This window comes from Halomonas daqiaonensis (assembly GCF_900109725.1).
Classification (GTDB): domain Bacteria; phylum Pseudomonadota; class Gammaproteobacteria; order Pseudomonadales; family Halomonadaceae; genus Halomonas; species Halomonas daqiaonensis.
The window spans coordinates 55,585-97,396 of sequence record NZ_FOBC01000005.1 but is presented as its reverse complement, the minus strand read 5'-3'; the positions used below and the strand labels follow the sequence as shown (position 1 = coordinate 97,396).

Genomic DNA, 41,812 nt, shown 5'->3' with positions numbered 1-41,812 from the left:
GGCGGTGATTCCGGCGGTGGCACTGGCGGCGGTGATTCCGGTGGTGGCACTGGTGGCGGTGATTCCGGTGGAACAGGCGGCGGTGATTCCGGTGGCGACAGTGGCAGTGGAGGTACTGGCAGTGCTGGTGGTGATGGTGGCACCGGTAGTGATTCAGGCACTGCAGGCGGCACTGGAAATGGTGCTGGAGGTGGGACCGACGGCGGGGCTGGTGGTGGAACTTGAGACTACTGCCAATACGTCTTGGAAAAGTGGACGCAAGCGCCCCGGCATTTGCCGGGGCGCTTGCGTTGGAACGCCTTTCTCTCTGGGATCTATCCTTCCCGTTCTGCCAATTTAAGCGCCCAGAGGATGAAGGCATCCTGGCGGGCATTGTCATGCCAGGCCTTGAAACGCCCCGAGGCCCCGCCATGGCCGGCGGCCATGTCGGTACGTAGGAGGATGGGGCGGCTCTCCGTCGGGCGGCGATCCGCGGGGCGGCCTTCTTCGGCCTGCTCGCTGCCCAGTTCCTTGAGGCGGGCATAGAGCTTGGCGGGTTCCCAGTAGGGCACCCGAGTGTCGTGCCAGCTGCCCTGCAGGAATACCGCCGGCCAGGGCTGAGCCGAGAGGTTGTCCAGCGGTGAATAGTTGCCGATGCGCCGGCGTGCCTCCGGTTCACTGGGGTCGCCCCATTCGGTGTACTCCGCGGTGGTGAGAGGCAGATCGGGGTTCTCCATGGTGCGCAGCACGTCGACGAAGGGTACGTCGAGGACGGCGGCACAGAAGGCATCCGGTGCCAGGTTCAAGCTGGCACTGACCAGCAGCCCTCCGGCACTGGCGCCATAGGCCGCAATGCGCTCGCCGTCGCTGAAGCCCTTGTCGACCAGGGCATCACGGGCGGCGAGGAAGTCGTGGAAGCTGTTCGCCTTGTGCTCAAGCTTGCCGGCCAGGTACCAGGGCTCGCCGCGATCGCCGCCGCCACGCACATGCGCCACGGCAAAGGCCGCGCCGCGTGCCAGCAGTTCCAATCGGGCGACCGAGAACCAGGGATCGAGCACCTCGCCGTAGGCGCCGTAGCCGTAGAGCAGGGTGGGTAGCGGGTGGCCGGCCAGGTCGGCGCGCATCACCACCGAGACGGGCACCCGCTCGCCATCATGCGAGGTTGCCCAGAGTCGCTCGCAGACCAGCTGATCCGGCCTCAGGTCGCCATGGATGGGCTGCTGCTTGAGCAGACGCCGCTGGCCGCTGTCGAGGTCATGCTCGAGCCAGGTCACCGGCAGGATGAAGGACTCCTCGCGCAGGCGCAGGCGGCGGGTGTCGAAGTGGGGCGCGTCGCCCAGTGCCAGGCTGCAGGGCAGTTCCGGCAACGGCAGGCGTTCGTCGCGAGTGATCGCGTGATCGGCATCCAGCTCGAGGATGCGCAGGTGCACCTGGGCTTCGTGGTGGTCGCGTTCGGTGATCACCAGCCCCCAGTTGAAGGCATCGATGCCCTCCAGGGTGTCGTCGTCGCGATGGGCGATCAGCGGTTGCCAGTTGGCCGCCGGGTCGGCTTCGCCCAACCGTGCTTCCGCCACTACGTCCAGCCGAAAGTGGGTGGCCTCACGATTGTGCAGTACGTAGAAGTGGCCCGGACGGTGGTCGAGGGCGTACTCCACGCCGTTTTGCCGAGGGCGGAAGCAACGCGGCGCGGTCGCGGGTGCCCGAGCCGGAATCAGGTAGCTCTCGCTGGTGTCCTTGGAAGCGCTCTCCAGGATCAGCCACTCACGGGAGCGGGTCTTGCCGAGTCCCAGCCAGAACTCCGGATCCTCCTCGCGCAGCACCAGCGCCGGCTCACCGGCGCTGCCGTCGTTAATGATCAAGCGCCAGATGCTCTCGGGTCGCTGGGTGGCGTCATAGCGTGTGAAGAGCAGTGTGGCGTTGTCCTCGGCCCAGCCGATCTCGGGGCCGATTTCCTCGAGCAGCACCCTGGGTTTGCCGCCGGGCAGCTGCTTGAGGTAGAGCTTATAGGTCTCGTCACCGCGGGTGTCCTCGGTCCAGGCCAGCCAGGCCTCGTCGGGGGAAAGGGCCATGTCACCTACCTCGAGGAAGTCGTGCTCGCGGGCCCTGGTCTGAAGGTCGAGGAAGCACTCCGTGGCATCGGGGTACCCATTGGGATGACGCCACCAGACCGGATAGTCGGCGTCCACCGCCGTTTCGCTCCACACCGTGTAATGATCCAGCGGCGTCCTCAATCCATGGACGGCCAGTTCGCGGCGGGCCAGATGGCCGTGGTAGAGGCGCTCGACCAGATCATCGAGGGGGGCGAACCACTGGCGCGACGCCTGGTTGGCAGCCTCCAGGAAGTGGCTGACTTCCGGGTCGTCGCGGTTCTCCAGCCAGTGCCATGCCGGGTCGTCGGCGTGGCGGAAGCGGTTGACGGGGTCGACGGCAGTCGTCTCGGGGGCCTGGTCACGTGGCGGCTGTGCTTTCATTGCGCGAGATGTACCATACTCAGTGTATTTTCAAGAACGTGCGTCGTGGACGCACATATCGCGAGGTCGTGATGCTGATTTCGGATTCGATAACCCTACTATGGCTGGTCTATGTCGTGTTGTCGCTGGTCGTGCTGCTGACCGGCTACCTGGGGCTGGCCTTCCTGCCACGGCTGCCCCGGCTCGTGATCACCTGGCTGGTGGCCGGCGTGATGTGGACACCGGCCCATTTTCGCCTGCCACTGCTGGAGGAGGGCGAGTTCTACTCCGGCTTCGCCCCGGCGGTGGTGGTGGCAGCCGTGGCCCTCCTCGAGGACAGCGGCGCGACACTTGGGCCGGCCGCTGTGCTGGTCATGGTGGGAGCCGGACTGGGATTTCTGGTGGGGCTGCTGCTGTGGTGGCGTGGTCGTCATCGCGACACTCGTGATGATGACTACGCGGATATGGCTGAGGAGGCGCCCGTCGGTTCCCATCGCGGTGACCGCGGCGAGCGCCAGGAGCCGATCATCGGCTAAATCATCGGCAAATGAGGAGCCCCAATGCGCGGGCGTGGCATGGAAAGGCCTTGCGGCCGGCTGATCGGGACGATGGCCATCGGCTGTGCCCTGTGGCTCTGGGCAGACGCCTCGTTGGCACAGGTCGACGAGGAGGAGCATCCGGACGTCCGGGTGGTGGTCGATGTCTCCGGCAGCATGAAGGAGAACGATCCCGACCGCCTGGCGCTCAGTGCCCTGGACATGCTCGTGGCGCTGCTACCGAATGGTGCTACGGCGGGCGTCTGGACCTTCGGCGCGACGGTCGACAACCCCCTGCCGCTGGACGAGGTGGATGCGGCTTGGCGCGAACGGGCTCTGGGCCTGTCGCCTGCCCTCCAGGAGTATCAGCAGAACACCGATATCGAAATGGCCTTGCGCGAGGCGGCTAAGGCCGAGGCCAATGGCTGGCGACATCTTGTACTGCTCACCGATGGCATGGTCGACCTCCCGCCGGCGCGGGGGGCCAAGCCCGAAGTCGACGATGCCTCACGGGTGCGCCTGGTGGATGAGCTGGCCGCCGAGCTGGCCGACCAGGGCGTGGCCATTCATGCCATCGCCTTTTCCGACCAGGCCGACCTGGCCTTGGTGGAGCGGCTGGCCCAGTCCACCGGGGGACTGGCAGCGCTCGCGGAGAATCCCGAGAGCCTGCTGGGCGCCTTTCTCGACATCATCGAGCGTATCTTTCCTGCCGACCAGGTGCCGCTGGAGGAGGGGCGCTTCGTCATCGACGACGAGGTGGAGACCTTCTCGGCGCTGGTCTTTCATGAGCCCGAAGACGGCCCCCTGACCCTGATCGCCCCGGATGGCACTCGCTACCGGGCCGAAGATGCACCGGACGCCATTCGCTGGCAGATGGAGCCGCGTTTCGACCTGATCCGGGTGCCCGACCCCCAGGTCGGCGAGTGGCGTCTGGAGGGACGGGTAGGCGAGGGCAGTCGCGTCAATGTCGCCTCCCCGCTTCACCTGCGCACTGCCGATATGCCGGCCACCCTCTACCTGGGCTTCGAAGTTCCGGTGGAGGCCTGGATGGAGCGCGATGGTGATCCCCTCGGCGAGGGAGAGGAAGCGCTCACCCTTTCTGTCTCGCTGCAGGACAGCGAGGGGGCGGTACAGTCCCGGGTCACGCTGCAGGCCGAGTCGGGTCGCTTCCGTGGCCGCCTGCCAGCGCCGGCCCTGACCGGCAATGCGCATCTGGTGATCCGTGCCGAGGGAGAGTCATTCTACCGCCAGCGAGTGCAGGCGGTGAACGTGCTACCGGCTATCGGGGCGGTGTATCGGCCCAGGGACGGGCGGGTAGTGCTGGTCGCAGAGCACCCCCGGCTGAATCGCGACAACACCGAGATCCATGCTGAGCTGCAGGGAGAGCGTCTCGAGGCTCGGGCAGTCGGGTCGTCGCGCTGGCATCTCGATCTGCCCGAACATGACGAGGCACTGAGTCGGCCAATGCTGCTCAGTGCCATCATCGAGCTGGATGGCGAGACCCGCGAGCTTGCCTTGCCGCGCCTGATGCTCAATCCGGAAGGCCGCGTTGGCATCGACCTGGCGGATGTGGCCGGGCCGATTCTGGCTACCGAGCGCTTCGAGAACGGAAGTCAGAGTGACGGATCACAGCCGTCTACCGAAACCTTGGCCGACCGCTTCGTCACCTGGGTCAATCGTCTGCCCGAGAAGGCGCGTGATCTCTGGCAGGCGGGAATGCCGGGCCTGCAGCGGTTATGGGAGGCACATCGCGGTGACCCGCGCCTCTGGGGCGTCGTGGCAGCCGTGGCGATGGCAGTGTTGCTGTGGCGGGTGGTCAGCCTGAGCCGGCGTCGCCGTGCGCAACGCCCCATGCACAGGGAGGAACCCCATGTGTGAACTTCTGGGCATGAGCGCCAATGTACCCACTGATATCTGCTTCAGCTTTACCGGCTTCCTTCACCGTGGCGGCGGCACCGGGCCTCACCGCGATGGCTGGGGGATCGCCTTTTATGAAGAGGGTGGATATCGCGACTTTCGCGACCCGCATCCCTCGGTGCAATCACCCATCGCCCGGCTGATCTGCGACTACCCGATCAAGTCGAACATCGTCATCAGTCATATCAGACAAGCCAATGTCGGTCAGGTGCGCCTGGCCAACACCCACCCCTTCGTCCGCGAGATGTGGGGGCGTCCCTGGTGCTATGCCCATAATGGGCAACTCGCCGACTGGCAGGCCTTGCCGCACTCCTTCTATCGCCCGGTGGGGACGACCGACAGCGAGCATGCCTTCTGCTGGCTGCTCGGCGAGCTGCGCGGAGCCTTTCCCGAACCGCCGGACGATGACGGCCAGCGTCATGCCCTCTGGGAGACCCTCCACGGTCTCTGCGAACGACTGCGTGGTCTGGGGGTGTTCAATCTGCTGCTGGCCGATGGCGAATACCTCTATACCTACTGCTCCTCCAAGCTGGCCCACATCACCCGGCGGGCGCCCTTCGGCAGGGCAAGCCTCTCGGATGCCGAGCTGGCCGTCAACTTCGCCGAGCACACTACGCCCGACGATGTGGTCTCGGTGATTGCCACCGAGCCGCTCACCGACAACGAGGCGTGGGTACGCATGGTCCCCGGCGAGCTGCTGGTCTGGCAGGGCGGCGAGATACGGGCGCGATTTAAAACGTAAGTTTCAATCGTGTGTTTTACAGTCACGGAACCGCAGGTATAAGGTAGACGCACAGAACAACAAGTCTGCTGATGACATCAGCCGCAGCATGGAGATTGACCATGAGCGAGAACGCCAAGCCCGCCATCCTGACCGGTCAGCCCCTCGAAGGGCTCGACGACTACGCCTCGGTGATGGAGGTCTTCCACTCATCCGTGGCCCGATTTGCCGACAAGCCGGCGTTCAGCTGCATGGATAGAGTGCTGACCTATGCCGAACTCGATCGTCTCTCCGCTGACTTTGCCGCCTGGCTGCAGCAGGAGACCACGCTGGAACCGGGAGACCATATCGCCATTCAGTTGCCCAATGTGCTGCAGTTCCCGGTGGCGGTCTTCGGTGCCCTGCGGGCTGGGCTGGTAGTGGTCAATACCAACCCGCTGTATACCGAGCGAGAGATGGTCCACCAGTTCAAGGACTCTGGCGTCCGGGCTATCGTCATACTGGCCAATATGGCCGACAAGCTCGAACGGATCCTCGAGCGCACCGATATCCGGCACGTGGTGGTCACCGAGTTGGGTGACCTGCACGGCTTCCCTAAACGCCAGTTGATCAATGCGGTGGTCAAGTATGTCAAGCGGATGGTGCCTGCCTACGCCTTGCCCGGTGCCACGCCGATGCGAAAGGCCCTTCGCGCCGGCGCTGGGCTTCGCCATCTGGATGTTACCCTCGGTCCCGATGACATCGCCGCGCTGCAGTACACCGGCGGTACCACGGGGTGGGCCAAGGGGGCCATGCTGACCCACCGCAATCTGGTGGCCAACATGCTTCAGGCTCGCCAGGCCATCGGCCCGGCCCTGACCGACGGCGCCGAGACCATCATCGCCCCGCTGCCCGTCTACCATATCTACACCTTCACGGTGAACTGTCTGTTCATGATGGAGACTGGCAATCACTCGGTGCTGATAACCAACCCGCGCGACCTGGATGGCTTCGTCAAGACCCTCAAGGGGCTCTCCTTCACCGGCTTCATCGGGCTCAATACCCTCTTCAACGCCCTGTGCAACCGTGAAGACTTCCGCCGTCTCGACTTCTCCCGGCTGCATCTGACCATCTCCGGTGGCATGGCCCTGACGCGTGCCGCTGCGCAGCGCTGGGAGGAGGTCACCGGCTGTCCAGTGGCCGAGGGCTATGGCCTGACCGAGACCTCGCCGATCGTCAGCTTCAATCCGGTGGATGCCATCCAGCTTGGCACCATCGGCAAGCCGGTGGCCGGGACCGAGGTCAAGGTGCTGGATGCCGATGGCCGGGATGCGCCCCTCGACACCGCAGGGGAGCTCTGCGTCAGGGGACCCCAGGTGATGAAGGGTTACTGGAATCTAGACGAGGAAACCGCAGAGTCGATCGACGACCAGGGCTGGTTCCGTACCGGTGATATTGCCGTGCTCCAACCGGATGGCTATATCCGCATCGTCGACCGCAAGAAGGACATGATCTTGGTTTCCGGTTTCAACGTGTACCCCAACGAGATCGAGGACGTGGTAGCGGCCCATCCGGGCGTCATCGAGTCTGCGGCCGTGGGGGTGCCCGACGAGACCAGCGGCGAGGCGATCAAGCTGTTCGTCGTCGCCCGGGACGAAAGCCTCGATACCGAGACTCTGCGGGCCTGGTGCAAGAAGGATCTCTCCGGCTACAAGGTGCCCCGCTATGTTGAGTTTCGCGATGAGTTGCCCAAGACGAACGTGGGGAAGGTATTGCGACGCCAGCTTCGTGACGAAGAGCGCGAAAAAGCCGAGGAATGAGCCCGGCAGCCAGGGCTGCCGGGCTCGCTATCACGTTCAGCGGGGGCGCGCGGGAGCCGATAGCTTCCATATTGTAGCCTTATAGCCACTCTTGATGGCTCCGATTAGGCGCCATCGTGACCGCGGCGTTACAATGTACTGCCCGTTCCGGGAGTCCCGGGCGGGCCGTTTTTTATGACGACCGAGACCCGGAGACGACCCGTAGAGACCGTGACCACCGAGACCCGCCAGGCCCCCACCACCACTGCCGAGGAAGCCGCCGAGCTCGACGCCCTGAGTCGCGACCTCGGCGATGCCCTGCGACGCGATGTTCCGACTCTGGACAAGCGACTGCGCGGGCTGCGCCGTCGCCTGAAGGAGGGCAAGCCCGTCGATCATGGCCTCGCCGAGGTGCGCCGCGCGCTCGAGCGTTCGCGGCAGCAGGTCGCGCGACGTCGAGCGCGGCCGGTGGCCCTCGAGTATCCGTCATCGCTGCCGGTTGCGGAGCGTCGTGAGGACATCCTCGAGGCCTTGCGCGAGCATCAGGTGGTTGTGGTGGCCGGAGAGACCGGCTCGGGCAAGACCACCCAGCTGCCCAAGATCTGCCTGGAGCTGGGCCTGGGGCGCCGTGGGCTGATCGGCCACACCCAGCCGCGGCGCCTGGCGGCGCGTTCGGTGGCCAGCCGCCTCGCCGAGGAGCTCCAGGTGCCGCTGGGCGAGCAGGTGGGCTACCAGGTGCGTTTCACCGACCAGAGCAGCGACGACACCCTGGTCAAGCTGATGACCGACGGCATCCTGCTCGCCGAGACTCGCCACGACCCGGACCTGATGCGTTACGAGGCCATCATCATCGACGAGGCCCACGAGCGCAGCCTCAATATCGACTTCCTGCTTGGCTATCTCAAGCGCCTCACCGCGCGGCGACCCGACCTCAAGGTGATCATCACCTCGGCAACCATCGACGTGGCTCGCTTCGCGGAGCACTTCGGGCGCTCGGATGACCAGGGACGTCTCCAGCCGGCGCCGGTGGTGGAGGTTTCGGGCCGCACCTATCCGGTGGAGGTGCGTTATCGCCCGCTGGTACGCGATGATGACGACGAGGAGGATCGCACCCTGCAGGAAGGCATCCTCCATGCCGTGGAGGAGATCGAGCAGGTCGAGCGGGACAAGCGCTGGTTCCATGGCCCGCGCGACATCCTGGTGTTCCTGCCCGGGGAGCGCGAGATACGTGAGACCGCCGATACGCTGCGCCGCGCCGACCTCAAGGGCACCGAGATCCTTCCGCTCTACGCGCGGCTCTCCAATGCCGAGCAGAACCGTGTCTTCGCGCCCCATGCGGGGCGGCGCATCGTGCTCTCCACCAACGTGGCGGAGACGTCGCTCACCGTGCCTGGCATCCGCTACGTCATCGACCCGGGCCTGGTGCGTCTCAGCCGCTACAGCTACAAGGCCAAGATCCAGCGCCTGCCGGTGGAGCCGGTCAGCCAGGCCAGCGCCAACCAGCGCAAGGGGCGCTGCGGGCGCGTAGCGGAGGGGGTCTGCATCCGCCTCTATGATGAGGAGGACTTCCTCGCTCGGCCCGAGTTCACCGACCCGGAGATACGCCGCACCAACCTGGCCTCAGTGATCCTCTCGATGCTGTCACTGAAGCTGGGTGATATCGAGGCCTTTCCCTTCGTCGATCCGCCGGATTCGCGCTTCATCACCGATGGCTTCCGACTGCTCTTCGAACTCGGTGCGGTGGATGCGGACAACCGCCTGACGCCGCTTGGGCGCAAGCTGGCGCGGCTGCCCATCGACCCGCGCCTGGCACGCATGGTGCTGGCCGGCGATGAGCAGGGCGGCCTGCGCGAGGTGCTGATCGTCGTCGCCGGCCTGGCGGTTCAGGACCCCCGAGATAGACCGGCCGACAAGCGCCAGGCCGCCGACCAGGCACACCACCGTTGGCAGGACCCGGATTCCGACTTCGTGGCCTTGCTCAACCTGTGGAACGGTTTCGAGGCTGCCCGGGAGGAGCTTTCCGGCAACCGTCTACGGCGCTGGTGCAAGGATCACTACCTCAACTACCTGCGCCTGCGCGAGTGGCATGACACCTTTCGCCAGCTTCGCCAACTGCTGCGTGACATGCAGATCGAGGTACCGCCGCCGGCCCCACGGCCCCCCGCCGATGCCCCGGACGTGGACGACAAGGCCCGCCAGGAGGCCCGTCGAGAGAGCGCCGTGACCCTGCACAAGGCACTGCTCCCCGGGCTGCTCTCGCACCTGGGATTGCTTACCGAGAATCGCGAGTACCTGGGGGCACGCAACCGCAAGTTCCTGATCCACCCGGGGTCGGGGCTGGCCAAGAAATCGCCCAAATGGCTGATGGCCTTCGAGTTGGTCGAGACCAGCAAGCTCTTTGCGCGCACCGTGGCGAGGATCGAGCCCCAATGGATCGAGCCGTTGGCCGGTCATTTGGTGAAGCGCTCCTATGCCGAGCCGCATTGGGAGATGAAGCGTGCCCAGGTGGTCGCCACCGAGCAGGTCACGCTCTTCGGTCTGCCGATCGTCGCCGGACGCAAGGTCCACTATGGCCCCATCGCCCCGCAGGAGGCCCGGGAGATTTTCATCCGCCGGGCGCTGGTGGAGGGTGAATTCCGCACCAAGGGCGAGTTCTTCGCCCATAACCGGGCGCTGGTGGAAGAAGTCGAGGGCCTCGAGGATCGCGCCCGCAAGCGCGATATCCTGGTTGACGAGGAGACCCTCTTCGCCTTCTACGATGAGCGCATCCCGGCGGATATCATCAACGGCAAGGGCTTCGAGGCCTGGCGCCGCAAGGCTGAACGCGAGAACCCCGACATCCTGAAGTTCGATCGCGCGGCCCTTCTGGCGCGGGAGGCGGTGGAGATCACCCAGGCCGACTATCCCGACGAGCTGGTGCTGGGGGGGGTGCGCTATCCGCTCAGCTACCACTTCGAGCCCGGTGCCGTGGACGACGGCGTGACGCTGACCGTGCCGGCGGCTATGCTGCCTCAGTTGCCGCTGGCGCGGCTCGAATGGCTGGTCCCGGGCCTGTTGCGCGAGAAGTGCATTGCGCTGATGAAGTCGCTGCCCAAGTCGGTGCGCCGCCAGGTGGTGCCGATTCCCGACTGGGTCGACGCCGCCCTCGAGACCATGACACCGGGCGATGTGCCGCTCACCGAGGCGCTGGGCGAGTTTCTGCGTCGCCGCACCGGTGTACGCGTGCACCCCGATGATTGGCGGTTCGACCAGTTGGAACCGCATCTGGTGATGAACCTGCGGGTGGTCGACCATCAGGGCCGGACCCTGGGCCAGGGGCGCGATGCTCGCGAACTGGAGCGTCGCTTCGAGGCCGCCGCGGGAGAGGGCGCCCGGGCCCTGGCCAAGCAGGCCAGCGGCGAAGGCGAACTCGAAGCCCTGCCCGAGACGCCATTGCCGGAATCCCGTGTCACCACCCAGGCGGGTATCCGGGTGGAGGCCTATCCGGCCCTGGTGCCCGTCAAGGATACCTTCCGGGTCGAGCTGTTCGATCATCCCGACAAGGCCCGGGAAGCTCATCGCCGCGGCGTGGTACAGGCGGCCATAGAAAACTTGCCCGATCAGGTGCGGGCCATCGAGCGACTGAAGGGGCTCGAGACCTGTGCCCTGTTGTTCGCCAAGGTGGGCAGCAAACGGCAGCTCGTCGAGGATGTGGTGGCCGGGGTGTTTCGCCAGGTGGTGGCCACCGACCCGCTGCCGCGATCGCGAGGCGAACTGGAACAGCGTCTCGAGGCGCGGCGCGACGACCTGCTGCCTCAGGCTCAGACCCTGGTGGCTACCCTGGAGCAGGCCCTCAAGGGTCACCTGGCCGTGACCAAGGTGCTCAAGGGACAGCTGAACCTGGCCCTGGCCCTAGTCTACAGTGACCTCAAGGCCCAGATGCAGCGGCTGGTACATCCCGGTTTCGTCAGCGAAGCCGGGGAGTGGCTCGAAGAGTACCCACGCTACATGGAAGCGGCGCTGATCCGCCTGGAGAAGGCGCCGCGGGAACGCATGCGCGACCAGATGCACATGCAGGAGGTCCAGGACCTCGAGGCCCGCCTGGCCGCGCGCCGCGAGAGCGAGCGACGCGGTGGGGTGGAGGACCCGGCCCTGGTGGAGTTCGGCTGGTGGATAGAGGAGCTGCGGGTCTCGCTCTTCGCCCAGCAGCTGGGCACGAAATTCCCGGTCTCCATCAAGCGTCTCGAAAAGCGCTGGGCAGAACTCACAGGGAGAGCAGCATGAACCAAGTGGTGATCACCGGGACGGGCCTCTTCACCCCCGAGCACGCCATCGACAACGATGCCCTGGTGGCCTCGTTCAACGCCTGGGTGGACGCCGAGAACGCTCGCCATGCCGATGCCATCGCCGCTGGCGAGCGTGAGCCTCTCCCGCACTCCAGCACCGAGTTCATCGTCAAGGCATCGGGCATCCACAGCCGCTATGTGCTCGACGCCGAGGGCATCCTCGATCCCGCGCGCATGTGTCCCCAACTGCCGGAACGCGGCAATGACGAGCCCTCCGTCCAGTGCGAGATGGGCCTGATCGCGGCCCGTGAGGCCCTGGCTCAGGCGGGCGTCGAGGCAGGGGACATCGAACTGGTCATCGTTGCCTGCTCCAACCTGGAGCGGCCCTATCCGGCCGTTGCGGTGGAGCTCCAGGAGGCGCTCGGCGCGGGCGGCTACGCCTTCGACATGAACGTCGCCTGCAGTTCGGCAACCTTTGCCATCGAGACCGCCGCCAACGCCATCCGCGCCGGTAGCGTCAAGCGTGCCCTGGTGGTCGACCCGGAGATCTGCTCCGCGCACCTCAACTTTCGGGATCGCGACAGCCACTTCATCTTCGGTGATGCCTGCACCGCCATCGTGCTGGAAAGTGACGCCGTGGCCACCGCCGAGGCTCGCTTCGAGATCCTTGGCACGCGCCTGCTGACGCGATTCTCCAACGCCATCCGCAACAACGCCGGCTTCCTCAATCGGGTCACCGATAGCGATCCGCAGGCCATCGACAAGCTCTTCGTCCAGGAAGGTAGACGGGTCTTCAAGGAGGTCTGCCCACTGGTGGCGGCGTTGATCACCGAGCACCTGGCGAGCCTCGAACTGGCGAGTAGTGATCTGTCGCGGCTCTGGCTGCACCAAGCCAACCGCCACATGAATGACCTCATCGCCCGGCGCGTGCTGGGTCATGAGCCTAGCCCCGAACAGGCGCCGATCATTCTCGATCGTTATGCCAATACCAGCTCGGCGGGCTCGATCATCGCCTTCCACCTGCATCGGCACGACCTGTCCCCCGGCGCGCTCGGGGTGGTCTGTTCCTTCGGCGCGGGATACAGTGCCGGCAGCGTGGTGGTGCGTCGCCAATGAGCGTCATAACAGGGAATCGCTGGGAGGCGAGAATGCCGATGAAACAGGGTCTGACGAGATGGATCGGGCGTGGTGCACTGGCAGCGTCGCTGGTGGCCACGGCGGGTTGTGCCACCAGCGGTGAGGTGCAGGAGCGCAATCCCGACGATCCCTGGGAGGGCTTCAACCGCAAGGTGTTCGCCTTCAATGACGTGCTTGACCGCTATGCGCTCAAGCCAGTGGCCAGGGGCTATCGTTTTATTACGCCGGCCCCGGTGGAAACCGGCGTCGGTAACTTCTTTGCCAACCTGGGGGAACCGCGCACTGCGCTCAACAGCCTGCTGCAGGGCAAGCCAGGCAATGCAGGCATCGCTACCGGGCGCTTCCTGATCAATACTACCGTGGGTATCGGCGGGCTGTGGGACTTCGCCACCCATATGGAGATCACCGGGCGCGAGGAAGACTTCGGCCAGACGCTCGGTGTCTGGGGGGTGGGAGAGGGCGCCTACCTGGTGCTGCCGCTGCTTGGCCCCAGTACGGTGCGTGATACCGCCGGGTTGCCGGCGGACAGGTACACCTATCCCACTACCTACGTCGAGGATGATGAAGTGCGCCTGGGGCTCACCGCCTTGAGGGTGATCGATACTCGGGCCGGCCTGCTCGACCAGGAAGCGATGATTCGCGGCGATCGCTACAGTTTCATCCGCGATGCTTATTTGCAGCAGCGCCGCTTCGAGGTCAGCGATGGCGAGTTGGGCGCGGATCCCTTCGCCAGCGACAAGTTCGACTTCGATGATGCGGACTTCGATGACGCCTTCGCCGAATGAGGCCATGACAGCATGCCACCAGCCAAGCACCTGATCGGGGTGATCGATGTGCCGGGGGCTGAGCGTGATGCCTTGGCCGAGACCATCGCCCGTGACGGCCTGGCGGTGTATGCCGCCGATAGCATCGAGGCACTCCCCTTGGAAACCGCCCTCGTCGTGGCTCACTCTCGGGCGGTGCCCAGCGCCGATTGGACGCGGCTTGCTGAATACCTGCCGACGCTCGTGGTCAGCGACGAGCGGCAGGATGCCGACCTGCTGCGCGCGGTAGATGCCGGCCTGGTGGATTACATCATTGATCCGCTACGCCATGGATCTCTGCTGCGGCGCATGATCGGCAAGGCCATCGAAGTGCATCGCCTGGCCGCAGAGCGTGAGCATGACCGCGCCCGTCTGGCGAAGCTCAACGAGGACCTGGAGGAGCTCAACGAGAGCCTCGAGACCCATCTGGCGATGCTGCGCCTCGACCAGCAGGCCGGCGGGCAGATCCAGCGCAAGCTGCTGCCGCTAAGGCCACAGACCCTGAATGACGTCACCTACGACTACTGGCTGGCGCCCTCGCTCTACCTGTCCGGGGATTTCCTCGATTTCCAGGCCTACGACGAGCGCTATAGCCTGTTCTATTTTGCCGATGTCTCCGGGCACGGAGCGTCCTCGGCCTTCGTCACCGTGCTGCTGAAGTATCTCTCCAATCACTGGCAGCACGAGTGGAACGGCGAGCATCCCGAGGCCCTGGCGCCGCGTTGGCTGGCGGCGCTCAATCGCGAACTGCTGGATGCCGGCATCGGCAAGCATGCGACCCTGTTCGTCGGGGTCATTGACCATCAACGACGTTATCTCCACTATTCGCTGGGCGCTCAGCTGCCCATGCCGCTGCTGGTGACGGACGGCAAGGTGACGTCGCTGCCCGGCGAAGGCATGCCGGTCGGCCTCTTCCCGGGAGTCGACTATCCTTGGCTGGGTTGCGAACTGCCGGAGAACTTCCGGTTGTGGCTGTGTTCGGATGGGATATTGGAGTGTCTTCCGGGCGATACGCTTGATATGCGGCTCAGGGAACTCGAGCGGCGGGTCCTCGCCAGCGACACGCTGGAGGATCTACGTGGCAGTCTTGCACTGGGAGTGATGGCGGACGATGATGAAAGCGTCGCCGAAAATGCCCCAGGGCACGAAGAACTGCCAGACGACCTGACGATCATGATGTTGAGCGGATTTGGCAATGATAAACCATGAAGGCCGCCTCAAGGCGGCGTTCGATTCCGGGGTCTTCGTCCTCAAGCTGTGCGGAGATGTGCGCCTGACGCTGTGTGCCACCTTGGACCGTCAGGCCCGGCAACTGGCGGAGACGCCTGGCCTCGAGACGCTGATCATCGACCTGCGTGACACCACCAACGTGGATTCCACCGCCCTGGGCTTCCTCGCCAAGGTGGCCATCGCCGTGCAGGGCCGCGTCACCGAACGACCGACCATCATCGCCGACAACTCCGATGTCAGGCGGATGCTCGACGTCATGGGGTTCTCGCGCATCTTCACTCTGGTGGAATCGCCGATCACCGAGACCTGTGAGCTCCGCGAACTCCCCGAGGTTCCCACCGACGTCGAGGAAACTCGCCAGCGGGTCCTCGAGGCGCACCGCATCCTGATGCGCCTCAACGAGCATAATCGCGAGGAGTTCCAGCCTCTCGTCGAGATGCTCGAGGCCCAGGAGGCCGCCTCGCACAACCACTGACCGGATACCGCTGTGCCCCGGCCATAGCGGTCGATCAGCCCTTCCTCAGCTCTCCCAGCAATGCTTCCAGCTTGCGCTGGTCGGCCATGAACTTGCGGATGCCTTCTGCCAGTTTCTCGGTGGCCATGGCATCCTCGTTCATCTCCCAGCGGAACTCGGCTTCGTCCTGGGGCTCGGGGGCGTGGGTCTCGGCATCCAGCGGCACAAGCCGACGCTCCAGATTACCGGTGGTACCGGCCAGTTCTTCCAGTAGTTTGGGCGAGATGGTCAGGCGGTCACAGCCGGCCAGGGCGATGATCTCGCCGGCATTGCGGAAGCTTGCGCCCATCACGATGGTGTCGTATCCGTGCCCCTTGAAGTGCTCGTAGATGCGCTTGACGGACTGCACGCCCGGATCGCGGTCGCCGCTGAAGTCGACATCGGGCTCCTGCGCCTTGTGCCAGTCCAGTATCCGGCCGACGAAGGGCGAGACCAGGGTGACGCCGGCATCCGCGCAGGCGCGTGCCTGGGCGAAGCTGAACAGCAGGGTGAGGTTGGTGTGGATGCCTTCGCGCTCGAGGATCCGGGCGGCGCGAATGCCTTCCCAGGTAGAGGCCACCTTGATCAGGATGCGCTCGGGACCGACGCCGTGACGCCCGTAGCGCTCGATCAACGAGCGGGCCCTGGCCAGGGTGGCGTCGGTATCGAAGGAGAGGCGGGCACTGACCTCGGTGGAGACATAGCCCGGTATCAGGGCACTGACTTCGCCGCCGATTTCTACGGCTACCGCATCCAAGGCATCGTCGATGTCGGTGGCATGGCGCGCAATCTCGGCCAACCGCGCGCGGCGTGATTCATGCTGGGCCGCCTGGAGGATGAGCGAGGGGTTGGTGGTGGCATCGGTAGGCTGGAAGCGACGAATCGTCTCGAGATCACCGGTATCGGCGACCACGGTGGTCATGGACTTGAGTTGTGAAAGCAGGTCATCTGCCATGGCGGGATCCCTCCGGTTGTCGTGGGGCTCACTCTAACAAGGCGAGGTGGTTGAATATAGACAACCGTGGCCAGGGCAGGGGTTTCAGGTATCATTAGCTTTCTATCTATTTTCCCGGTTGATGCCACGGAGGCGTCTTGATCCTGAACCCCCGACGCGTGGCGCTGCTGGTGGCTGCCAATACGGCCCTGGCGCCCTTCGCCATCGATGCCTACCTTCCTGCCATGGCTGCCCTGGCGGAGGACGTGGGCGCCAGCATCCATCACACCGAGCTGTCGCTCTCCAGCTTCCTGGCCGGTTTCGCCTTGGGGCAGCTGGTATTCGGCCCGGTTTCCGATCGGGTGGGGCGCAAGCCGGTGCTGCTCGGCGGGCTGGTGGTCTTTCTGTTGGCCAGCCTGGTGATCACCACCGTTGGCTCTCTGGGCGAGCTTCTGACCTGGCGCTTCGTCCAGGCCTTGGGTGGTGGCGCTACCGTGGTCAACTCGGCGGCCATCGTGCGCGACTGTTTCCACGGCCGTGAAGCCGCCAAGGTGATGTCGACCATGGCGATCATCATGTTGATGGCGCCGCTGGTGGCGCCAGTGGTGGGCAGCGGGCTGCTGTATATCGCTGGTTGGTGGCTGATCTTCGTGTTCCTTGCTGCCTACGCCGGCTTCCTGATGTGGCTGCTGGGTACCCGGTTGCCCGAGACACGACCGCCCGGACAATCAGCCGCAACGCCGTCCAGGGTGTTGGCCAACTACGCCAGCGTGCTTCGTGATCGTCGGGCCATGGGCTTCATTGCCGCCGCCTCGATGTCTTTCGCCGGGCTGTTCGCCTTCGTCACCGCCTCGCCGTTTCTCTATCTAGAGCATTTCGATTTAACGCCGTCTCTCTACCCGCTGGTGTTCGGCGTCAATGTGCTGGCCATGGTCGCCTCCAATCGCCTCAATATCCGTCTGCTGCGGTGGCGCACGCCCCTGCAGAACCTGCGTCTGGGATTGGGGATCCAGCTGGCCGCCGGACTCGGGCTGGCGGTCATGGTGGTCAGCGGCCTGGAGTCGCTGGCCACCATGGTGCCGCTGATCATGCTGTTTGCCGGCACCATCGGCCTGATTGCCCCCAATGCCATCACCTCCTTGCTCGACCGATTTCATCACATGAGCGCCACTGCGGCTGCCCTGCAGGGAAGTCTGCAGTTCTCCTGCGGTGCCCTGGCCGGAGTGCTGGTCGGCGCCTTCGAGGTCGACAGCGCCTGGCCCATGGTGGGCACGATGCTGGGCGCCTCGCTGCTGGCCAACGTTGGCATTCGCGTGCTGGCAGAGCGTACCTGATGCACGCTCCGACGGGATATGGAATAGGGGTCTGACATTTATGGTGGGTTGTCACTAAGCTGTCATCTGACTGCGGCAAGGTGTGTCCTGCGAAGGTTGCACACTGTCCTTATCAGGAGATCGCTCCATGAATCGCATTCTCAAGAACCGTGCTTTCAAGACCACTGCCATCGCCGCCGCCGTTATCGGTGTGGCCACCGTGGCACATGCCCGTGACCAGATCCGTATCGTCGGTTCCAGCACCGTATACCCGTTTGCCAGCTACGTGACCGAGGAGTTCGGCGCTGTGACTGAGTACCCGACTCCGGTCATTGAGTCCACCGGCTCTGGCGGCGGTCTGCGTCTGTTCTGCAACGGCGTGGGCGAGGGCACTCCGGACATCACCAACTCCTCGCGCCGCATCAAGCTCTCCGAGCTCGAGCGCTGCCTCGAGAACGGCGTGACCGATGTCACCGAGGTGAAGATCGGTTCCGACGGCATCGTCTTCGCCCAGTCCAGCACCAACGAGGCCATCGAGCTGACCCTCGAGCAGCTGTTCCTGGCCGTGGCGGCCAAGGTGCCGGTCGATGGCGAACTGGTCGACAACCCCTACACCAACTGGAGCGAGATCGACGCCTCCCTGCCAGATCGCGAGATTTCCATCTACGGCCCGCCCACCACGTCCGGCACGCGCGATGCCTTCGAAGAACTCGCCATGGAAGTGCCGTCAAAGGAAATGGAGGCTTATGGTGGCGACGGCTACACTGACGTCCGTTCCGATGGCGTCTACATCGATGCCGGCGAGAACGATAACCTGATCGTCCAGCGTTTGAGCGAAGACACCGATGCCTTCGGCATCTTCGGTTATTCTTTCCTGGAAGAGAATTCCGGCGCCCTGGTCGGTACGGCCATCGGAGGGGTGGAACCGGAGCCCGAGGCGATCAGTGCCGGCGACTATCCGATCGCCCGCTCGCTGTGGTTCTACGTCAAGAACCAGCACGCCGATGCCGTGCCGCCGCTGTATGACTACGTCGACATGTTCGTTTCCGAGACCATGATCGGCGAGGGCGGCTACCTTCGTGATCTGGGCCTGATTCCGCTGCCCGAAGCCGAGCGTGAGCAGACTCGTGAGAAGGTTGCCAACCGGGCCCAGCTCGAGGTCGACGACCTCAAGTAACACCCTGTTGGGCAGGGATGCCTGATCCGGCCGGCAGCCCACGGCTGCCGGCCGTCTCACGTTCCGGCAGGAACCCTGCCGCCGTTATCCACCGAGAGAGATCTATGCAGACCAACCAACTCCTCGCCATGTTCAGCGGCGTCCTGCTGCTGATGGGTCTGATAGCCTTCTTCCTAGGCCGTGCCAAGGCCGCGCGGGTGCGCGCCAGTGGCACGGCCATGTATGCTCAACCCGACCAGTACGCCTGGTTCGCCGTGGTCGCCACCGCCGGCCCGGCGATCACCGTGGGTGCCATCGGGGCCTTCCTGATGCTGTTGCTGGGGGCCGAGATCCCTACTCTCTATCTGCTGGCCTGTAGTTTGGTGGTCGCTGCTATCGGCCTGATGGTGGGAATGCGCCAGGTGAAGCCCGACTTCCACGCCCGTCAGGCCATCGAGCGGGTGATCCGCTGGATTCTGGTCGCCGCGGCCATGATCTCGATCTTCACCACCTTCGGCATTCTCTTCTCTATCATCTTCGAGGCGCTGCGCTTCTTCCAGATGCACAGCTTCTGGGACTTCATCACCGGCACGGTGTGGGATCCCGGCGCCAGCTTCCTGGCCGCTGCGGGGCGCGGCGATGAGGGGGGCTCCGCAGCCCAGTTCGGCTCGGTACCGCTGTTCGCCGGTACCTTCATGATCACCGCCATCGCCATGCTGGTGGCGATTCCCGTGGGCCTGCTGTCGGCCGTCTACATGGCAGAGTTCGCCCCCAGCCGGGTGCGCACCTTCGCCAAGCCGACCCTCGAGGTGCTGGCCGGCATTCCCACCGTGGTCTATGGCTTCTTCGCCGCCATCACGGTGGCGCCGATCATCGTCGACGTGGCCGGTTTCTTCGGCCTGGATGCCTCCTTCAACAATGCCGTGGCGCCCGGGGTGGTGATGGGCATCATGATCATCCCCTTCATCTCCTCGCTTTCCGACGACGTGATCAGTGCGGTGCCGGACAGCATGCGACAGGGCTCGCTGGCGCTGGGCATGACCAAGGGCGAGACCATTCGTGATGTGGTCATTCCCGCAGCCCTGCCGGGGATCATCTCCGCCTCGCTGCTGGCGGTCTCGCGGGCCCTGGGCGAGACCATGATCGTGGTGATGGCGGCGGGTATGCGGCCCAACTTGACCGCCAACCCCCTGGAGGACATGACTACGGTGACGGTGCGCATCGTCGCAGCGCTTACTGGCGACCTGGAGTTCGAGAGTGCCGAGACACTCTCCGCCTTCGCCCTGGGCCTGGTGCTGTTTGCCGTCACGTTGAGCCTGAACCTGGTGTCGGTGCTCATGATCCGCCGCTTCCGCGAGAAATATCGCGTCAACAACCTGTAACGCCGAGGAATCGCCGAGATGAGTCACTCCTTCGACGACATCAGCACCCAGCTGCGCCGCCGCCATCGCCGCTCATCGCGGCTGAAGTGGATCTCCATGGGGGCCCTGGGAATCGCTGGCCTGTTCCTGGTGCTGTTCTTCGCCGACATGCTCGCCAAGGGCCTGCCGGCCTTCCAGCAGGCGCAGATCCAGGTGGAGGTCGACTATAACGAAGATGCCCAGCGCATGGGGCGTGCCGCCCTGGACCCCGAGGTGTCGCGTCTGGTGAGTCGTACCTTCGAGCGTCTGATTCCGGTGCGCATGCGCGACAACCCCGAGCTGCTGGGCACCACCGAGACTCGCTGGGTGCTGGCCGACAGCGAAGTGGACCAGTACCTCAAGGGGCATCGTCACAAGCTCAGTGAGTCCCAGCAGGCCACGGTCGAAGCGCTGGTGCAGCAGGACCGAGTGGAGCTCAAATTCAACACCACCTTCTTCACCAGCGGCGACTCCAAGATGCCCGAGGCCGCGGGGATCCTCTCCGCCGCCGTGGGCACGGTAATGACCTTGCTGGTGACGCTGGCCATCGCCTTTCCCATCGGTGTAATGACGGCGGTCTACCTCGAGGAGTTCGCCCCCGACAATCGCCTGACCCAGATCATCGAGATCAACATCAACAACCTGGCGGCGATCCCCTCGATCCTGTTCGGCTTGCTGGGCCTGGCGATCTTCATCAACTTCTTTGGTGTGCCGCGTTCGACGCCGCTGGTAGGCGGCATGACCCTGGCGCTGATGACTCTGCCAGTGATCATCATCGCGACCCGCACGGCGCTGCGCAGTGTGCCGGACACGATCCGCCACGCCGCCTTCGGGGTGGGCTGCTCGCGCTGGCAGGTGGTGCGCGACCACGTATTGCCACTGGCCATGCCGGGCATCATGACCGGCTCGATCATCGGCCTGGCCCAGGCCATGGGCGAGACCGCACCGCTGATTATCATTGGCATGGTGGCCTTCATTCCCGACGCAGGGAGCTCTTTCACACAGGCCGCCACCGTACTGCCGGCGCAGATCTTCACCTGGGCGGGAGAGCCGGAGCAGGCCTTCGTCGAGAAGACCGCCGGAGGGATCTTGGTACTGTTGGCGATCCTGATCTTCCTCAACGCCACTGCCGTCGTCCTGCGCAAGAAATTCGAGCGCCGCTGGTAGGTCACGCTACGTTACAGGGGATCCAAAGATGAACATTCACGTTGCCGAGCGGAGTACCGCGCCGATGTCACGTCACGAAAGCTCTCGTCCCGAACCCGGTCAGCCGGTGACCCGCAATAATAACGCCCACCATGAGCTGAGCATTCGTGTCCGCGATCTCAACCTCTGGTACGGCCAGACCCAGGCGCTGAAGAATCTCAACATCGATATCTACCAGAAGAACATTACGGCGCTCATAGGGCCCTCGGGGTGTGGCAAGTCGACCTTCCTGCGCTGCCTCAACCGCATGAATGACCTGATCCCCAGTGTGCGCCTCGAGGGCCTGGTGGAGATGGACGGTCGCGACGTCAACGCTGCCAAGATGGACGAGGTGGCGCTGCGTCGCCGGGTGGGCATGGTGTTCCAGAAGCCCAATCCCTTTCCTAAGTCGATCTACGACAATGTCGTCTATGCGCCGCGCATGCACGATCTGGTGAGCCGCAAGCCGGAGCAGGACGAATTGGTGGAGAAGGCACTGCGCGACGCCGGCCTGTGGGAAGAGGTCAAGGACAAGCTGCACCAGCCGGGCACCTCGCTCTCCGGTGGCCAGCAGCAGCGCCTGTGTATCGCCAGGGCCATCGCCGTGCAGCCCGATGTGATCCTGATGGATGAACCGACCTCGGCGCTGGATCCGATCTCCACGGCCACCATCGAGGACCTGATGGACAAGCTCAAGCAACAGTTCACTATCATCACCGTGACGCATAACATGCAGCAGGCGGCACGGGTGGCCGACTACACGGCCTTCTTCCACCTCGGCGAGATCATCGAGTACAACGACACCCGGACGATGTTCGCCAATCCGGCTACCAAGAAGGCGGAAGACTACATTACCGGCCGCTATGGCTAGTGTCACCGTCGCCTGGCGGTCGATGACAACGGGGAGGCCACCGCCTCCCCGTTGACGTTTTTGGGTGTCACAAGATTGACAGATTGCCCGTGTATATATGGAATTCCAGATATCAAAACCCTCGCGGGAGAGAAGCATGACCCTACGACTCGGTATCAATGGCTTTGGTCGCATCGGTCGTCTGGTGCTGCGCAGCCTTTGGCCTCGCGTAGAGGCCGGCGAGGTCGAGCTGGTGCGGATCAACGACCCAGGGGGTGACGCCGCCACCTTCGCTCATCTGCTGGAGTTCGACTCGGTCCATGGCCACTGGTCGCCCGGGCAGGGCATCCAGGCGGAAGACGACGCCTTGGTGATCGATGGCCGTCGTATCGCCTTCAGCGCCCATAAGGCGTTGGAAGAGAGCGACTGGTCCGTTTGCCAGGTGGCCATCGAGTGCTCCGGCAAGATGAAGGGCAGCGACGCACTCCAGGCCTATCTCGATCAGGGCGTCGAGAGTGTGGTGGTCAGCGCGCCGATCAAGGAAGAGGCGGTGCTCAACGTCGTCGTCGGCGTCAACGATGACAAGTACGACCCGGCGACGCACCGCATCGTCACCGCGGCGAGTTGCACCACCAACTGCCTGGCGCCCGTCATCAAGGTGATCCACGAGACCTACGGCATTCGTCATGGCTCCATGACGACGGTGCACGACATCACCAATACCCAGGTCATCCTCGACGCCCCCAGCTCTCCAAGCAAACCCGACCTGCGTCGTTCGCGGGCCTGCGGCATGAGCCTGATCCCGACCACCACCGGTTCGGCAAAGGCGATCACCGAGATATTCCCGGAGCTGACCGGCAAGCTCAACGGCCACGCCGTGCGCGTGCCGCTGGCCAATGCCTCGCTGACCGACATGGTCTTCGAGCTCGAGCGCGAGGTGACGGTGGAAGAGGTCAACGCGGCGCTCAAGGCCGCCGCCGAAGGCGAGCTCGCCGGCATCCTGGGCTTTGAGGAACGCCCGTTGGTCTCTATCGACTACCGCACCGATCCGCGCAGCGCGATCATCGATGCGCTCTCGACCATGGTGATCAACGGCACCCAGCTAAAGCTCTACGCCTGGTACGACAATGAGTGGGGCTACGCCAACCGCACAGCCGAATTGGCGCTCAAGGTGGGGAGTGAGAAGGTGGGGCGTGGCTGAATCGCTCGTCTCCCGTCTCAGGGGGCTGCCCTTCGAGGTCCGCCAGTATCTGCTGATCACCGGTAACTACTGGGCCTTCACCCTGACCGACGGCGCCCTGCGCATGCTGGTGGTGCTGCACTTCCACCAGTTGGGCTACTCGCCGCTGGAAGTGGCCATGCTGTTCCTCTTTTACGAGGCCTTCGGTGTGGTTACCAATCTGGTCGGAGGCTGGTTGGGGGCCCGGCTGGGGCTTAACCGCACCATGAATGCCGGCCTGGCATTGCAGATACTGGCTTTGGCGATGCTGATGGTCCCCGCCGCGGCGCTTACCGTGCCTTGGGTGATGGCGGCCCAGGCGCTCTCGGGCATCGCCAAGGATCTCAACAAGATGAGCGCCAAGAGCGCGGTCAAAGTACTGGTGCCCAAGGACAGCGCCAGTGCCCAAAGCTCGCTCTACCGCTGGGTGGCCATCCTCACCGGCTCGAAAAATGCGCTCAAGGGCGCCGGTTTTTTCCTCGGGGGTGTGCTACTTACGCTGATCGGTTTCCGTGGCGCGATGGTGATCATGGCAGTGATGCTCATTGTCGTGCTGGGCCTGTCGCTTTGGCGGCTCAAGGCCGACCTGGGCCGCCAGAAGCGCAAGCCCAAGTTCACCGAGGTGTTTTCCAAGTCGCGGGCCATCAACGTGCTTTCAGCGGCGAGGCTGTGCCTATTCGCCTCCCGTGACGTCTGGTTCGTGGTCGCCTTACCGGTGTTCCTCTATGACCAGCACGGCTGGAGCCACTGGACGGTGGGTGGCCTGCTGGCCATCTGGGTGATCGGTTACGGTGGTGTGCAGACCCAGGCGCCACGCCTGACGGGTCTGATCAAGAGCGGCCCGCGGGCCGTTACGGCGGTCTGGGCGCTGGCACTAGCCGGCCTGCCGGCGGTGCTGGCCCTGCTGCCCCTGGCCGAGGTGGGTTGGCTGGTGGCAGGGTTGCTGGCTTTCGGCGTGCTGTTCGCCATCAACTCCAGCTGGCACAGCTACTTGATCGTCCACTACGCGCGCGCCGATGGCGTCTCCATGGACGTCGGCTTCTACTATATGGCCAACGCCATGGGGCGTCTGCTGGGCACCTTGCTCTCTGGCTGGGTCTACCAGGGCTACGGACTGGCGGCCTGCCTGTGGATCTCTGCGGCTCTGGTGGCGGCCAGCGCCCTGATGGCCCTGGCGCTGCCGAGGGAAACCGCGGCCCCATGATTTCTCGGCCTCAGGAGGACCCCGACGGCGCCGGTTGAGGCTGTTTCTCGGTGAGTCCTCGCAGTGCCCAGAGGCCCACTGCCGGACCCGGTAGCAGCCACCACAGCACCCAGGGGCCCTGGGTGGCCCAGAGGCTGCTGGTCAGCGATATTGCCGGGATGGTCAGTGCGAAGCCCACGGCATTCATCACCGCCAGCGTTGAGCCGACTCTGGCCTGGGGGGCGGTTGCAGCGGCGAGGGCCGAAAACTGCGGAGAGTCGGCGATGACCGTGAGCCCCCAGGCGCCGAGCAGTATGAGCAGCAGGCCGGGCGGCGCCCAGGGCAGCAGCGGATAGGCCAGACAGATCAGCCCGGAGGTGGCCAGGGCGCGCCGTGCCACCCAAAGGCTGCCGAGTCGTCGGCTCAAGGCACCACCTCCCACGCAACCGATGAGCCCCAGGGCGATGATGCCGAACGACAGCCAGGGTATCAGGTCCTCGGCGGCGCCCAGGCGCCCGACCTCCCGGGCCACCAGGAAGGGCGTCAGCATCCACAGGGCGTACAGCTCCCAGCAGTGGCCGAAGTAGCCCCCCGCCACGGCCCGGAAGCGAGGCTCGCGCAGGCCTGCGAGGCCCTCCTGTAGCCGTGTGGGGCCGGCAGGCGGTGGCAGGTGAGGGCCGTCGCCGAGCAGGTGAATGAGTGCCCCGCCGGCCAGCGCAAGCAGCGAGGCACCGAGCAGTGGCCATTCCCAGGGCATACCAAGCGTGGCTCCGCGCAGCAGGTGGGGCAGGGCGGTCCCCAGAGTCAGCATGCCGACTAGCCACGCCAGTGCCGCGCCCTTGTGGGTCGGTGTCCAGCCGATCACTAGTTTCATGCCCAAGGGATAGATGCCGGCCAGACACAGGCCGGTGGCGAAGCGCATGGCCAGGCTCGCCGCGAAGGATGCCGATGTCAGCACGAAGGCCGCATTGACCAGAGCGCCGATCAGACAAGCGATGGCAAAGATACGGCTGGCGCGGAACCGGTCGGCAAGGCCGCTTGCCGCGATGCTCAGAGTGCCGAGGATGAAACCCGCCTGAACGGTGAGGGTCAGCCGGCCGAGGTCAGCCTCGGTGAGGCCCAGATCGCGGGACAGGGACAGCCCCACGCCATTCACGCTGAACCACAACGACGTGCCGCAGAGCTGGGCGAGGACGATGATGGCCAGGGGGTGGCGGTGCAGGAAGGTCGTCATCCCGCCATGTTCGCCTTCGCCCCCGGGCAAGGCAAGTGCCGGGGGCGACGCGGCTCGGGTGTCGCTTCGTCTCCGCTCCCGCATCACGTAGAATCGACAAAATCCCGGTCGGAGGAAATCTCCAATGTCGTTGGACCCGCTTCGCCTCTTCAAGTGCCTGGGTGACGAAACGCGCCTGATGCTGATGCTTCTCTTGCTGCGCGAGCAGGAGCTATGTGTCTGCGAGATGACCCACGCTCTGGACGAGTCGCAGCCCAAGGTCTCTCGACACCTGGCACAACTGCGTCAGTGCGGATTGCTCAACGACCGGCGTGAGGGGCAGTGGGTCTATTACGGGCTCGATCCGAACCTGCCCACCTGGGCGATGACCACCCTGGAGGCTGCCGAGAAAGGGTGCGGTCGCAGGCTCGAGCAGTTGCGCCAGCGCCTTTCTTGCATGGGTGATCGCCCCGAGCGGCGTGCGTCGCTCTGCTGAGCAAAGGGGCCGGGACGAGACCACACGCTCCTAGCTGCAGCCGTCAGGCGGCTCCGGTATCAGCTTGCTCGGCACCCAGGCCAGGTAGGCTACCATGCCGAAAAGCTCGACCAGTGACTGAAAGACGATGACCACCACGGCGGCCTGCAAGGCGTCCGGCAGCGTGAGGGCCAGCGGCAGCATCACGAAGGAGTTGCGGGTGCCGAAGCTGAAGGCCAGGGTGCGCGCCTGGAAGGTGTCGACTCGAAACAGCTGGCCGAGGAGCTTGCCCAGGAAGACCGCGAAGAGCAGGTAGGCAATGAACACCGCCAGGACCTGAAGCAGGACCTCCGAAAATTCGATCACGGAAGTGACCTGCGATGCCGCAATCACCAGGATGACCAGTGCCAGAAGCGGGACCGGCAGGACGCCCAGGCCATGAATCAGTCGCCTCGCCTTCCGGTGTCGCGCGGCCAGGCATTCAGTGACCCATGCCAGTGACAGAGGGGCAAGTATGAGGCCGGCGAAGGCGCTGATCAGGTGTGGGCCGACGGCGAGTTGCAACCAGGCTTCCCCGAGTAACAGCCACAGGTAGAGCGGCAGGACAAGCAGCTGTATGAGCAACAGCAGGGGCGTGGCGGTGATGGCCCGGGCGCTATCGCCTTTGCCGAGGTGGGTGAAGCTGATGAACCAGTCGGTACAGGGCACCAGCAGCACCAGCAATATCCCCGCCTGGATGGCCGGTGTCAGCGGCAGTCCCGATACCACGCCGCCCACCACGAGCGGGATCACCAGGAAGTTTCCGATCAGCAGGGCAGAGAGGAAGCGCCAGTCCCGAAAGCCATCGGCTAGGCGAACCAGCGGAATCTGGGTGAAGGTGGCATACAGCAGTCCGCCCAGAAGCGGCCAGAGGCCACTTTCGAGCACGCTGGCAAGGCCCGGACTGGCAAGGCCCAGCCCCAGGCCTACCAGAATGCACAGCAGGTAGATCCAGGACTGGTAGCGCTCCATCCCCTCGCGCATGGCTACGTTTCTCCCAACCGGCAACCGTCATGGGCATTGTCTTTGCCAGAGGGGGCGGACGCTATCCTTGTTACGCAGCCACTCACGGTCCCGGGGTGTGACGTCGATCGATATGGCTTAGCCACCTTCCTCGCTGGCCTCGGGAAAATGATGACGCGTCTTGTTGGCGATACGCACCAGGGCCAGCATCAGAGGCACCTCCACCAGCACGCCCACCACCGTGGCCAGTGCCGCACCGGACTGTAGGCCGAACAGCGCGATGGCGGCGGCCACGGCCAGTTCGAAGAAGTTGCTGGCGCCGATCATCGCGCCGGGGGCGGCGACGTTGTGAGGCACCTTCCACGCCTTGGCCCATCCGTAGGCGATGAAGAAGATCAGGAAGGTCTGGATAATCAGCGGGATGGCGATCAGCACGATATGCAGCGGCGCCTCGAGGATCACCTCGCCCTGGAAGGCGAACAAGAGCACCAGCGTCAGGATCAGCCCGGCCGGCGTGATCGGGCCGATGCGTTTGAGGAAGACGTTGTCATACCACTCACTACCGTGACGGGCGATCAGCGTGCGCCGTGTCAGGTAGCCGGCAGCGAGCGGAATCACGATGTAGAGGACTACTGACAACGCCACCGTATCCCAGGGCACCTGGATGTTGGAAACGTCGAGCAGGAAGACCACGATGGGCGCGAAGGCGAACAGCATGATCAGGTCGTTGAGCGACACCTGCACCAGGGTGTAGGCGGCGTCGCCTCGAGTCAGGGTGCTCCATACGAAGACCATGGCGGTGCAGGGCGCGGCGCCGAGCAGGATGGCGCCGGCCAGATACTGGCCGGCCAGGTCCTCGGGGATCAGCGGCTGGAACACCACTGTCAGGAAGAACCAGGCGATGGCGAACATGGTGAAGGGCTTGATCAGCCAGTTCACCGTGGTGGTAATGATCAGCCCCTTGGGCTGGCGGCGCACACCGAGTACGGCGGTGAAGTCGATCTGCGCCATCATGGGAAATATCATCGCCCAGATCAAGATGGCCACCGGGATCGATACCTGGGCGTATTCGAAGCGAGACAGCGCGTCGGGAATGAGCGGGGCGAACTGACCGACCAGTACCCCGGCGACGATGGCCAGTGCCACCCACAGCGAGAGGAAACGCTCGAATAGTCCCATACCCTCGGCGATGCTGGTTGACTGGGATTCCTGGTGTGTGGTCATGAACCGCGTACCTTTGGTCGGCGAAAGTAAATATATGGATTATCGTATATTCTAAGGCCGATAGTGGTCCAGGACCACACGGTTGACGCGTCTTGCCTTGTCGCAGGCGCAGTGATGACGACGTCACGTCGCACATTCCGTACGGCGCGAGCTGCTACCATCGCGCCCAGTCCCTTCTGAGTGGAGGCTGCCTTGCCCGCTACCGATGTCCTGCGCCTCGAGCGGCTTGCTATCAGCGAACTGAGCGGGGTCGAGTTGACCCTCGCCCCAGCCGAGATCCTCTGCCTCTCCGGGGCCAGCGGCTCCGGGAAGAGCCGGCTGCTGCGCGCCGTGGCGGATCTCGAGCCCCACGGCGGGAAGGCATTGCTTGGCGATCTCGACCAGGCATCGCTGCCGGCCCATGAGTGGCGTGCGCGGGTGATGCTGGTACCGGCGGAAAGCCACTGGTGGGCCGACAGCGTGGGGGAGCACCTGTCGCAGGCCGATCCCGCCGACCTCAAGGCACTGGGCTTCACCCCCGAGGTGCTGGACTGGCAGGTGGCCAGGCTCTCCTCCGGAGAGAAGCAGCGTCTGGCCCTGCTGCGGGCGATCAGTCGCGAGCCCTCGGCACTGCTGCTCGACGAGCCCACCGCCAATCTGGATGATGCCACCACCCGGCGCGTGGAGACCTGGTTGGTCGAGCGCATTCGTGAGAGAGGCTGGCCGACACTCTGGGTCGCCCACGATGCCGCCCAGATCGCCCGAGTGGCGAACCACCACTGGCGCATCGAGGGGGCCGAGCTTGCGGAGGTGCCGACATGGACGTGATTCAACTGGCCTGGTGGCAGTTGGCCCTGGCGGCGCTGATGGTGGTGGCACTGGCCGGCTGTACGGCCGCCATGCGACTCGGGATGAGCCGCAGCCTGCTGATCGCGGCGGCGCGAACGGTGATCCAGCTCGCCCTGGTGGGCCTGGTGCTGGAGGCGCTTTTTGCTGCCGAGCGGTTGGTGTGGGTGACGTTGATGGCGCTGGGCATGCTGCTGATTGCCGGTCGAGAAGTGATGGCGCGCCAGAAGCGCCGCTTGCTGGGCGGCTGGGCCTTCGGTATCGGCACAGTGGCGATGTTCCTGTCGTCGTTCACGGTGACCGTGCTGACGCTCACCGTGATCATCGGCCCCGAGCCCTGGTATCGGCCGCAGTACGCCATTCCGTTACTGGGCATGATGCTCGGCAACACCATGACCGGGGTCGCCCTGGCGCTGGATCGTCTGACCGACACCGCCTGGCGCCAGCGGGCGGTGATCGAGAACCGACTGATGCTCGGCCAGCGATGGCAGGAGGCGGTCGGTGATATCCGCCGCGAGGCGATGCGCAGCGGCCTGATGCCGATGATCAACGCCATGGCCGCCGCCGGGGTGGTCAGCCTGCCGGGCATGATGACCGGCCAGATACTCGCCGGCAGTCCGCCAGCATTGGCAGTGAAGTATCAGATACTGGTGATGTTTACCATCACCCTGGGGACCGGCTTTGGCACCCTCGCTGCGGTGGCAGTGGGCAGCCGGCGGCTCTTCGATGGCCGTCAGCGGCTACGCCTCGACCGCCTCTCGGCACCCAAGGCATGACCTTCCTGATAGTCTGCGGGATTGCTTACCGCCCCCATCGTGATCGAGCTACAATACTGGCACGTAAACCGGATTCCCTTGACTCATGCCTGTCGACCTTCAAGCGCTCTATCCCAAACTGATCAACTTGATGCTGGATACGGTCTTCGTGGTTGATAGAGATAACCGGATCGTCTTCGTGAGCGATGCCTGCGAGGCGTTGTTCGGTTACCGTGCCGATGAGCTGACCGGCACCTTGATCACCGATTATATGCATCCCGAGGACCTGGAGATCAGCCTGGCTTCAGTTCATCGGGTCATGAGTGGTCAGCCCCACGTCGATTTCCGTAACCGCTATCTCTGCAAGGACGGCGGTATCGTATACATCCTCTGGTCGGCTCGCTGGGTCGAGGAAGAGGGCGTCCGCATCGGCGTGGCTCGCAACGTGACGGCACTCAGGCAGGCAGAAGACGAATTGCGCTTCCTCGCCCATCATGATCCGTTGACAGGGCTGACCAACCGCTCGCTGTTCTATGATCGCCTGGACTCGGCCCTTCATGCGGCCCATCGTCACCAAAGCTATCTGGCCTTGCTGTTTCTGGATCTGAATGACTTCAAGGTGATCAATGATGTCCATGGTCATGCCATGGGGGATCGTGTGCTCTGTGCGGTGGCACGACGCCTGGAAAGCTGTGTGCGTGAGACGGACACGGTGGCTAGGATGGGCGGTGACGAATTCACCGTTCTGTTGACGGACATCCAGTCGGCAAATGCCGCGTCTGCTAAGGTTGACCAAATTCTGGCGGTCATGGCCGAGCCGCTGTGTGCTGAGTTAGCGGGGATCATGCCGTCCTGCAGTATCGGCGTGGCCTGTTATCCTGCGGATGGAGAGAATGTCGATACCTTGCTGAGCCATGCGGATGGCGATATGTACCGGATAAAAAGGCGCCGTTCGGCGGTTAGGTGACTTTTCTGGAGGCCAGTCATGCATCGTGAAGCCGGTGATGCAGCTCGCTAAGTCGCTCAGCGAAGGCCGGCACCGGCCCCTCGCCCCGCGCACTGGATACCACCTGCTGGATCGGCAGCGGCGCCACTGGCGCGGGGCTGGCGAAGATGCTGGGCGGCACACTCTGTGCAGGCGCTCTCCAGGGCACGTCGGGCTGCCGCCTGGTCGCGACACGGCTTGAGATCGCGGACGGCGGCAAGGGTGGTGTCGGCTACCTCCGCCATGAAGCTCGGGGGAAGCCGACCCAGTTAGGGGGCGGAGCGGCCGAAGCCCAGCCGGTCATAGGCTACGACGTCACGACCGGTTGCCTGTGACAGTCGTGTCGGGAAATCCCGCCACAGGGCGACGCAGCCCAGGGAGACATTCAGCAGCACGACAGGTGTGCCCCTTCCAGGGCGTCCCTGTGGTTGCCAGCGGGTGGCAAAGATCCGCCTCTGAAGGGTGTCGACTCAGAACTCCTGCGCCATTCAATCGACCAGCTCGACCGCCACGGCGGTGGCTTCGCCGCCGCCGATGCACAGGCTGGCGATACCGCGCTTGCCGCCCTTGGTGCGCAGGGCATGGATCAGCGTGGCGATGATCCGCGAGCCGGTGGAGCCGATGGGATGGCCCTGGGCGCAGGCGCCGCCGAAGACGTTGACCTTGTCGTGGGGCAGGCCGAGGTCGTCCATGGCCATCAGGGTCACCACGGCGAAGGCCTCGTTGATCTCGAAGAGGTCGACGTCGTTGACGCCCCAGTCGAGCTTCTTCATCAGCTTCTCGATGGCGCCCACCGGGGCGATGGTGAATTCGCTGGGGTGACGCGAATTGGTGCTGTGGCCGAGCATGCGCGCGATCGGCTTGGCGCCCAGGCGATCGGCGGCCGCCTGGCTGGCCAGGATCAGCGCCGAAGCGCCGTCGGAAATGGAACTGGAGTTGGCGGCGGTAATGGTGCCGTCCTTGGCGAAGGCGGGGCGCAGCTCGCGGATCTTGTCGAGCTTGGCCTGGAAAGGCTGCTCGTCGTGATCGACCACGCTCTCGCCCTTGCGGCTGGTGACGGTGACCGGCGCCATCTCGGCGTCGAGGTGGCCGGCGTTGGTAGCCTCCATGGCGCGTTCCAGCGAGGCGATGGCGAAGTCGTCCAGGCGCTCACGGCCGTAGTCGCGATCGTTGGCGACGTCCTGGGCGAAGCCCCCCATCAGCTTGCCGGTCTCGGCGTCCTCCAGGCCATCGAGGAACATGTGGTCCTTCAGCTCACCATGGCCCAGACGATAGCCGGCACGGGCCTTGGTCAGCACGTGAGGCGCATTGGACATGGACTCCATGCCGCCGGCCAGCATCACATCGCCGCTGCCGGCGCGTATCAGGTCGTGGACCAGCATGGTGGCCTTCATGCCCGAGCCGCACAGCTTGTTGATGGTGGTGGCGCCGATGTTGTCGGGGATGCCGGCCTGGCGCATGGCCTGACGCGCCGGGCCCTGCTTGACCCCGGCAGGCAGCACACAGCCCATAATGCCCTCATCAATGCTGTCGGCGCTGATACCGGCGCGCTCGATGGCGGCGCGGATGGCTGTAGCACCGAGCTCCGGTGCGGTGAGGCTGGCGAGGCTGCCGAGCATGCCGCCCATGGGCGTGCGTGCGGCAGAAAGGAAGACGATGTCGTTGGCGTGGCTCATGGTGGTTCTCCCGGTGTCGCGTGCGGTTCCCGGTGGAGCCGCATGAAAATGGTGTAAAGGCCCCAGACGAATGTCTTTGGCGGCAATTCTCGAAGTTGTACCAGCGAGAGGCCTCCGAGGGGGGGGGCTTCCCCCCTCCCTGGGCGCTATCGACGCCATCCCTGGCGTAGAATCCTCCTCTATGACCTCTCCCCGGCGCTGTCGTGCGATTGACGGGTCATGGCATGCCGCGCGTTGACCCGGCATCAGGGCTGTGGTTTTCTCAGGGTCAACCAAGCAAGCGCTAGTGTAAATCACGATGAATGTAATGAATGACTCACCGCGCCGCAAGGAGCTGACCCGCCAGGCCGCCCAGTTGTTCGTCCAGGCGGGATTCGACCGGACCACGGTGCGCATGCTCGCTCAGGAGATGGGCATCAAGTCCGGTAGCCTCTTCCATCATTTCCGCGACAAGCAGGAGATCCTGACGGCGGTGATCGAGGAGGGCACCCAGAACGCCCTGATCATCGCGAAGGCGGCCCTCGATCAGTGCGACAACTCTGCCGAGGCACGGTTGCAGGCCATGGCGCGTGCGCATCTGGAAACCTTGCTCACCGACCGTAACGCACATGTTGTCGCCCTCTACGAGTGGCGCCGCCTCGACCCCGAGGCCCGGGATCACCTCAGCCATCTGCGCGATGCCTATGAAGCGCTCTGGGAAGCGGTGATCGACGATGCCCTGGCCGCCGGCCTGATCCATGGTGACCGCTTCCTGGTCGCCCGCTTCGTGATGGGCGCCCTCAACTGGACGGTGCGCTGGTACGATCCCGCCGGCCCACGCTCCCCCGATGACCTGGCCCATGAACTGATCGCCATGATCACTCATCGATCCGCCTGATTCACTCATCCTCTGACCCGTGGGAGCGTTTCGTCGCGATATCGATGTGCCACGCTCGACCATCGTCTAGTCCCATCCTGCCGTTCAGGGCTTGCCCCGTTCCGCGGGAGCCTCTAGCTTGTACCTAGCGCTTGCTAGGTTGACGCTTACGTCAACTGCATCTAGCCAGAAGGTAGACGTGCACGCCAGCGTCGGTGCTTGCCGTTTCCTCCATTGCCAGCATGTTGCGCCACACATCCGATGCCACCCATTAGCCGACACAACAAGCACAACCCGTGAGAGGGCAGTACATGAGCACCCTTCCCGACTACCAGAGCTACCTAGAGACCTTTTCCGTCGATGACGTCATCGCGCGCCTCGATGATCACCGCGACGGCAAGGCCAACGCCTTCGAGTCCTGCTGCGGACGCCACCTTCGTGCCGGTCGCGGCGACGTCCTGGCCCTGGTGCACGAGGACACCCAAGGCCAGGTCAACACCCTGACCTACGCCGAACTCGATGCCGAGAGCGCGAAGCTCGCGGGCTGGTTCGCCGAGCGTGGCCTGGGCGTGGGGGACCGCATTGCCTGCATGCTGCCGCGCTCGCCGCAGCTGCTGGTGGCGGTGCTGGCCACTTGGCGCATCGGCGCCGTCTACCAGCCGCTGTTCACCGCCTTCGGCCCGGACGCGGTAGACTATCGCCTGGGGCGTGCCGATACCCGGCTGGTGATCACCGATCACGCCAACCGCTTCAAGTTCGATGGCCTGACCCAGTGCCCGGCGGTGCTCGCCGTGGGCGGGCCCAGCACCGAACACGGCGATGATCTGGACTGGAAGGATGCCCTGGCTCATGCACCGATCGAGACCAGCCCGCCGCGTCTGGCTCGCGAGGAGCCCTTCCTGCAGATGTTCACCTCCGGCACCGTGGGTAAGCCCAAGGGCGTGGCCGTGCCGCTGGCCGGCATGCCGGCTTTCGCCCTCTACATGGAGCTGGCCGTCGATCTGCGCGATACCGACCGCTTCTGGAACATGGCCGACCCGGGCTGGGCCTACGGCCTCTACTACGCCATCGCCGGGCCGCTGCTGCTGGGCGTGACCACTCATTTCTGCGAGGCAGGCTTCAGTGCCGAGGGCGCGCTGGCCTTCATGAAGCGTCACCGCATCACCAACTTCGCCGCCGCGCCCACCGCGTACCGCTTGATGAAGGCCTCCGGCCTGTTTGACGATGCCCACCAGACCCTCGAGCTGCGTGCGGCGAGCTCTGCCGGGGAGCCGCTCAACACCGAAGTGGTCACCTGGGTCGAGCGCTCCCTGGGCTGCCCGGTCATGGACCACTACGGCCAGACCGAGACGGGCATGACCTGCAACAATCACCATGCCCTGGATCATCCCAAGCATGTGGGTGCCATGGGCGTGCCGATGCCTGGCTATCGATTGGCGATTCTGGATGCCGAGTACAATGAGTTGCCCCCTGGCGAGCCCGGCGTGCTGGCCGTGGATATAAAGAATTCCCCGGCTCACTTTTTTGCCGGCTACACCTGGCAGGAGAAGCATCCCTTCGCCGAAGGCTATTACCTGACCGGCGACGTGGTGATCCGCAATGAAGATGGCACCTTCCAGTTCGCCGGCCGTGACGACGACATCATCACCACTGCCGGCTATCGTGTCGGGCCCACCGACGTGGAGAACAGCGTGATGACCCACCCGGCGGTCGCTGAATCCGCCGCCGTGGGCCAACCCGACGAGATCCGTGGCGAGATCATCAAGTCCTATATCGTACTGCGCGAGGGTTTCGAGGCCAGCGATGAACTGGCCGACGCGATTCGCAAGCTGGTGCGCGAGCGACTCTCGACCCACGCCTTCCCGCGTGTGATCGAGTTCGTCGAGGAACTGCCCAAGACGCCGAGTGGCAAGATCCAGCGCTTCAAGCTGCGCGCCGATGCCAACGACAAGGCCTGAGGGGGGCATCTGCCAAATGACGTTGAGGATTTTGACATGCAAGTGAAAGATAACACCTTCCTGATTACCGGTGCCGCCTCCGGACTGGGGGCGGCCACTGCCGAACGCCTGGTTGCCGCCGGCGGCCGGGTGGTGCTCTGCGATCTCAGCGATGCCGTGGAGGCACACGCCGAGCGCCTGGGCGAGGGCGCCCAGGCGGTACGCGGTGATGTCACCTCCGGCGAGGAGATCCAGGCGGCGGTGGACACCGCCGTCGAACTCAGCAATGGCAGGGGGCTCGCCGGGGTGGTGCATTGCGCCGGCGTGGTCAGCGTGGCCAAACTGGTCGACCGCGAGGGCAACCCCGCCGACCTCGACGCCTACAACCGCACCATCCAGATCAACCTGGTAGGCACCTTCAACGTCATGCGCCTGGCTGCCGCCGCCATGGCGAAGAACACCGCAAGCGAGGATGGCGAGCGCGGCATCATCATCAACACCGCTTCCATCGCCGCCTTCGATGGCCAGGTAGGGCAGTGCGCCTACAGCGCCTCAAAGGCCGGCGTAGTGAGCATGAGCCTGCCGGCGGCCCGTGAGCTCTCGCGTCACGGGGTGCGGGTGATGGCCATCGCCCCCGGCGTGTTCGAGACGCCGATGATGAGCGAGATCCCCGACGAGGCCGCCCAGGCGCTGGCCGCCGCCGTGCCCTTCCCCAAGCGGCTCGGCAAGCCTGACGAGTTCGCACGTCTGGCCGAGCAGATCATTACCAACGCCATGCTCAACGGCGAGGTGATTCGCCTGGATGGCGGTATCCGCATGCAGTAAGGCCTTCGGCCAGTCGCAAGGAATCAAGGCCGCAAGGGGTCAAGGAGCAAGGGGTCAAGGAGCAAGGGGTCAAGGAGCAAGGGGAGGTTTCCTTGCTCCTTGACTTGATCCTTTCCGCTTTTTCAAACGAGCGCTTGACTCTCGATCCTGCGACGGATAATTTCAAACACGTGTTTGAAATCGACCGCCGTCATCTTCCTGTGCCGACGGCAGGTGCCCCTTCTTTCTGGAGAGCTCGAGATGCCCGACTATCAGGCCCCCTTGCGTGACCTTCGCTTCGTGATGGACGAGATGTTGGACTACCCGGCTCACTACGCTCGTCTGCCCGGTGGCGAGGAAGCCTCGCCGGATGTGATCGGCGCGATCCTGGAAGAGGGCGCACGCTTTGCACGTCAGGTGCTGCTGCCGCTGAATCAGAGCGGCGACCGTGAGGGGTGCCTATTTGAGGGCGGGGACGTAAAGGCACCCAAGGGGTTCAAGGCGGCCTATGCCCTGTACGTGAAGGCCGGCTGGCCGAGCCTGGCCGCCGATCCCGAGCAGGGCGGCCAGGGGCTGCCGCCTTCGCTGGCCATGGTGCTCAGCGAGATGATCTGTGCCACCAACCTGGCCTGGGGCATGTATCCGGGGCTCTCCCACGGCGCCGCCGACGCCTTACGCAATCACGGCACAGAGGAGCAGCAGGCCACCTATCTAGCCAAGCTAGTGGAGGGCACCTGGACCGGTACCATGTGCCTGACCGAGGCTCACTGCGGCACTGACCTCGGCCTGATCAAGACCCGCGCTGTTCCCAATAACGACGGCAGCTATGCAGTAACGGGAACGAAGATATTCATCTCCGCGGGCGACCATGACCTGGCCGAGAACATCGTTCACCTGGTGCTGGCCAAGCTGCCCGACGCCCCGGAGGGCTCCAGGGGTATCTCGCTGTTCGTGGTACCCAAGTTCATGCCCAATGAAGCGGGCGAGCCCGGCGAGCGAAACGGCGTGGTGTGCGGCTCGCTCGAGCACAAGATGGGCATCCACGGCAACGCCACCTGCGTGATGAACTTCGATGCGGCGAAAGGCTTTCTGGTGGGCGCGCCTCACCAAGGCCTGACCTGCATGTTCACCATGATGAATGCTGCGCGTATTGGCGTGGGCATCCAGGGACTTGGCCTCACCGAGGCGAGTTTCCAGAATGCCCTGGCCTACGCCCGCGGTCGCCTGCAGATGCGCGCGCTCTCTGGTACCAAGGCGCCCGAGAAAGCCGCCGACCCGATCATCGTCCACCCGGACGTGCGCCGCATGCTGCTGACCCAGAAGGCCTTCGCCGAGGGCGGCCGGATGCTGGTGCTCTACACAGCGCAGATGATCGACATCGTCGAGCATGGTCCTGACGCAGTTGAGAAGGAGCGCGCCGAGACCCTGCTGGGCCTGTTGACGCCCATCGTCAAGGCGTTCCTTACCGAGGTGGGCTTCGAGGCGACTAACGAGGGGGTGCAGGTGTTCGGTGGCCACGGCTTCATCCAGGAGTGGGGCATGGAGCAACTGGTGCGCGACGCGCGCATCACCCGCCTCTACGAGGGCACCACCGGCATCCAGGCTCTCGACCTGCTGGGCCGCAAGGTGCTGATGAGCCAGGGCGAGAGCCTCAAGGTCTTCACCCGTGAGATACACAAGTTCTGCCAGGCAGAGGAAGGTAACGGTGAGCTCGCCGAATTCGTGCGTCCGCTTGCCAAGCTCAATCAGGAGTGGGGCGAGCTGACCATGGCGATTGGCATGAAAGCCATGAACGATCGCGAGGAGGTGGGCGCGGCCAGCGTCGACTACCTGATGTACGCCGGCTACGTGACTCTGGCCTACCTCTTTGCCCGCGCGGCGAAACAAGCTCGCGTCGCCCTGGCCGGGAGCTCTGACGAGGCCGCTTTCTATCTCGCCAAGCTCGATACGGCACGCTTCTTTTACCAGCGCCTTCTGCCGCGCACCCGCGCCCACAGGGCGGCTATCGAGACCGGCGCCAAACCGTTGATGGCGATCAGTGCCGAGGACTTCGGCCTGGGCTTCGAGATCTGAGGTCGCAACGGACGGACTAGCGAGCTCTCTCTCGACCGGAAAGGATCGCCTTGGCGCAGGGGAATGGCCCTTGCCGCCTTCTTGCTTTGTGTGCGGTACAGCACTGACGGTTTGATTGTCGGGCGTGAGAAGATCAGGATGACCTGTAATGCGTCGGGCCATCTGTTCTGCCGTTCTTCCTGGAGTTACTGCCTCATGCGTGTCTTTGCCAATCCGGTCGGTGCCGGATCCCTCTGGTTCGACAACCTCGCGACCGCCACCGGTACGCCCATTGCCTACGACCCTCAGGCCAGGGCCTTCATCACCATGCCGCCGTTCTGCGCCAATCGCGACGTGATCGGCTGCAACTGGATCGCCCCCAAGCAGGGCGACTTCTGTCGCGCCTGCGCCATGACCGAGCTGGCGCCGGATCCTTCCATTCCCGATGCCATGCCCAACTGGGCGCATACCGAGGCCGCCAAGCGCTGGGTGATCGACAACCTGGGCCGCTGGAACTGGTTCCGACCCGAGGACCCCGGCGCTCGCCCTGTGTTTCATATGCTGGCCGAGGGCCATACCCCGGTACCCATGGGGCACGTCGGGGGTGTGGTGACGATCAGCGTGGCCGAGGCAGACCCGGTCCTGAGCACTACCCGTCGAGAGGCCCTGGAAGAACCCTACCGGACCATGATCGGTCATATGCGTCATGAGATAGCGCACATGCTCTGGTGGCGTCTCAGCCTGCGGGAAGATTTTCTCGATGCCTTCCGGGCCATGTTCGGTGATGAGCGGGAGGACTATCCTGCCGCACTCAAACGCTATTACCACAATGGGCCACCGCCCGACTGGCGCTCGCACTTCGTCAGCACCTATGCGGCTGCACATCCCCACGAGGATTGGGCCGAAACCGCGTCTCACCTGCTGCATCTGACGGATATCGCCGACAGTTTTGTTGCCGCCGGCTTGTCCTCCTCTGACCTCCCGCATCTCGGTTGGGATCCCTACATGGAGTCCGATGCCGAGAATCTGATCCACATTGCCACGCACCAGGTCATGGCGGTCAACCACATCAATCGCGCGATGGGATTGCCGGATCTCTATCCCTTCGTGCTCTCCGAAAAGGTCCGCCGCAAGCTTGTCTTCATGCATGACTGGTTACGCCGCGGCGCCCAAGGGCTTTGAGCCGGACCCGGGCTCTGGATTGTGCTTCCAGAGCCTTCGCTGGCATCCCTTGGTGAAGGTCGAAGCCAGGCAGAGTATCTGCAGTTTCTTGGTTTGCTGGCTGGCGCCGATCCCGTGTCAGAGGCATCATGATCGCCTCGGCGCTCCCTGAGGCGGCGAGAGACTGTCACGCGCCCGAGGAACTGCTCATCATGACCCGAACGACCCGCCTGCAAGACCTGATCCGGGTGTTGCGTTACCACCCTGGCCCGATCGGCGGACCCGAGCTTGCCGAGAGGCTGGGGATTACCCTGCGGATCCTTTACCAGGACATCGCCACGCTGCGCGCGGTGGGGGTCGAGGTCGTCAACACACCCGGCCAGGGCTATGTGTTGCCCCCGGAAATCGCACTGCCGCCCGCGGCATTGGCCGAACCCGCCCCATGGGAGCCGGCCGAGATCACCTTCTACACCCACCCGCTCTCCCGTGGCGGGATCGTCCACTGGATGCTCGAGGAACTCGGCGTGCCCTATCGCACGGTGATCCTCGAGTATGGCTCCACCATGAAGTCGCCGGACTACCTGGCCCTCAATCCCATGGGCAAGGTGCCCGCTATCCGTCATGGGGATGTGGTGGTGACCGAGGCCGCCGCCATCTGCGCCTACCTTGCCGATGCCTTCCCGGAGGCTGGCCTTGCGCCGTCGCCCGCCGCTCGAGGCGACTATTACCGCTGGCTGTTCTTCGCGGCCGGGCCGCTGGAGAGCGCCATCGCCCTCAACGACCTAGGGGTGCAGCCCACGGCAGAGCAGAAGATGCGCCTCGGATGCGGTGACTACTGGGCGCTGATCGATACCCTGGCCGCCGCCGTCGAGGGAAAGCCCTTCATCGGCGGCGGAGCATTCAGTGCCGCCGACGTCTACGTTGGCTCGCACCTCGGCTGGGGCATGCACTTCGGCACCATTCCTCGTCGGCCCGAGTTCGAGGCCTACTGGGAAGGGCTGCGGATGCGACCGGCCTACCAGCGCTGCGAGGCCTATGTCGAGCAGGTGCTGGCGGGAGGCTGATTCGCGCGCTCAGGCACCATGCAGCCGACGATGCAGGTTGTGCATGCGCTCGGTGAATTCCGGCACCGGGCCCTCGACTTCCGCGCCAGGTACCACCTGCTGAATCGGCAGCGGCGCCACCGGCGCCGGGTCGATGCCCATCTCCTTCAGCCAGCCGATGAGCTGTTCTGACGAACTCGCATAGACGATCCGTCCCAACCCCACCCAGCCGTGAGCCGCCGCGCACATGGGACAGTGTTCCCCGGAGGTGTAGACCGTTGCCCGTGTGCGCTCCTCGGGCGTGAGGTTCTCTGCTGCCCAGCGCGCCAGGAAGAACTCCGGGTGCTGGGTGGCATCCCCGCCGGCCACGTGGTTGTGGTCTTCCACCAGCACTTCACCATCACCACTCACCAGCACTGAGCCGAACGGTTCGTCGCCAGCCTCCAGAGCCTCTTCGGCCAGCTCCACGCAGCGTTGCAGGTAGTGTCTGTCGGTTTCGGTGATCATCGTCGCTGTCTCCACTTTTCGCATGTTGGATTCCTTAACAGCATACGATTACAAGAAGCCACTTGCCTCAGGAAAGGCGACGCCAGCCCTCGCGGAGGTGACGGGCGGCGTTATGCCAGAGGCTGGTGGGTTTGGCAGTCGGCGGGGCGTCCAGCGAGACGAGGGTGTGTTGCAGGCCGACGAGGATGGCATCCAGGTAACGATGGCAGACGGTGCTGTTAAGCCCGCCAGGGCAGTGGGCGAGCAGCTCTTCGCACTGGGTGCAGGCGGCTTCCAGGCCTTGATGGGCCTCGTCATGGGCGACGGCCTGGTCGCGACAGGCCGTGAGGTCGCGACACAGCATCTTCAACATCTTGCCGTCGAGCCAGCAGGGCAGGCCATCACTCGCCTTTCCGGCCATGGAGTGCTTGATGGCCTGGAAGGAGACCTGCAAGAAGATGACGTTGTAGTACATCCTGGGGCGTTCAGGGTTCATGTTGGCCGACCCGGCAACAAGCAGTTGATGAGAATCATTATCGATAATAGGCGTGGCTGACCATGGCTGTCAATGTGGGGCAACGGGACAGGCATGTGAAAGTGGCGGGGTTGGTCGTTTCCGTCCAGGCTTGCGCCATGTGTGGGATCGGCATCTGAAGGTCTGCGAGAGGCTCGGGAGGAAGGTAAACTCGCCGGCGGGGTGGATCAGTCTAGCAATCGGCACATCGAAGAGGTTCACAAATGTTTAAGGCAATCCTGATCGATAAGCAAG

37 protein-coding genes (1 of these 37 cut by a window edge) are annotated in these 41,812 nt (G+C 64.5%); 28 read left to right on the top strand and 9 right to left on the bottom strand.

The features are described 5' to 3' along the window. Window positions 1-340: hypothetical protein (locus tag BMY30_RS17815; protein WP_211607251.1), on the top strand; the 340-nt coding region annotated here is incomplete at its 5' end. On the opposite strand, the gene BMY30_RS05390 is transcribed toward BMY30_RS17815, so the two are convergent. Beyond that, complete coding sequence (locus tag BMY30_RS05390) at window positions 315-2,450, bottom strand: S9 family peptidase (protein ID WP_089711381.1); 2,136 nt, start codon at window positions 2,448-2,450, stop codon at window positions 315-317. The genes BMY30_RS17815 and BMY30_RS05390 overlap by 26 nt on opposite strands. A 71-nt stretch (window positions 2,451-2,521) precedes the next feature. Here BMY30_RS05390 and BMY30_RS05385 point away from each other — a divergent pair, with 71 nt between their 5' ends. The 9 genes from BMY30_RS05385 (at window position 2,522) to BMY30_RS05345 (ending at window position 15,291) form a co-directional block, all read left to right on the top strand. Then, complete coding sequence (locus BMY30_RS05385) at window positions 2,522-2,965, top strand: hypothetical protein (RefSeq protein ID WP_089711379.1); 444 nt, start codon at window positions 2,522-2,524, stop codon at window positions 2,963-2,965. Between the two features lie 24 nt (window positions 2,966-2,989). Next, window positions 2,990-4,843, top strand: coding sequence for a vWA domain-containing protein (locus tag BMY30_RS05380; protein WP_244516127.1), 1,854 nt, complete (start codon window positions 2,990-2,992; stop codon window positions 4,841-4,843). Beyond that, entirely contained in the window at window positions 4,836-5,624 is a 789-nt protein-coding gene (locus tag BMY30_RS05375; RefSeq protein ID WP_089711377.1) for a class II glutamine amidotransferase, read from the top strand. The genes BMY30_RS05380 and BMY30_RS05375 overlap by 8 nt, the downstream gene beginning before the upstream one ends. A 101-nt stretch (window positions 5,625-5,725) precedes the next feature. Next, window positions 5,726-7,402 carry an AMP-binding protein gene (locus tag BMY30_RS05370; RefSeq protein ID WP_089711375.1) on the top strand — a complete coding sequence of 559 codons (1,677 nt, stop codon included), beginning with the start codon at window positions 5,726-5,728 and terminating at the stop codon, window positions 7,400-7,402. Between the two features lie 174 nt (window positions 7,403-7,576). Then, a complete protein-coding gene (gene hrpA / locus BMY30_RS05365; protein WP_089711374.1) occupies window positions 7,577-11,644 on the top strand; it encodes an ATP-dependent RNA helicase HrpA in 4,068 nt (1,355 codons plus the stop codon). Further along, on the top strand, window positions 11,641-12,762 hold the full coding sequence (locus BMY30_RS05360) for a beta-ketoacyl-ACP synthase III (protein ID WP_089711372.1): 1,122 nt from the start codon (window positions 11,641-11,643) through the stop codon (window positions 12,760-12,762). The genes hrpA and BMY30_RS05360 overlap by 4 nt, the downstream gene beginning before the upstream one ends. A gap of 32 nt (window positions 12,763-12,794) precedes the next feature. Continuing rightward, window positions 12,795-13,568 (top strand): MlaA family lipoprotein, encoded by a 774-nt coding sequence (locus BMY30_RS05355; RefSeq protein WP_089711370.1) that lies wholly within the window; start codon window positions 12,795-12,797, stop codon window positions 13,566-13,568. A 12-nt stretch (window positions 13,569-13,580) separates the two neighbouring features. After that, the gene (locus BMY30_RS05350) at window positions 13,581-14,795 is read left to right on the top strand and encodes a PP2C family protein-serine/threonine phosphatase (protein WP_089711368.1); all 1,215 of its coding nucleotides are present in this window, start codon (window positions 13,581-13,583) and stop codon (window positions 14,793-14,795) included. After that, window positions 14,782-15,291: an STAS domain-containing protein gene (locus tag BMY30_RS05345; protein ID WP_089711366.1), complete on the top strand. Its 510-nt coding sequence runs from the start codon at window positions 14,782-14,784 to the stop codon at window positions 15,289-15,291. The genes BMY30_RS05350 and BMY30_RS05345 overlap by 14 nt, the downstream gene beginning before the upstream one ends. Before the next feature lie 34 nt (window positions 15,292-15,325). Here the strand turns inward: BMY30_RS05345 and tal are convergent, their stop codons facing one another. After that, window positions 15,326-16,264, bottom strand: a complete 939-nt coding sequence (tal, locus tag BMY30_RS05340; RefSeq protein WP_089711364.1) for a transaldolase — start codon at window positions 16,262-16,264, stop codon at window positions 15,326-15,328. A 137-nt stretch (window positions 16,265-16,401) separates the two neighbouring features. Between tal and BMY30_RS05335 the strand changes: the two genes are divergently transcribed. The 7 genes from BMY30_RS05335 to arsJ all read left to right on the top strand — a co-directional run bounded on the left by BMY30_RS05335 (window position 16,402) and on the right by arsJ (window position 24,570). Continuing rightward, window positions 16,402-17,577 carry a Bcr/CflA family multidrug efflux MFS transporter gene (locus BMY30_RS05335; RefSeq protein WP_089711362.1) on the top strand — a complete coding sequence of 392 codons (1,176 nt, stop codon included), beginning with the start codon at window positions 16,402-16,404 and terminating at the stop codon, window positions 17,575-17,577. A gap of 127 nt (window positions 17,578-17,704) precedes the next feature. Next, entirely contained in the window at window positions 17,705-18,733 is a 1,029-nt protein-coding gene (locus BMY30_RS05330) for a substrate-binding domain-containing protein (RefSeq protein WP_089711359.1), read from the top strand. 104 nt (window positions 18,734-18,837) lie between these two features. Beyond that, entirely contained in the window at window positions 18,838-20,094 is a 1,257-nt protein-coding gene (gene pstC / locus BMY30_RS05325; protein WP_089711357.1) for a phosphate ABC transporter permease subunit PstC, read from the top strand. Between the two features lie 18 nt (window positions 20,095-20,112). Then, window positions 20,113-21,279 carry a phosphate ABC transporter permease PstA gene (gene pstA, locus BMY30_RS05320; protein WP_089711355.1) on the top strand — a complete coding sequence of 389 codons (1,167 nt, stop codon included), beginning with the start codon at window positions 20,113-20,115 and terminating at the stop codon, window positions 21,277-21,279. Window positions 21,280-21,385: 106 nt separating this feature from the next. After that, the gene (gene pstB / locus BMY30_RS05315) at window positions 21,386-22,168 is read left to right on the top strand and encodes a phosphate ABC transporter ATP-binding protein PstB (RefSeq protein WP_170840083.1); all 783 of its coding nucleotides are present in this window, start codon (window positions 21,386-21,388) and stop codon (window positions 22,166-22,168) included. A 136-nt stretch (window positions 22,169-22,304) separates the two neighbouring features. Further along, window positions 22,305-23,348: an ArsJ-associated glyceraldehyde-3-phosphate dehydrogenase gene (locus tag BMY30_RS05310; protein WP_089711353.1), complete on the top strand. Its 1,044-nt coding sequence runs from the start codon at window positions 22,305-22,307 to the stop codon at window positions 23,346-23,348. Further along, window positions 23,341-24,570 (top strand): organoarsenical effux MFS transporter ArsJ, encoded by a 1,230-nt coding sequence (gene arsJ, locus BMY30_RS05305; RefSeq protein WP_089711351.1) that lies wholly within the window; start codon window positions 23,341-23,343, stop codon window positions 24,568-24,570. Before BMY30_RS05310 ends, arsJ begins: the two co-directional genes overlap by 8 nt. Before the next feature lie 10 nt (window positions 24,571-24,580). On the opposite strand, the gene BMY30_RS05300 is transcribed toward arsJ, so the two are convergent. Then, window positions 24,581-25,783: an MFS transporter gene (locus tag BMY30_RS05300; protein ID WP_089711349.1), complete on the bottom strand. Its 1,203-nt coding sequence runs from the start codon at window positions 25,781-25,783 to the stop codon at window positions 24,581-24,583. A 124-nt stretch (window positions 25,784-25,907) separates the two neighbouring features. On the opposite strand from BMY30_RS05300, the gene BMY30_RS05295 reads away from it, so the two are divergent. Then, window positions 25,908-26,258 (top strand): metalloregulator ArsR/SmtB family transcription factor, encoded by a 351-nt coding sequence (locus BMY30_RS05295; protein ID WP_089711347.1) that lies wholly within the window; start codon window positions 25,908-25,910, stop codon window positions 26,256-26,258. 30 nt (window positions 26,259-26,288) lie between these two features. Here the strand turns inward: BMY30_RS05295 and BMY30_RS05290 are convergent, their stop codons facing one another. Further along, entirely contained in the window at window positions 26,289-27,260 is a 972-nt protein-coding gene (locus BMY30_RS05290; RefSeq protein WP_089711345.1) for an arsenic resistance protein, read from the bottom strand. 117 nt (window positions 27,261-27,377) lie between these two features. Next, window positions 27,378-28,463, bottom strand: a complete 1,086-nt coding sequence (gene arsB / locus BMY30_RS05285) for an ACR3 family arsenite efflux transporter (RefSeq protein ID WP_089711343.1) — start codon at window positions 28,461-28,463, stop codon at window positions 27,378-27,380. A gap of 192 nt (window positions 28,464-28,655) precedes the next feature. On the opposite strand from arsB, the gene BMY30_RS05280 reads away from it, so the two are divergent. From BMY30_RS05280 to BMY30_RS05270, 3 genes are all read left to right on the top strand, one after another. Continuing rightward, entirely contained in the window at window positions 28,656-29,270 is a 615-nt protein-coding gene (locus tag BMY30_RS05280) for an ABC transporter ATP-binding protein (RefSeq protein ID WP_089711342.1), read from the top strand. Next, on the top strand, window positions 29,261-30,064 hold the full coding sequence (locus BMY30_RS05275) for an ABC transporter permease (protein ID WP_089711340.1): 804 nt from the start codon (window positions 29,261-29,263) through the stop codon (window positions 30,062-30,064). Before BMY30_RS05280 ends, BMY30_RS05275 begins: the two co-directional genes overlap by 10 nt. 85 nt (window positions 30,065-30,149) lie before the next feature. Continuing rightward, window positions 30,150-31,010 (top strand): sensor domain-containing diguanylate cyclase, encoded by an 861-nt coding sequence (locus BMY30_RS05270; protein WP_089711338.1) that lies wholly within the window; start codon window positions 30,150-30,152, stop codon window positions 31,008-31,010. Between the two features lie 56 nt (window positions 31,011-31,066). On the opposite strand, the gene BMY30_RS17570 is transcribed toward BMY30_RS05270, so the two are convergent. Further along, window positions 31,067-31,273 (bottom strand): hypothetical protein, encoded by a 207-nt coding sequence (locus BMY30_RS17570; protein WP_139195478.1) that lies wholly within the window; start codon window positions 31,271-31,273, stop codon window positions 31,067-31,069. Between the two features lie 243 nt (window positions 31,274-31,516). Continuing rightward, entirely contained in the window at window positions 31,517-32,704 is a 1,188-nt protein-coding gene (locus tag BMY30_RS05260) for an acetyl-CoA C-acyltransferase (protein WP_089711337.1), read from the bottom strand. Window positions 32,705-33,011: 307 nt separating this feature from the next. Between BMY30_RS05260 and BMY30_RS05255 the strand changes: the two genes are divergently transcribed. From BMY30_RS05255 to BMY30_RS05230, 6 genes are all read left to right on the top strand, one after another. Next, window positions 33,012-33,581 (top strand): TetR/AcrR family transcriptional regulator, encoded by a 570-nt coding sequence (locus tag BMY30_RS05255; protein WP_089711335.1) that lies wholly within the window; start codon window positions 33,012-33,014, stop codon window positions 33,579-33,581. Window positions 33,582-33,871: 290 nt separating this feature from the next. After that, window positions 33,872-35,518 carry an AMP-binding protein gene (locus BMY30_RS05250; RefSeq protein ID WP_089711333.1) on the top strand — a complete coding sequence of 549 codons (1,647 nt, stop codon included), beginning with the start codon at window positions 33,872-33,874 and terminating at the stop codon, window positions 35,516-35,518. 36 nt (window positions 35,519-35,554) lie between these two features. Then, entirely contained in the window at window positions 35,555-36,322 is a 768-nt protein-coding gene (locus BMY30_RS05245; RefSeq protein ID WP_089711331.1) for an SDR family NAD(P)-dependent oxidoreductase, read from the top strand. A gap of 240 nt (window positions 36,323-36,562) precedes the next feature. Beyond that, the gene (locus tag BMY30_RS05240) at window positions 36,563-38,374 is read left to right on the top strand and encodes an acyl-CoA dehydrogenase C-terminal domain-containing protein (RefSeq protein WP_089711329.1); all 1,812 of its coding nucleotides are present in this window, start codon (window positions 36,563-36,565) and stop codon (window positions 38,372-38,374) included. Window positions 38,375-38,569: 195 nt separating this feature from the next. Continuing rightward, complete coding sequence (locus BMY30_RS05235) at window positions 38,570-39,535, top strand: zinc-binding metallopeptidase family protein (protein WP_089711327.1); 966 nt, start codon at window positions 38,570-38,572, stop codon at window positions 39,533-39,535. A gap of 191 nt (window positions 39,536-39,726) precedes the next feature. Beyond that, complete coding sequence (locus tag BMY30_RS05230; RefSeq protein WP_089711325.1) at window positions 39,727-40,578, top strand: glutathione S-transferase N-terminal domain-containing protein; 852 nt, start codon at window positions 39,727-39,729, stop codon at window positions 40,576-40,578. Window positions 40,579-40,587: 9 nt separating this feature from the next. Here the strand turns inward: BMY30_RS05230 and BMY30_RS05225 are convergent, their stop codons facing one another. Together BMY30_RS05225 and BMY30_RS05220 are read right to left on the bottom strand one after the other, a co-directional pair. After that, the gene (locus tag BMY30_RS05225; protein ID WP_089711323.1) at window positions 40,588-41,064 is read right to left on the bottom strand and encodes a nucleoside deaminase; all 477 of its coding nucleotides are present in this window, start codon (window positions 41,062-41,064) and stop codon (window positions 40,588-40,590) included. 67 nt (window positions 41,065-41,131) lie between these two features. After that, window positions 41,132-41,539: a hypothetical protein gene (locus BMY30_RS05220; protein WP_139195477.1), complete on the bottom strand. Its 408-nt coding sequence runs from the start codon at window positions 41,537-41,539 to the stop codon at window positions 41,132-41,134. A gap of 242 nt (window positions 41,540-41,781) precedes the next feature. Between BMY30_RS05220 and acuI the strand changes: the two genes are divergently transcribed. Then, a protein-coding gene (gene acuI, locus BMY30_RS05215; RefSeq protein ID WP_089711319.1) for an acrylyl-CoA reductase (NADPH) crosses the window boundary here: on the top strand, window positions 41,782-41,812 show its beginning. It continues 953 nt past the right edge of the window; 31 of the gene's 984 nt are visible here — the first part of the coding sequence; the start codon lies at window positions 41,782-41,784; its stop codon lies beyond the right edge, outside the window.

What these genes read in the sequence shown, in the direction of transcription:
- BMY30_RS05290 (WP_089711345.1), bottom strand. Translation starts at nt 27,260, where the DNA reads ATGCGCGAGGGGATGGAGCGCTACCAGTCCTGGATCTACCTGCTGTGC.
- BMY30_RS05275 (WP_089711340.1), top strand. Translation starts at nt 29,261, where the DNA reads ATGGACGTGATTCAACTGGCCTGGTGGCAGTTGGCCCTGGCGGCGCTG.
- BMY30_RS05260 (WP_089711337.1), bottom strand. Translation starts at nt 32,704, where the DNA reads ATGAGCCACGCCAACGACATCGTCTTCCTTTCTGCCGCACGCACGCCC.
- BMY30_RS05300 (WP_089711349.1), bottom strand. Translation starts at nt 25,783, where the DNA reads ATGACGACCTTCCTGCACCGCCACCCCCTGGCCATCATCGTCCTCGCC.
- hrpA (WP_089711374.1), top strand. Translation starts at nt 7,577, where the DNA reads ATGACGACCGAGACCCGGAGACGACCCGTAGAGACCGTGACCACCGAG.
- BMY30_RS05235 (WP_089711327.1), top strand. Translation starts at nt 38,570, where the DNA reads ATGCGTGTCTTTGCCAATCCGGTCGGTGCCGGATCCCTCTGGTTCGAC.
- pstC (WP_089711357.1), top strand. Translation starts at nt 18,838, where the DNA reads ATGCAGACCAACCAACTCCTCGCCATGTTCAGCGGCGTCCTGCTGCTG.
- tal (WP_089711364.1), bottom strand. Translation starts at nt 16,264, where the DNA reads ATGGCAGATGACCTGCTTTCACAACTCAAGTCCATGACCACCGTGGTC.
- BMY30_RS05255 (WP_089711335.1), top strand. Translation starts at nt 33,012, where the DNA reads ATGAATGACTCACCGCGCCGCAAGGAGCTGACCCGCCAGGCCGCCCAG.
- BMY30_RS05370 (WP_089711375.1), top strand. Translation starts at nt 5,726, where the DNA reads ATGAGCGAGAACGCCAAGCCCGCCATCCTGACCGGTCAGCCCCTCGAA.
- BMY30_RS05225 (WP_089711323.1), bottom strand. Translation starts at nt 41,064, where the DNA reads ATGATCACCGAAACCGACAGACACTACCTGCAACGCTGCGTGGAGCTG.
- arsB (WP_089711343.1), bottom strand. Translation starts at nt 28,463, where the DNA reads ATGACCACACACCAGGAATCCCAGTCAACCAGCATCGCCGAGGGTATG.
- BMY30_RS05230 (WP_089711325.1), top strand. Translation starts at nt 39,727, where the DNA reads ATGACCCGAACGACCCGCCTGCAAGACCTGATCCGGGTGTTGCGTTAC.
- BMY30_RS05385 (WP_089711379.1), top strand. Translation starts at nt 2,522, where the DNA reads ATGCTGATTTCGGATTCGATAACCCTACTATGGCTGGTCTATGTCGTG.
- BMY30_RS05220 (WP_139195477.1), bottom strand. Translation starts at nt 41,539, where the DNA reads ATGAACCCTGAACGCCCCAGGATGTACTACAACGTCATCTTCTTGCAG.
- BMY30_RS05250 (WP_089711333.1), top strand. Translation starts at nt 33,872, where the DNA reads ATGAGCACCCTTCCCGACTACCAGAGCTACCTAGAGACCTTTTCCGTC.
- BMY30_RS05380 (WP_244516127.1), top strand. Translation starts at nt 2,990, where the DNA reads ATGCGCGGGCGTGGCATGGAAAGGCCTTGCGGCCGGCTGATCGGGACG.
- BMY30_RS05240 (WP_089711329.1), top strand. Translation starts at nt 36,563, where the DNA reads ATGCCCGACTATCAGGCCCCCTTGCGTGACCTTCGCTTCGTGATGGAC.
- BMY30_RS05330 (WP_089711359.1), top strand. Translation starts at nt 17,705, where the DNA reads ATGAATCGCATTCTCAAGAACCGTGCTTTCAAGACCACTGCCATCGCC.
- BMY30_RS05310 (WP_089711353.1), top strand. Translation starts at nt 22,305, where the DNA reads ATGACCCTACGACTCGGTATCAATGGCTTTGGTCGCATCGGTCGTCTG.
- BMY30_RS05390 (WP_089711381.1), bottom strand. Translation starts at nt 2,450, where the DNA reads ATGAAAGCACAGCCGCCACGTGACCAGGCCCCCGAGACGACTGCCGTC.
- BMY30_RS05375 (WP_089711377.1), top strand. Translation starts at nt 4,836, where the DNA reads ATGTGTGAACTTCTGGGCATGAGCGCCAATGTACCCACTGATATCTGC.
- BMY30_RS05270 (WP_089711338.1), top strand. Translation starts at nt 30,150, where the DNA reads ATGCCTGTCGACCTTCAAGCGCTCTATCCCAAACTGATCAACTTGATG.
- BMY30_RS05295 (WP_089711347.1), top strand. Translation starts at nt 25,908, where the DNA reads ATGTCGTTGGACCCGCTTCGCCTCTTCAAGTGCCTGGGTGACGAAACG.
- pstA (WP_089711355.1), top strand. Translation starts at nt 20,113, where the DNA reads ATGAGTCACTCCTTCGACGACATCAGCACCCAGCTGCGCCGCCGCCAT.
- BMY30_RS05245 (WP_089711331.1), top strand. Translation starts at nt 35,555, where the DNA reads ATGCAAGTGAAAGATAACACCTTCCTGATTACCGGTGCCGCCTCCGGA.
- BMY30_RS17570 (WP_139195478.1), bottom strand. Translation starts at nt 31,273, where the DNA reads ATGGCGGAGGTAGCCGACACCACCCTTGCCGCCGTCCGCGATCTCAAG.
- BMY30_RS05350 (WP_089711368.1), top strand. Translation starts at nt 13,581, where the DNA reads ATGCCACCAGCCAAGCACCTGATCGGGGTGATCGATGTGCCGGGGGCT.
- BMY30_RS05345 (WP_089711366.1), top strand. Translation starts at nt 14,782, where the DNA reads ATGATAAACCATGAAGGCCGCCTCAAGGCGGCGTTCGATTCCGGGGTC.
- BMY30_RS05360 (WP_089711372.1), top strand. Translation starts at nt 11,641, where the DNA reads ATGAACCAAGTGGTGATCACCGGGACGGGCCTCTTCACCCCCGAGCAC.
- BMY30_RS05355 (WP_089711370.1), top strand. Translation starts at nt 12,795, where the DNA reads ATGCCGATGAAACAGGGTCTGACGAGATGGATCGGGCGTGGTGCACTG.